Here is a 55,162-nt window from a genome sequence, read left to right on the forward strand (position 1 = left end):
GCGCCGATGGTACTGCAGGGGGGACCCTGTGGGAGAGTAGGACGCCGCCGAACAAATTTTAGGGAAAGCCCCGCACCAGACTCTCAGAGTCACGGTGCGGGGCTTTTCTGCGTTTAAGGTCGAGTCATGCGCTACGACCTCATCATCTTCGACAACGACGGCGTGCTCGTCGACAGCGAGCCGATCTCGAACACCATCCTGTCCGGGTATCTCACCGAGCTCGGCCATCCCACCTCGTACGAGGAATCCCTCCGTGACTACATGGGGGCCGCCGTCCATCGCGTACACGATGTGATCCGGGAGCGGACCGGGCAGGCGCTGCCGGTCGACTTCGACGAGACGCTGCACGCTCGGATTTTCGCGGCTTTCGAGCGCGAATTGCAGCCCGTCGCGGGGGCCACGGACGTACTCGGGAAGCTGGTGGCGGACGGGGTGGCGTACTGCGTGGCGTCGTCCGGGACGCATGAGCGGATCCGGGTGGGGCACCGCAGGACCGGGCTCGACGAGTGGTTCGAGGACGAGTGGGTGTTCTCCTCGGAGGACGTCGGGCGGGGCAAGCCGGCGCCGGACCTGTTTCTGCACGCGGCCGAGCGGATGGGCGTGGCGCCCGAGCGGTGTGTCGTCGTCGAGGACAGCCGGCTCGGGGTCCAGGCCGCGCGGGCCGCGGGGATGGATGTGTACGGGTTCACGGCGATGACGCCCGCCGAGCGGCTCGAGGGGGCCAATGGGTACTTCGACGACATGGGGCAGCTGCTCGGATTGCTCGGGTGATCTCTCTACCCAGGAGTAAGTAACGGCCCTAGGCTGTGCCGCCATGACAGACGCACGCCTGCGGCACGGCAGGGCGTCCCTGGCGGTGAGTTTCTTCGCGCAGGGCATGGCCTTTGCCCTCCTGGTGACCCGCATACCCGCGATCCAGGACCGGTACGGGATTTCCGACGGGCTGCTGCCGGTCTTCCTCGCGGCCGTGCCGATCCTCGCGGGGGTCGGCAGCGTCTGCACCGAGCAGTTGATCAAGCGGGTCCGGCCGAGCGTGGTGCTGCGGTTCGCCCAGCCCGCCGTGCTCCTGGCGCTGCTCGGAGCCGGCGCGGGCGACCGGATGTGGCAGGCCGCGCTGTCGCTCGGCGCGTTCGGGCTTTCGGTGGGGGCGCTCGATGCGTCCATGAACATGCTGGGGGTCAGCCTCCAGCGGACGTACGGGCGCAGCATCATGCTCGGCTTCCACGCCTCGTACAGCCTCGGGGGAATCGGGGGTGCCTCGCTCGCCTGGGTGGGGGCGCACTGGCATTTGTCGCTGCTCGTGTCCTATCTGCCGGTCGTGGCCCTGCTGCTGCCGGTGTGTCTGGTCGCGAGCCGGTGGTACGTGGACGGGGAGCCGGCCGGGGCCGCGGTGGAGCGGGCCGAGGGGGCCAAGCCCGTCGTCTTCCGGCTGCTGTTGCCGCTGTGCCTGGTGATGAGCTTCGCGTACATCGGCGACTCGACCGTCTCCAACTGGAGTGCCAAGTACCTCCAGGACACGCTTGGCAGCTCCGAGCAGCTGTCGACCGTTCCGTACAACGTCTACATGGTCACCACGCTGCTCGGCCGGGCTGCCGGGGACTTCGGGGTGCGGCGGTTCGGGGCGGTGGCCGTGGTGCGGGCCGGGACGGTGCTGGCGGCGGCCGGGTTCGGGGTGGTGGCGGCCGCGCCCGGGGCCTGGGCGGGGATGGCCGGATTCACGCTGCTCGGGTTCGGGCTGTGCGTGATCGTGCCGCAGACGTTCGCCGCGGCCGGGCGGCTCTTTCCGGACGCCAGCGACGCGGCGGTCGCCCGGCTCAACGTCTTCAACTACGTGGGCTTTCTCGTCGGCTCACCGCTCGTGGGGGCCCTTGGGGACGCCTGGAGTTACCGCGGGGCGATGCTCGTGCCGATGGTTCTGGTGCTCCTGACGCTGGTGTACGCCCGCTCGTTCGGCTCCGAGGCCGCCCGATACGGTGGCGGGCATGAGCGGCCGCGCACTGTTGATGTGGGATGAAGCTGTCACGCGCTACGACTTCGGGTCGAGCCACCCGATGGACCCGGTACGGCTCGCGCTGACCATGGGTCTGGTGCGGGCTTACGGGCTCGACAAGCAGGTGGATGTCGTTGCCGCGCCGCCGGCCGGGGACTCCACGCTGCGGCTCGTGCACCGGCAGGACTACGTCGACGCGGTGCGGGCGGCGTCGGCGGATCCGGGGGCCGCCGACGCGTCGTACGGGCTCGGGACGATGGACGATCCCGCCTTCGCCGGGATGCACGAGGCCTCCGCGCTGATCGCCGGGCAGTCCGTCGCCGCGGCCGAGGCGGTCTGGGCGGGGGAGGCCGCGCACGCGGTCAACTTCGCGGGCGGGCTGCACCACGCCATGCCGGGCGGGGCGGCCGGGTTCTGCATCTACAACGATGCGGCGCTGGCCATCGCGCGGCTGTTGGAGCTCGGCGCCGAGCGGGTCGCGTACGTGGATGTGGACGTGCACCACGGGGACGGCGTTCAGGCGGCGTTCTGGGAGGATCCGCGGGTCCTGACGATTTCGCTGCACGAGCATCCCCGGCTGCTGTTCCCCGGGACCGGGTGGCCGGAGGAGACCGGGGCGGCCGGGGCCGGTGAGGGTTCCGCGGTCAATGTCGCGCTGCCGGCGGGGACGGGGGACGAGGGGTGGCTGCGGGCTTTCCACGCGGTGGTGCCCGAGCTGATCGCCGATTTCCGGCCGCAGGTGCTCGTCACTCAGCACGGGGCCGACACGCACTTCGAGGATCCGCTGGCCCATCTGGCCGTGTCGCTCGATGCGCAGCGGGCGGTGCAGGCGGCCTGCCACTCGCTGGCCCATGAGTACGTCGAGGGGGCGAAGTGGGTCGCGCTCGGCGGTGGGGGTTATGCGGTGGTGGATGTGGTGCCGCGGTCCTGGACGCATCTGGTGGGGATCGCGGGGCATGCGCCGGTCGATCCCGAGTCGGTGATTCCTGCGTCCTGGCGGGATGAAGTGTTCGCGCGTACGCGGGAGTTGGGTCCGGGGCGGATGACGGACGGGCGGACCGTGTCGTGGCGGTCGTGGGATGCGGGGTACGACCCTGCGGACCGGCTGGACCAGGCGGTGCTGGCCGCTCGGCGGGCGGCGTTTCCGTTGCGGGGGTTGTTGGCGTAGGGGTTTCTTCCCCCGCCCCACCCCGCCCCTTCCCGCAGAGTGTCACAGCGGGAAGGGGCGGGGTGGGGAGAGGGACCCCCGCTGCCGACAGCCCGCGTTACGCCAACTGTGGGGCGATGGCCGGGTTTTGGCCCGCGCTCCACCCCCCTGCGGGAGCATCGACGGGTGTTGAGCATCGGCGCGCTGCGGGCGCATCTTCTGGCGGCCAGGCTGGCCGGGCCTGTGGCGACCTCGCGGGAGGAGAGTCTGCGCAGCTACCGGCTGTTCGCGGCGCGCGATCCCCGGGTCACGCTCGGGCTCGACCCCGAATGGGGGTGGGGCGAGAGGGACTTGTTGCGGCTGATGGCGGACAAGTGCGGGGTGAGCGACGATCCGGGGCACGTCAGCGGGCCCGATGTCATTGATCCCGAGCGGACGTTGGCGGGGCTCGACGCCTTCGCGGTGCGGATCGGAGAGGTGGCCGCGCGGCGCGGCGCGGTGCTGCTCGGGACCGGGCATCCGCACCGGCTGCTCGGGTTCTACGCCGCCCTGGCGGACGCTTTGTCGGCGGCGGGGTGCCCTGTTCTCACCCCCGCGCAGGGTAGCTCTGTCGACATAACGACCCGGTTCGGGGTACGTACGTACAACCTTGACTACGTACGAGGAGTCGCGTTGGTGCGGGAGCCCGGCGCGCGAGGGGCCGGGAGCGAGACCGGCGCGCACACCCATTCTCCGCTCCCGGTTCGGGTCGCCCTGGGGGCCTCGGCGGGGGGTTCCGGACAGGTTCCCGATCTCGTGATCGGAGATCACGGATGGGTCTGCGGGGCAGGTCAGCTGGGCATTGAGGCCGTCGGGCTCGCCGATACGGACGACCCCGCGCTGTTCGTCGGCGAGGCCGAGGGGCGGGTGGCCGTGGCCGTTCCGCTTGATGACGCTGTGCGGTCTGATTACTACCGGCCGCTTACTCGCTATGTACTCAATCGAGCGTGTCTGTCACAGTAGGCGGCCGATGGCAGCTCCTCTTCCCCACTCGCACCACCCGCCCCTAGTCTGGGGAGTGAGCGCACAGCGACGTTGAGTCACCGGAGGGGAAGCCGGTGCGCGTTGGGTGCGGAAGGTACAGGTGGGTCATGGCTGCAGACCAGAGGCCTCTCAACGAGGTCGTGTTCCTTACCGTGGCGGAGGTCGCCTCGGTGATGCGAGTGTCAAAGATGACCGTGTACCGCTTGGTGCACAGCGGTCATCTGCCCGCGATCCGGGTGGGCAGGTCCTTCCGGGTTCCGGAACAGGCAGTGCAGGAGTACCTCCGCGAGTCCTTTGTGGGGGTGGAGACGGCCTGAGGGGGCTCCGCGCTCCCCTCGGATTACGTCCCTCACTCGGCGGCAGGTAGGCTAGGCCGACGTAGGTCGTGTGGGCCCAGACGCCCCGCACCGAGTGAGAAGAAGTGAGCGAGGGTAGTCGTGGGCTCTGTTATCAAGAAGCGGCGCAAGCGGATGGCCAAGAAGAAGCACCGCAAGCTGCTCAAGCGCACGCGCGTTCAGCGTCGCAACAAGAAGTAAGCGAACGCTGTTCGTGAGATCGCAGCCCTCCCGCCGCATTGTCGGTGGGAGGGCTGTGGCGTACACGGACGCAGTTTCTCGGCCATGCGCGCGCACATGGTCATCGCCGCGCAACATCCAGCCGCTACGGTGGCGCTCAGGGCGTAGGTACGTACCGAAGGCCGAAGGAAGGCGCTGATCTTGGGGAAGGTCGTGCTCGTCACCGGAGTGGCCCGGCAGCTGGGCGGCCGTCTTGTGCGGCGGATCCAGCGGGATCCCGAGGTCGACCGGGTGATCGGGGTCGATGCGGTCCGGCCGGGGCACCGTCTGGGTGGTGCCGAATTCGTACAGGCGGACATCCGCCAGCCGGCGATAGCGAAGGTGCTCGCCGAGCACGAGGTGGACACCGTCGTGCACATGGATGTGACCGGGACGCCGCTGAGCTCGGGCGGCGGCCGCACCACGGTCAAGGAAACCAACGTCATCGGCACGATGCAGCTGCTCGGCGCATGCCAGAAGTCGCCGACGGTCAGGCGGCTCGTCGTGAAGTCGAGTACCAGCGTGTACGGGTCCGCGCCGCGCGATCCCGCGGTGTTCACCGAGACGACGCCGCCGAAGTCGCTGCCCAGCGGGGGCTTCGCGAAGGACGCCGTCGAGGTCGAGGGGTATGTGCGCGGCTTCGCCCGGCGCCGGCCCGATGTGGCGGTGTGCGTGCTCCGCTTCGCGAACATCCTGGGGCCGAGCGCCGACTCGCCGCTCGCCGAGTACTTTTCGCTGCCGGTCCTGCCGACGGTGCTCGGCTACGACCCGCGGCTCCAGTTCGTCCACGAGGACGATGTGATCGACGTGCTGCGGATCGCGGCGGGCGAGCCGCGCCGAGGGACGCTCAACAGCGGGACCTTCAACGTCGCGGGGGAGGGCGTGCTGCTGCTCTCGCAGTGTTCGCGGCGGCTCGGACGGCCCACGGTGCCGGTGCTGCTCCCGGCGGTCCGCTGGGTCGGCACCGCGCTCAGGACGGTCGGGGTCACCGATTTCTCGCCGGAGCAGATTCGTTTGCTCACGCACGGCCGGGTGGTCAGCACGGCCCAGATGCGCGAGACACTGGGCTACGAACCCCAGTACACGACCGCCGAGACCTTCGCGGACTTCGCCCGCAGCCGGGGCCCGGGGCTGCTGCCCCCGGACTCGCTGGCCAGGGCCGTGGACCGGGTGGCGGGGCTGCCGTTCGCACCGTTCCCCGGCGGGGCCCTCGCCGGGACCACCACCCCTTCGAACGCGGAATGAGGAGCGCACCAACGATGGCGGACGCCAAGGTCATCCCGTTCGACGACGACCGCTCGCGCCAGAGCGCGCAGCGCACCGGCCGCAGGCGCCCGGTCCCGGGCCGCCGCAAGGCCGAACCCGGGCCGCAGCCGCTCGGCACCCCCGCCGCCCCGGTCAGCGCCCTGCCCGGGGCGCAGGAGGCCGTGGAGCAGGCCTCCGGGGCCCGCGCGGCGGACCGGCAGGAGCAGCGCGGCGGCTGGGACCGGCGCATCGCTGGCGGCCTGTCGTTCCTGCGGCGGCGGATCACCGGCGAGTACGACGTCGACGAGTTCGGCTACGACAAGGAACTCACCGACCAGGTCCTGATGTCGATCCTGCGGCCGTTCTACGACAGGTACTTCCGGGTGGAGGTCAAGGGCGTCGAGAACATCCCGGCCGAGGGCGGGGCGCTGGTCGTCGCCAACCACTCCGGGACGCTGCCGCTGGACGGGCTGATGATGCAGGTGGCCGTCCACGACCACCACCCGGCGGGGCGGCATCTGCGACTGCTCGCGGCCGACCTGGTGTTCATGCTGCCGGTCGTCAACGAGCTGGCCCGCAAGGCCGGGCACACCCTGGCCTGCTCGGAGGACGCCCAGGCGCTCCTGGAGCGGGGCGAGGTCGTCGGCGTGATGCCGGAGGGGTTCAAGGGCATCGGCAAGCCGTTCGGCGAGCGGTACAAGCTGCAGCGCTTCGGGCGCGGCGGCTTCGTGTCGACCGCGCTGAAGGCGGGCACGCCCATCGTGCCGTGCTCGATCGTGGGCGCCGAGGAGATCTACCCGATGATCGGGAACTCCAAGACGCTGGCCCGCCTGCTCGGCTTCCCGTACTTCCCGATCACGCCGACGTTCCCGTGGCTGGGTCCCGCGGGTCTGGTGCCGCTGCCGACGAAGTGGACGATCCAGTTCGGCGAGCCGATCCCGACCGACGGGTATCCGCCGGAGGCGGCGGAGGACCCGATGCTGATGTTCAACCTCACCGACCAGGTGCGGGAGCAGATCCAGCACACGCTGTACAAGCTGCTCGTACAGCGGCGGTCCGTGTTCTTCTGAGCCGCGCTTTCCTCTGAGCCCTTGTCAGGCTCTTTCAGGCTCGTACGCGTTGGAGGGGCCGGGTTTTCCCGGCCCCTCCAACGCGTCTGTACGCGACCTCTACTCCGCCTTGTCCGTGTCGATGCCCAGGCCCGGCAGCAGGCCCGGCAGGAGCGGGGGCAGGGTGACGTCCGGCACCGGGGGCTTGTTGTTGGAGGACTTGCCGGACGGGGCGGGGACGATGCCGCCGCCCGTGCCCGGCTCGAACAGGCCGCCGGTGTTGCCACCGAGCAGGCCCTCGCTGGAGGGCGAGCCGGAGGGCTGCGGCTTTCCGCCAGTGGCGGGGGCGCTGTGACCGGAGCCGGGGGCCGAGGACGGCGTGGCCGGGCGGGCGGTGCCCGAGGTGCTGCCCGGGTGCGAGGAGCCCTGTCGGGTGTGCGTCGTGGACGACGTCTTGGGCAGCAGCGACTGCAGCGGCCCGACCTCCTGGTCTATGGCGGCGAAGACCGAGCTCACCTTGTCGCCGACGTCGGTCAGCTGGGCGGGCAGCTTGCCGCGGAGCTTGCTCCAGCTCTCGCGATGCGCCTGGGCGAAGGAGTTCAGGGCGGCCATGGGGCCGATGGAACCGTCCTTCGCATAGGCCTGGTGCAGCAGGCGGTGGCCCTCGGAGGCGTCGTGCTCCATGCCGTTGAGGGCGCGCCGGACCTCGCCGATCTGCTCGTGGTCGAGGTCGCCCGCGCGGCCCCGCTCCATCAGGCGTCTCGCCTCGGAGAGCCGGGTCGAGGCCTGGTCGAGGTAGAGCTCGCCCCGGCTGGCGTCGTCGTCGGCCAGGTTGAGCTTGAGGTCCTCCATGCCGCGTTTCAGCCCGTACAGGGAATCACCGGGAAGGGCGTCCGAGCTGGCAGCGGCCACGCCGCTGAACGCTCCCGCGGCCACACCGATGCTGAGTCCGCCCGCCGCAATGCCCTTGGACCAGCGGGAGCGGGGTCGCAATTTCCGGAGCGACGTCGCCCGGTGGGCGCCGCGGCCGGTCCGCTGCTCGGGCACCTGAGGGTCGGCGGCACCGCCGCCGGCGAACATCCGCTCCATCTCGGCCATGAGCAGCGCCCGCTGCTCGACCTTGACCTGCGGGTCCATCTCCGGTTTCGGCAGTTCGCCGAGCCCACCCGCCAGGGTCGACAGCCTGCCGGTCTCGGCCTGATCGGCAGGACCGGTCTCGGGTGTCTCCTGGTCGGCCGCCGAGGCTTCTTCCAGGGCCTGGGCGAAGGCGTTCGCCCGCCGGTGCGCCGATACGTTCGCGATCACTGGCGGCACCTCCTCTCGTCATCACGGTCGACTCCCCAAGGGGCCTGGAAGGTTGCACGCCTAGAGCACATCCACACGATCGAGTGAGCGGCTGTGGACATGGCGTGACCACAGGGAGCCTTCATCCCGCACAACGACGGACGCGGCACTTGGGTTACGGACGAAGGATGATCGGACCACAGCGTCATCGGGTGCTCACGGACGGCGAGTCGGACCCGCCTGAGGCGGGTCGGCGGGTGGTGTCCGGACGGGCCGGGCGGGCCGGGCGGTCAGCGGGCGTCGTCCGGCAGGAGCCGGGCGAGGGTGCGCACGGCCCGGTACTGGAGGGTCTTGATCGCACCCTCGTTCTTGCCCATGACCCGGGCGGTCTCGGCGACCGAGAGGCCCTGGAGGAAGCGCAGGGTGACGCACTCCTGCTGCTGCGGATTGAGCTTGCGTACGGCTTCGAGCAGGGCGGCGTTGGAGAGCGACTCCAGGACGGAGTCCTCGGGGGAGCGCTCGACCTCGTTGGCGTCGAGCATTTCGCCGGTGGTCACTTCGAGCCGGAAGCGGCTCGACTTGAAGTGGTCGGCGACCAGGTTGCGCGCGATCGTGACCAGCCAGGCGCCGAAGTCGCGGCCCTGCCAGGTGAAGGTGGAGATCCGGCGCAGGGCGCGCAGGAACGTCTCGCTGGTGAGGTCCTCGGCCGTCGCCTTGCCGCCGACGCGGTAGTAGATGTAGCGGTAGACGGTGTCGCTGTACTGGTCGTAGAGCCGTCCGAAGGCGTCGGCCTCGCCCGCTTGGGCGCGCTCGACGAGGTCCATCATGCGGGCGCTGTCGCTGTCGGCGGTGGGCCGGCGGGCGGTCGGCGTCGCGGACGTGCCCGTGCTGCGGCCGCCGCTCCGTCTACCGACTGCGGCACCACCGTCGGCCAGGGCATAGCAGGGCCCGACGGGTGTTGCGGTGGCGAAGGCAGGGGCGCCGGCGTACGCGGTGGGGACGAATACGCGCAGGCGGTCGACGACCGCCCCGCGCAGCGTAGCCAGGCCCGAGGCGTCAACCCCGACGTGTGGGTACACGGGACTCCCAGAGGCAGAGCTTCCATCACGTGCAGTGCGGAACTGTTCACCCATCGTGGCGATGTGCGGGTTCCGGATTGCGTCTGAGGAGAATAACGCTTCGTGCAGGGAGCGCTACACCCAGTTGCTCAAATCGTCGATTCCGTCGCTTCTGTTACGTCTATGCGTCTGTTCAAGTCGCACATAGTGACCAGAACTTGATCGGAATGCTTTCGGATTTGTCCGCGCCGGGGATCTGTTGTGCCCGGGTGTGGGCAACGGGGCTGGCGAGCCAAGGGGGATGGGGACGAAACCCCCGCAATCGAATATTCCGGCGGCTGACGCCGCGGGCGGCCGCCGGAGACGCCGGTTGACTGCGGACAGTGGCCGACTAGCGGCGGCGGCGGTGCAGGGCGACGGCCGCGGCCGTGCCGCCCGCGAGCGCGCCGACGCCGGCCGCGGCCGGGATGCCGACCTTCGCGGCCTTGCGCCCGGTGCGGTAGTCGCGCAGCCGCCACTCGCGCTCGCGGGCGTGTTTGCGCAGTTTGGCGTCCGGGTTGATGGCGTAGGGGTGGCCGACGAGCGAGAGCATCGGGATGTCGTTGTGCGAGTCGCTGTACGCGGCGCAGCGGGTCAGGTCGAGTCCCTCGGCGGCGGCGAGCGCCCGGACGGCCTCGGCCTTGGCGGGCCCGTGCAGGGGCTCGCCCACCAGGCGTCCCGTATAAACGCCGTCCACGGACTCGGCGACCGTGCCGAGCGCGCCGGTCAGGCCCAGGCGCCGGGCGATGATCGTGGCGGTCTCGACCGGCGCGGCCGTCACCAGCCAGACCTTCTGGCCCGCGTCCAGGTGGGCCTGGGCGAGCGCGCGGGTGCCGGGCCAGATGCGGTCGGCCATGTACTCGTCGTAGATCTCCTCGCCGATGGACATCAGCTCGGAGACGCGGTGGCCCTTGACGATGGACAGCGCGCTGTCGCGGGCGTCCTGCATGTGCTCGGGGTCCTCGACGCCGGCGAGCCGGAACCAGGCCTGCTGCCAGGCGAAGCGCGCCAGCTCGCGGCGCTGGAAGAACTTCCTCTTGTACAGGCCCCGGCCGAAGTGGAAGAGGGCGGCGCCCTGCATCACGGTGTTGTCGAGGTCGAAGAAGGCGGCGGCGAGATCGTCCCCGACGACGGGGAACTCGGGCTCCGAGGGTGTCTCGTCGGCTGTGGCCTGCGCCAGTTCCGCCAGCTCTGCCAGTTCCTGCGAGGACTTGCGGGCTGCCTCGGCTGCGGCCTCGCCGGCCAGCACGCTGCGTGCTGTCGCCGAGCGCCTACGAGGGGTGAGCCATCCCAGTGCGGCCATGCCGTGAGCATAGCCAGTCTGTTCGGAACTTCCCGACTCGCCAGGGAGCGATGGCGTGAACTCTGCGAGGCCGCCGTGTTAAACGGACGATCCGGGCTTATGGGTCCCGGGGGCGGGGCGGGGGTTGGAGAATGGGAGGCATGAGTCCCTTGCTGCGACGTACGAAGAAGCCGGGCGGGAACCCGGCCGACCGGGTGGTCACGCTGATCGGGAAGCCCGGCTGCCATCTCTGCGACGACGCCCAGGAGGTGATCGAGGCCGTGTGTGCCGAGACGGGTGCGGCCTGGGAGAAGAAGGACATCACCCAGGACGAGGCGCTGTACAAGGAGTACTGGGAGCAGATTCCGGTCGTCCTTGTCGACGGTGAGCAGCACACCTTCTGGCGCGTGGATCCCGTACGTCTCAGAGGTGCATTGACCGGTTGAACGTTTGGCGTGCTCCGGGCCGGGGCGGTTGAACAGCCAAATGATGGGGTTCGCGATAGTTGCGGTTACCATCATGGTCGTTTTGCTGTGGTTCGGGGGTATCGCTGTGAGGAGTGTGTGCGGCTTTGCCCCCTTCGGGTCCTGAACGGACTGAACCCGTCTGCGGTTCCGCGATTCCCTCCTCGGGTCGCGTGAGCCCGGTCACTTTGCTCGGACAAAGCGGACACCATCTTTGTGCACGCGTTCACAAAGACATAGCCTGCATCCGACGGGGCGGCCCTGGGACATGTGGCCGCCTGCAGCCCCGCTCATCCCGCAGGAGCACCGTGGCAACTGGCCGAACTCACCGACCGGCGACCCGAAGCCGAGGAATCCCCGAGGCCACCGTCGCCAGGCTTCCGCTGTATCTGCGTGCACTCACCGGACTCTCGGAGCGCTCCGTGCCGACGGTCTCCTCGGAGGAGCTCGCGGCCGCCGCGGGGGTCAACTCCGCGAAGCTGCGCAAGGACTTCTCGTACCTGGGCTCGTACGGCACCCGCGGTGTCGGGTACGACGTCGAGTATCTCGTCTACCAGATCTCCCGGGAACTGGGCCTGACCCAGGACTGGCCGGTTGTCATCGTCGGTATCGGTAACCTCGGCGCGGCCCTCGCCAACTACGGCGGCTTCGCCTCGCGCGGTTTCCGGGTCGCTGCGCTGATAGACGCCGACCCCGCAATGGCCGGAAAGCCGGTGGCCGGGATGCCGGTGCAGCACACCGACGACCTGGAGAAGATCATCAGCGAGAACGGGGTCTCGATCGGGGTCATCGCGACCCCGGCGGGCGCCGCTCAGCAGGTCTGCGACCGTCTCGTCGCGGCCGGAGTGACCTCCATCCTCAACTTCGCGCCGACCGTCCTGTCGGTTCCCGAGGGCGTCGACGTGCGCAAGGTCGACCTCTCCATCGAGCTTCAGATCCTCGCCTTCCACGAGCAGCGCAAGGCCGGCGAGGAAGCCGCCGTCGCCGAGGCGGCGGCCGTCGTGGTGCCGCCGGTGCGCCCCGCGGCCAATGGCCGGAAGGGACCGGACGGGGACATGCCCGCCGTGATGCCGGCATGAGCCTCCTGGTCGTCGGCCTCAGCCACCGCAGCGCCCCCGTCAGCGTCCTGGAGCGGGCCTCCCTCTCCGCGGACGCGCAGGCCAAGCTGCTCCACGACACCCTCGCCGCCGAGCCCGCCGCCGAGGCCGCTGTGCTCGCCACCTGCAACCGCATCGAGCTGTACGCGGACGTGGACAAGTTCCACGCGGGTGTCGCCGAGCTCTCCACGCTGCTCGCCCAGCACAGCGGCGTCGGCCTCGAAGAGCTCACCCCTTATCTGTATGTGCACTACGAGGACCGGGCCGTCCACCACCTCTTCTCGGTGGCCTGCGGGCTCGACTCCATGGTCGTCGGCGAGGGACAGATCCTCGGCCAGATCAAGGACACCCTCGCGCTCGGGCAGGAACTGCACACCGCCGGGCGGCTGTTGAACGACCTGTTCCAGCAGGCGCTGCGGGTCGGCAAGCGCGCCCACAGCGAGACCGGCATCGACCGGGCCGGGCAGTCGCTCGTCACCTTCGGCCTCGAGCAGCTCGCCGCCGGGGCGTCCGTCGAGGACTGGGCCAAGGGCAAGCGCGCGCTGGTCATCGGCGCGGGTTCCATGTCCTCCCTGGCCGCCGCGACGCTGGCCCGCACCGGCGTCGACGAGATCGTGGTCGCCAACCGGACGCACGCCCGCGCCGAACGCCTCGTCGAGATCCTCGGCGAGGCGGGCACCGCCGCACGCGCCGTCGCGATGGCCGATGTCGCACGGGAACTGACACGAGTCGACATCGCGGTGTCCTGCACCGGGGCAACGGGTCTGGTGCTGACCGGTGAGGCCGTCGCCACCGCGCTCGGCCTGCCGCCGCTGGCCCCGGCCGCCGACCCGGCCACGGTGGCCCGCCTCTCGGACGCCGACCGCACCGCCCTCGCCGAGGTCGCCGCCGCCGAACGCGCGGGCCTGCTCGCGGACGGTACGGAGCCGGGCGGCACTGGGAACGAGGCTGAAGCCGTACGTTCCGAAGCCTCCGCCCCCGACGCCGCGGGCTGCCCCGTGGACCTGGCCGCCCTGGCCGACGCGGGCATCACCTTCGCCGGGCCCGGCGTGGACGCCCTGAACGCGGCCCCGGCCGTCGACGTCAACTCCCTTGAGCTGCACGGCAGTTGGGCCGAGCGGGCGGAGCGGCCGCAGGCCGGCGCCCGACGCGGTGGTCGCGTACCGGCCGGGCCCGTGAAGCTGGCGCTGCTCGACCTCGCCATGCCGCGCGACATCGACGGCGCCGTGCACCGCATCCCCGGGGTGCGGCTCGTCGACATCGAGTCGCTCGCCGAAGCCTCCGCCGACGCGCCGATGGCCGCCGATGTGGACCAGGTGCGCTCGATCGTCTCCGACGAGGTGGCCGCGTTCGGCGCCGCCCAGCGGGCCGCGCACATCACGCCGACCGTCGTCGCGCTGCGCGCCATGGCCGCCGAGGTCGTGGCCGGAGAGGTCGCGCGCCTGGAGGGCCGGCTCCCGGACCTCGACGACAAGCAGCGCTCCGAGGTCACCCAGACCGTGCGCCGCGTCGTCGACAAGCTTCTGCACGCACCGACCGTGCGGATCAAGCAGCTCGCCGCCGAACCCGGTGGCGCCGGGTACGCGGACGCGCTGCGCACTCTCTTCGACCTCGACCCGGAGACGGTGGCCGCCGTCTCCAGGGCCGATCTGAACGACGCCGATGTCAAGAACCGAGGGCGGTCATGACCGAGAAAGCACTGAGACTCGGGACCAGGCGCAGCAAGCTCGCCATGGCCCAGTCCGGCCATGTGGCCGACGCCGTACGGCAGTTGACCGGGCGTCCCGTCGAGCTGGTGGAGATCACCACGTACGGCGACACCTCGCGTGAGCACCTCGCGCAGATCGGCGGCACCGGTGTGTTCGTCGTGGCGCTGCGCGACGCGCTGCTGCGCGGCGAGGTCGACTTCGCGGTGCACTCCCTCAAGGACCTGCCCACCGCCCAGCACCCCGACCTGGTGCTCGCCGCCGTGCCGGTGCGCGAGGACCCGCGCGACGTGCTGGTCGCCCGCGACGGGCTCACCTTCGACCGGCTTCCGGACGGAGCCCGCATCGGCACCGGTTCGCCGCGGCGGATGGCACAGCTCAACGCCTACGCCCGCAGCCACGGCCGCACCATCGAATGTGTGCCGATCCGCGGCAACATCGACACCCGCGTCGGTTACGTCGCCAAGGGGGAGCTCGACGCGGTGGTCCTGGCCGCCGCCGGGCTCAACCGCATCGGACGCAGCGACGTGGTGACCGAGTTCCTGTCGGTCGACACTGTTTTGCCCGCCCCCGGCCAGGGGGCACTGGCGATCGAGTGCTCGGCGGCCGACGCCGACCTCGCCGCCGCGCTCGCCGAGCTCGACGACCCGTTCACGCGGGCCGCCGTGACCGCCGAGCGGTCCCTGCTCGCCGCCCTGGAGGCCGGCTGCAGCGCACCTGTGGGTGCGTTGGCCGACTTGCTGGCCGACGGGCAGATTGTTCATGAGATGCGCCTGCGCGGAGTGGTCGGTACCACCGACGGTTCTTCGCTGGTGCAGCTGTCCACCACCGGTCCCGTACCCACGTCGCACGACGAAGCGATGGCCCTCGGACGCGAACTCGCGGACGAGATGCTCGCCAAGGGTGCGGCCGGTCTTATGGGGGAGCGAGCACTTTGAGCCCCACCACCAACCCGACCGCCGCCGGAAACGTCACCTTCCTCGGTGCCGGTCCCGGAGACCCCGGACTTCTGACGCTGCGCGCCGTGGAGGCGCTGGCGTCGGCCGACGTCCTGATCGCCGAGCCCGCTGTGCTCGACGTTGTTCGCGCGCATGCGCGGGCAGGTGTGGACACACCTCAGCTGACGGTAGTGGACGAGGCGTCAACTACCGCCGGTATCCCGGTGTTGCGGGACGCCGCCAATCTTGTCATGGAGGCCGCGCGCTCCGGCAGGCGGGTCGTCCGTGCGGTCTCCGGCGACCCGGGCCTGGACGGCGACGCGGCCGGCGAGATGCTGGCCTGCGCCTCCGAGGGCATCCCCTTCGAGGTGGTGCCGGGCGTGGCCGCCGCGGTCGGCGTTCCCGCGTACGCCGGTGTCCCGCTGAGCGGGGCCGGCGGCGCCGACGTCCGCTTCGTCGACGCCCGGACCGCCACCGAGCGGTGCTGGGCCGAGGTCGGCGCGAGCGACGGCACGGTGGTGGTGTCGACGACCCTTGAGACCGTCGCGGCCGCGGCCGGCGAGCTGGTCTCCGCGGGCCGCAAGCCCGACACCCCGATGACCGTGACGATCGCGGGCACCACCACGCGCCAGCGGACCTGGTCCGCGACGCTCGGCTCGGTCGCCCAGGTCCTCAAGCAGGCGAAGGTGCTGCCCTCGCCGGACGGGCACCAGGCCGTCATAGCCGTGGTCGGCGAGCGCAGTGCCCCTGCTCAGCGCGACCAGCTGTCGTGGTTCGAGTCCAAGCCGCTGTTCGGCTGGCGCGTACTCGTCCCGCGTACGAAGGAGCAGGCGGCTTCGCTCTCCGACCAGTTGAGGTCCTACGGTGCGGTGCCGCACGAGGTGCCGACCATCGCGGTCGAGCCTCCCCGTACGCCGCAGCAGATGGAGCGCGCGGTCAAGGGCCTGGTGACGGGCCGGTACGAGTGGATCGCGTTCACCTCGGTCAACGCGGTGAAGGCGGTGCGCGAGAAGTTCGAGGAGTACGGTCTCGACGCCCGGGCCTTCGCCGGAATCAAGGTCGCCGCCGTGGGCGAGCAGACGGCCGCCTCGCTGGTCGAGTTCGGCGTCAAGCCCGACCTCGTCCCGAGCGGCGAGCAGTCCGCGGCCGGCCTCCTGGAGGACTGGCCGCCCTACGACCCGGTCTTCGATCCGATCGACCGCGTCTTCCTGCCGCGCGCCGACATCGCCACCGAGACGCTGGTGGCGGGCCTGATCGAGCTCGGCTGGGAGGTCGACGACGTCACGGCGTACCGGACCGTGCGCGCGTCGCCGCCGCCGGCGGACACGCGCGAGGCGATCAAGGGGGGCGGGTTCGACGCGGTGCTGTTCACGTCTTCTTCGACCGTCCGGAACCTTGTCGGCATCGCGGGAAAGCCGCACAACGTGACCGTGATCGCGTGTATTGGCCCTGCTACGGCCAAGACGGCGGAGGAGCACGGGCTGCGGGTGGATGTGATGGCTCCGGAGCCGTCGGTCCACAAGCTGGCGCAGGCGCTTGCGGACTTCGGGGCGGCTCGCCGTGACGCGGCGGTGTCCGCGGGCGAGCACGTGACCCGGCCGAGCGAGCGTCGTCCGGGGGCGCGGCGCCGCCGCACGACGTAGCGCGGGGTACGCGGGGGTGCTGGGGCTTGGCCCCAGGCCCCGGTTCGGGTGCGGACCGTGGGTGGCTGGTCGCGCAGTTCCCCGCGCCCCTAACGGCATCGGTGCTGGCCCGCATCGGAGCATTTCAGCCTGTCCGGCGTTTGAGGACGAGCGCCATCAAGGCGCGAACGGGGTCTGGGGCGGAGCCCCAGGAGCTGAGCTCAGCCCATCCACACCCCCGGAGGTCACGCGGCGGAGCCGCAGAGTGTCACAGCGGGAAGGGGCGGGGTGGGGAAGACCTCCCTCCCCGGCGGCGTAGCGTAGGGGCATGACTGTGTACGGATCCTTCCCCGGGGCCCGGCCCCGTCGGCTGCGCACCACCCCCACCATGCGCCGCATGGTCGCCGAGACCCGCCTGCACCCCGCCGACCTGATCCTCCCCGCCTTCGTGCGGGAGGGCGTAGCCGAGCCCGTTCCGATCCAGGCCATGCCGGGCGTCGTGCAGCACTCCCTCGACACGCTGCGCAAGGCCGCCGTGGAGGCCGTCTCCGCCGGGGTCTCCGGGATCATGCTGTTCGGGGTGCCGGAGGACGAGAAGAAGGACGCCGCCGGGACCGCCGGGACCGACCCGGACGGGATTCTCCAGGTCGCCATCCGCGCCGTGAAGGAAGAGGTCGGCGACGACCTCGTCATCATGTCCGACCTGTGCCTCGACGAGTACACCGATCACGGGCACTGCGGCGTGCTCGACGAGCACGGGCGCGTGGACAACGACGCCACCCTTGAGCGCTACGCCGAGATGGCCCAGGTCCAGGCCGACGCCGGAGTCCACGTCGTCGGGCCCTCCGGGATGATGGACGGCCAAGTCGGCGTCATCCGGGACGCGTTGGACCAGACCGGGCACGAGGACGTCTCCATCCTGGCCTACACCGCCAAGTACTCCTCCGCCTTCTACGGACCCTTCCGCGAGGCCGTCGGCTCCTCCCTTCGCGGGGACCGCAAGACCTACCAGCAGGACCCCGCCAACACCCGTGAATCCCTGCGGGAGTTGGCGCTCGACCTCGACGAGGGCGCCGACATGGTCATGGTCAAGCCGGCCGGGCCCTACCTCGACATCCTCGCCAAGGTCGCCGAGTCCGTGGACGTGCCGGTCGCCGCGTACCAGATCAGCGGCGAGTACGCGATGATCGAGGCCGCCGCCGAGAAGGGCTGGATCGACCGCGACCGGGCGATCCTGGAGACCCTGACCGGCATCAAGCGCGCCGGCGCCCACATGATCCTCACGTACTGGGCGACCGAGGTGGCCAAGGGGCTGTAGGTCCGCGAGGGCCCAAGTCCCTTTATTTCTGGGCCAGTTGGCGTGCCGCGGTCAGTGCGCCCAGTACCAGCGGCATGGACTCCCTGGTGGCGGCCACGTACACCGGGGTGTCGCCGTCGCGGCATTCCAGCACGAGGCACACGTCACCCAAGTCGAGGCCCTCGGGGTCCGTCCGGTACGGCGGGCGGACCCTCAGCGGTTCCAGGGTGGCCGGTATGAGCTTCGGGTGGTTCCGGTAGTTCGGGTCGGGGATGATCGACAGGCCTTCGGCGTCGGCCATCAGGTAGCCGCCGCCCAGAACGCCCCCGTACGGGACGTCGCCGCGCACGATGCCCGCGAGGATGGTCTCGTCGGCGGGGATCACCGGCTCGATGTCGACCGTGTCCGTGGTTTTGCGGGCGTTCACGCGGTGCAGCACCGCGGCGGCGAACGCGCAGCCCGCCGCGACGACCGCCCCCGCCACCCCGTACGCCAGCAGCGCCGCCCGCCACCCGTGGACGAGCCACGGGAGCAGGCCGCCCGCCAATCCGAGGATGCCCGTGCCTACGACCGCGATCCCCTGCTGCCAGGGGTATCGGAGCCGGGTCGTGGCGTAGCCCCGGGCCCACCAGAGGCCGATCAGGATCAGGCCCAGGCCGGCCGAGCCCAGGGCCAGACCCCAGGCCAGGAACGGGCGGTAGGCGCCGCGCGGGTCCGCGGCGGTGTACCAGCGGGCGTCCGCCCAGTCGATGTACCGGACCGATCCCTCCCAGTACGTGACGTGGATCCGCTTCCCCGCCAGCCCCTCGAACGTGGACCGCTGATCCCCCTTGAAGTAGAGGGCGGGCCTGTCGCCCTCGGCGGTCTTCACGTACATCCAGTGCGAAGGCGTCTTGCCGCCTTTCTCCCTGGTGCGCTCGATCACCGCCGGTACCGAGTGCAGGCAGTCGGTGGCAGTGGTCCCGGGCGCACAGTCCCTGGCCGCCCGGAACGCCCGCTCCGTGTCCAGCCGTTCCGGCATCGGCACGAGCAGCAGCCAGACCATTACCAGGAGGAGGGCGGTGCCGATCGCTGTCGTGCTGATCACGAGCGCACGCCTTTTGGGCAGCGAAGGTGCGGCCGGGGCGGCCTCTGCCCGTCTTTCGTTCATGCGTTCATGATGCTCCTCGAATGATCGATCATTGAGTCAAGGATGTGTTAAGGGTTCCGGGGGCGCCGCCGCCCGGCTCAGCCCCAGTAGAACGTCCAACTTCCGTCGTGGAGGAGGGAGTCGGCGTATTCGTCGAGGTCGGTCTCTATCGTGTCCGGGCAGAACGCGAAGTGTTCCGCCGCCAGCACCAGGGCCTCTTCCCCGGTCGCGGGCGGGGCCGCCACCGACACGGTGAGGCGGTCGGGCGTCAGGCCCACCACCCTCGCCCCGAACCTGTCCTCCCACGAGCGCAGCACCGCGCACAGGCGGGCCACGTCGGGCTCGTGGTTCCGCGTGCCGCGCCAGCCGATGGCCGCCGGGATGTCGGCGCTGCGGCGGGCCGGGACCAGGGCGATCCGGGCGCCCTTCAGGTGACCCTCGCCCGTCGCCGCCCCTGCGGTCTCGGCCGCCCTGTCGTCCGGGTCCTCCCGAAGCGCGGGGGCCTCCGCCAGGCCGGGCCACTCCTCGGGGTCGTAGCCCAGCTCTCCCTCGGCGTACGTCTCCCAGTACTCGGCCAGCACGTCCTCGGCGTCGTGGTCGCCCGGGTACGACGCCTCGTCCGGGGCGAGCTCCCAGTCGGCCAACTCCCGTACTCCGCCCAGCAGTACGGGATGCAGGCCCGTTGCCCTGCGGGCCGTTGCGAGATGTGCCCAGTCCTGCGGGCCGGCCGGTTCATCCGCATACCAGAGCAGCGGCTCGGCCGCCGGACCGATCACCCTGCCCGGCGGCAGGTCGAGACCCAGCACCTTGCCGGTCGGGTCGTCCATCAGTTGCGGGAGTGGATTCGCAAGCATCGCCATGCCCCGAATGTAGATCCCGCCACTGACAACGGGCCGAGCGCGAGGGCGGTCCCGTGGTGGCATTCGGCTGCGGGCTCGTCGTGGCTGGTCGCGCCCACGCGGCGGAGCCGCATGATGGAACAGCCCCGCGCCCCTATAGGGGGTGCAGGCGGGCCAGGGTTCAGAGTTCCGCGATGAAGCCCTGCCACGTGGTGGGGTTCACGGTGAGGGTGGGGCCCTCGGGGGCCTTGGAGTCGCGGATGTGGATGGCGGAGGGGTGGGTTGCCACCTCGACGCAGGAGCTGCCGGCCTCGCTGCCGCTGTAGCTCGACTTGCGCCAAGCGCACGCGATTTCGACGCAGGCTCCGCCCTCGTCGCCGCTGTAGCTGGACTTGAACCACGTAAGTGCGATGCTCATTGCTCTCCTAGCAGCTGGTCCAACAGCCCTCTGGTCTGCTCGGAGTTGAGGGCCTGCGTTCGCAGCATCGCATACTTCTGCGCCAGGATACTGACCTCGTCGGGGTCGGAAATGAGCTGACTGCCACGTTGAGTCTCGGCGTAGGCGAGGTGCTGGTGATCCGGTGTCTCCACGAGGATGAAGGGTCCATTGAGCCCGGCGTGCGTGTGTCGTCCGAGCGGCATGACCTGGACGGTGAGCCCCGGCAGGTCGGCGCAGTCACGCAGGTGCCGCAGCATCTCCGCGTAGACCGCGTCACTGCCCAAGCGGTCCCGCAGGATGGCCTCGGAGATGACGAAGCTGAGGGTTGGCGGCTCCTTCCGGTGCAGTATTTCCTGCCGCTCAAGCCGCGCAGCGACCTGCGCATTGATCTCGTCCTCGCTCATCGCCGGCACCTTGCTCAGGAACACCGCCCGCGCATAGCTCTCCGTCTGGAGCAGGCCCGGCAGTACCTGGTTCTCGAACCAGGACAGCGCGATGGCCTCGCGCTCCAGGTCCATGTACTCCTCGGCCCACGCCGGGATCAGGTCGATCTCCGGCATGTTCTCGACCGCCGTCTTCAACGCTCCCTTTGTGTCGAGGAGTTGGTCCAGAAGTGCGGCCAGGTCGAGTTTCAGGGGACGGCGGCCCTGCTCGATCGAGGCGATCATCTCCTCGTGCAGCAGCACGCGCTCGCCCAGCTGGCGCTGGGTCAGGCCTGCGGCAATCCGGAAGGACGCCACGAGGGCGCCGACCATCCTCATCGCCGACGTGTTCTTCCGGGGTCGCTTCCTGGGGTGCATGCCTGCCAACTCCCCATACGTACCCGTACGTTACGCATCGCGGACCCGTACAGAATTTGTGTACGGGTCGGGCTACTGCGGCAGGCAGGGCGTACTCCGAAACCCTCCCTCCATGAACGACAACGAAATGCGGCAGCGCTTCTACCCCCGCCGCCGTCAATCCGTCCCCGCCGCCCGGAACTTCGCCGCCGGAGCCGTCGCCGACTGGGGTTTCTTCCACCGCATCGACGACATCCTGCTCTGCGTCAGCGAGCTCACCACCAACGCGTTGCTGCACGGGGTTCCGCCGGGGCGGGGGTTTCTTCTGCGGCTCCGGCTCTGCGAGGGGGCCGTGCTGCGGGTCGAGGTGCACGACAGCGGGGGCGGGGTGCCCCGGGTCGCCGACAGCCCGGACTGCGGCGGACGCGGGCTGCTGCTCGTGGGGGCCGTCGCCGACAAGTGGGGCGTGGGGGAGCGGGACCCCGGGAAGGCTGTGTGGTGCGAGTTCTGCTGCGAAGGCCCAGCGCAGGTCCGGGTTTCGGATCATGGAATGGGGCGCTGGGGAAGGGTGGGGTCTGCGTAAGGTGCGGGGTTAGTTGGACGTCCGAGCAACTGACAGGAGTCGCCCCATGCCCGCCACCTCATCGGCCGCCGCCGTGCCCGCGCTCGCCGCGCGTGCCGTGTCCGTCGGGTCCTCGCCCGTGCGGGAGATCCTCGCGCTGACCGCCCGGCCCGAGGTGATCTCGTTCGCGGGCGGGCTCCCCGCGCCCGAGCTGTTCGACGGCGAGGGCATGGCCGCCGCCTTCCGTGCCGTGATGGAGGGGGAGGCGGCGACGGCTCTGCAGTACTCGACCACCGAGGGCAGCCCGGCGCTGCGAGCCGCCACCGCCGCGCGGCTCGCCAAGCGGGGGCTCGCCACCGGCGCCGACGACCTCCTGATAACCACCGGCTCCCAGCAGGGCCTCACCCTCCTCGCGGCCGCGCTGATCGAACCCGGCGACGTCGTCCTCGTCGAAGACCCCTGCTACCTCGCCGCGTTGCAGGTCTTCGGCTTCGCCGGGGCCCGCGTCGTCGCCGTGCCCTGCGACGACGACGGGCCCGACCCCGTCGCCCTCGACGCACTCGTCGCCCGCGAGCGGCCCAAGCTCTTCTACTGCGTGCCCACCTTCCAGAACCCCACCGGCCGCACCATGACCGCCGAGCGCCGCCGCGCCGTGGCCGACGTGGCCGTGCGGCACGGGCTGTGGATCGTCGAGGACGACCCGTACGGCGAGCTGCGCTACGAGGGCGAGCACGTGCCCTGGATCTCCTCCTACGAGGACGCCGCCGACCGCACCGTGCTGCTCAGCAGCTACTCCAAGATCATGGCGCCGGGTCTTCGTCTCGGCTGGGTGCGGGCGCCGCGCGCGCTGCTGCGGGCCTGTGTGATCGCCAAGCAGGCTTCCGACCTGCACACTCCGACCGTCAACCAGCTCGCCGCCGCCCGCTACCTCGCCGACCGCGACCTGGACGCCCACGTCGCCAAGGTCCGCGCCGCCTACGGCGAGCGCCGCGACGCCATGCTCGCGGGCCTCCCCGACGCACTGCCCGAGGGCTCGACGTGGAACCGGCCCGAGGGCGGCATGTTCCTGTGGGCCCGGCTGCCGGAGGGGAGTGACGCAACCGCCCTGCTTCCGAAGGTGGTCGAGCACGACGTCGCCTACGTTCCCGGCGCGCCCTTCTTCGCCGGTGTGCCGGACGCTGCCGCGCTTCGCTTGTGCTTCGTCACCTCCGCCCCCGACGAAATCCGGGAGGGGCTCGGGCGGCTCGGGCGCGCCCTTAAGGGCTGAACTCCTGTAAGGGCCGACAGGGGACGATAAGGGTCGGGATGGGCTGAATTCCCTTGATGTACATGCCCGTTACCCCTTCGGCTTCGCCCTCACGTGCATCCGCTCGCCCTGTCGTCCGAAGAGGCTCAGCACCTCCACCGGGCGGCTGTCCGCGCTGCTGAACCAGTGGGGCACCTTCGTGTCCCACTCGGCGACCTCGCCCGGGCCGAGAACCAGGTCGTGCGCTCCGAGGACGAGCCTCAGCCGGCCGTCCAGGACGTACAGCCACTCATAGCCCTCGTGCGAGCGCAGGTCCGGCTCGGTGCCCCGGTGCGGGATCAGCATCTTGTACGCCTGAAGGGGGCCGGGGCTGCGGGTCAGCGGGACGAACGTGCCGCCGTTCGGCATGGGTCGCGGGGTCAACCGGACCCGGGGGTCGCCCACTTCGGGTGCCCCGACCAGATCGTCCAGGGGCACTCCGTACGCGCTCGCCAGCGGAAGCAGGAGTTCCAGGCTCGGGCGGCGCTGTCCTGATTCGAGGCGGGACAGGGTGCTCTTCGAGATCCCGGTCGTCTCGGCGAGCACGGCCAGGGTCAGGCCGCGCTGCGCGCGCAGCCGCTTGAGCCGGGGGCCCACGTCGTCGAGCACCGCTTGATGGGGCGAGGGTCCGGCGGGAGGCGGTGGTCTGTCCATGGGGGCAGTCCACTCTCGTATCCCGGAATCGGCAACACGGGTTGCCGCGGCGGACTCCGCCGACCGGCTACCACGCCTCGATCGAGGACAGGTCCGACTGCCAGTACGTGGCCATGGCCTGGCTGTCCACGACCGCGACGCTCTTGGAGAGCCTGGCGTACGCGGAGGGGCCCGTGGACTCCATGCCGACCTTGCCCCGGAAGTACACGACGACCTGGCCCGTGTTGTACGACTCGCTGCCGTCGTCCTCGCCCAGGGTGCGGACCATCGCGTACGCGGAGGCGCCCGGAGCCAGTGACACCACGGCCTGGGGGATGGTGTCCTTGTCGACCGCGATCGGGGACTGCTGGGCGTTGGAGAAGGAGACGGCGGGGGCGTCGTAGGCGTTGCACATCGTCTTGCCGGTGTTGGTGACGGTCAGCAGGATGTGGTTGACCGGGCGGTTCAACTCGGTCGCGGTCAGCTTCACGTTGGCGCCGGTGCAGGGCGCGTCGGCGTCACCGCCGCCCCCGGAGGGCTTCTTCGTGGACTTGCCGGTCGACTTGGCCGGGGCGCCGGTGTGCTTGCCCGAGCCCGTACCCGCCCCCTTGCCCGAGTCCGAACCCTTGCTGCCCGCCGCGTCACCCGCCGTCGGAGCGGGGGCGGCGGTCCCCGGGGAGGAGGCCGAGGGCTTGTCGCCGGACAGCGCCGCGTCGGAACCGCTGTCGCTGCCGCAGGCGGTCAGGGCGAGGGCGGCGATCAACGTGGTGGTCGCGGCGGCGGTGATGCGGAAGGTGGTACGCATGATGGTGGCGCTCCCCGTGTGTCGGTAAGTAGGTGTCCCGGACGCCGTGGTGGCGTCAGGCGCGGTAGTGGTGGATCAGCGTGATGAGGGTCGCGATGGATGCGGCCAGAACGACCACGGCCATCGAATCCGCGACGTTGAGCCGGATGCGGAATCGCATGGACTGCTCCCGGAACGAGCTGTTCGGCTGCTTGCTGCAGCTACCTTGCGGGCCGGTCCGACGGCCCCGCAACGGCCAAGGGACAATGGGGGAAGCTGGAACGCTGGAACACCCTTTGACCTGGGGAAACGACCTGTCCCTGGAATGCGTTCCTGGGATGGATGGGGAGGGGACCGGGGCATGGCGACGACCGAGTCCGAGCAGTTCGCGGCGCTGCTACGGGAGTTGAAGGACCGCTCGGGGCGCAGCTACGGAGTGCTCGCGGGCAAGCTCCACATGAGTACGTCCACGCTCCACCGGTACTGCAACGGAGACGCGGTCCCGAACGAGTACGCACCCGTCGAGCGGCTCGCCCGGCTGTGCGGGGCGACCCCCGAGGAGTCCGTCGAACTGCACCGGCGCTGGATCCTCGCGGACGAGGCGCGGCGGCGCGCGCGAGGGGCGAACGCAGGGCCGGTTGCGGCCGAACCCGCGCCGGTGGCCGTCGAGCCCGCTCCGGTTCAGGCGCCCGAGCCGGCCGTCGAGTCCGCTCCGGTTCAGGAAACCCGGCCCGAGCCCGCGCTGGAATCCGAGGGGGACTCCGACGCCGTCGAGCTCCCCGACGTCGGCCCCGCCACCCCTCACGCCCCGAAACGTACGAGCCGATTCGGCAGCGGGAGGCTCAGCAGCAGGAAGGTGAGGCTCGGGCTCGTCGGGGCGGCCGTCGTCGCGCTCGCCGTGCCCGCCGTCGCCGTCGCGAGCCTGTCCGGGCACGACGACGACAAGAGCTCCACGGTCGCCGACGCCAAGGAGAGCGGCCCCACCCTCAAGAGCCCGTCCGCTCGCCCGCCGAACGGTTCGCCCAGCGCGCGCCCGAGCCCGTCCGGCTCATCCTCCCCGTCCGCCTCGTCGGGCAGCCCGGTCCCGAAGGGCCAGCCGAAGCACGCTCCGGAGGCGGGTGTTCCGGTCAGTGTCGGCATCAGCTCGTACGACTGGGAGGAGCCGTGCGGCAAGTTCTATCTGCTCGACCAGAAGCCCGGATCGGTGCCGCCGCCCCCGACGAACCTCCAGGACCGGCGCTCATGGGCGCGGGCGCTCAACGGGGTCGACGGCGAGGCGCTGAAACTGGAGCTGACCGTGACCGGCAAGAGCCCGGAACCCGTGGTGATCACCGGGATCAACGTGCGGGTGGTGGCGCGGCAGGCCCCGCTGAACTGGACGGCGTACTCGATGGGTTCGGGCTGCGGCAGCGGAATCGTGCCGCAGTCCTTCGACGTGAACCTGGACGCGGCCCAGCCGGTCAGCAAGCCGGTCGCCGGTCAGCAGGCCGACGCGGTCGTGCCGGCCAAGGACTTCCCGTTCAAGGTGTCCACGACCGACCCCGAGGTCTTCGACCTGGATGTGCACACCCAGGCGAACGACGTCAGCTGGTACCTGGAGGTCAGCTGGAGCAGCGGTGACCGCTCCGGCAAGATCCCCGTCTACGACAAGGGGAAGCCGTTCCGCACCAGCGCGATCAAGGGCCGCCCGGCGTACGAGTACCGCCTGGACACCAACGTGTGGGACCACCTGGAAACCGGGTGAACCGGTCAACCGGGCAGCCCCACACGGGAGTTGGCGGTACTAGAGGCGCTCGGGCGTCCGGATGCCGAGCAGGGCCATGCCCTGGTGCAGCGTCCGGGCGGTCAGGTCGCACAGGAAGAGGCGGTTCTCGACCTGGGCCTCGCTGTCGGCCTTGAGGACCGGGCACTGGTCGTAGAACGTGGTGTACAGCGACGCCAGCTGGTACAGGTACGCGGCCAGCTTGTGCGGCGCGTAATCGGCCGACGCCTCGTAGAGCAGGTCGCCGAACGCGTCCAGGTGCAGGCCCAGCGCCCGCTCCGCCGGGGCGAGTTCGAGCTCCGGGTGGGCCCCCGGCCTGGTCTCGCCGGCCTTGCGCAGGATCGACCTGATCCGGGCGTACGCGTACTGGAGGTACACGGACGTGTCGCCGTTCAGCGACACCATCTGGTCCAGGTCGAACTTGTAGTCCCGGTTCGCCGACGTCGACAGGTCCGCGTACTTCACGGCGCCGATGCCGACGTACCGCCCGTTCTCGACGATCTCCTCCTCGGTCAGGCCCACCTTCTCGGCCTTCTCGCGGACGACCGCGGTGGCGCGCTCGGCGGCCTCGTCCAGGAGGTCCTCCAGCTTGACCGTCTCGCCCTCACGGGTCTTGAACGGCTTGCCGTCGGCGCCGAGCACCGTGCCGTAGCCCATGTTGTGCGCCGTGACATCGTCGCTCAGCCAGCCCGCCCGGCGGGCCGCCTCGAAGACCATCTTGAAGTGCAGCGACTGGCGTACGTCCACGACGTAGATCAGCGAGGTCGCGTTCAGGTCGGTGACCCGGTTCCGGATCGCCGAGAGGTCGGACGCCGCGTAGCCGAAGCCGCCGTCCGCCTTCTGCACGATCAGCGGGACCGGCTGGTCGTCCTTGCCCCGGATCTCGTCGAAGAAGACCACGAGCGCGCCCTCGGAGCGCACCGCGACACCGGACTCCTCAAGGAGCCGGGCCGTCTCCGGCATCAGGTCGTTGTACGCCGACTCGCCGACGATCTCGTCGTCCCGGATCTCCATGTCCAGCTTCTCGAAGACCGAGTAGAAGTAGACCTTCGACTCGTCCACGAACTGCTGCCACAGCTCCAGGGTCTCCTTGTCGCCGGACTGGAGGGCGACGACCCGCTTGCGGGCGCGCTCCTTGAACTCCTCGTCGGAGTCGAAGACGGCGCGCGAGGCCTTGTACACCCGGTTCAGGTTCGACATGGCCTGCTCGCCGTCGACGTCGTCGGCCGGGGCCAGCTCGCCGGGGTTCTCGATCAGGTACTGGATGAGCATGCCGAACTGGGTGCCCCAGTCGCCGATGTGGTGGCGGCCGATCGTCTTCTCGCCGGTGAAGTCGAGCATGCCGCGCAGCGCGTCGCCGATGACCGCCGAGCGCAGGTGGCCGACGTGCATCTCCTTGGCCACGTTGGGCTGGGCGTAGTCGATGACCGTGACGCCCGGGTTCTCCTTCAGCGGCACGCCGAGCCGGTCGTCGGCCGCGCGGGCCGCGAGCGTCTCGATGATCGCCCTGTCGGCGAGCGTGATGTTGAGGAAGCCGGGTCCGGAGACCTCGATCTCCTTGATCGCGTCGCCCTGGACCTGGTCGACGACCTTGGTCGCGAGCTCGCGCGGGTTGCCCTTGAGCTTCTTCGCGAGCGCTAGGATGCCGTTGGCCTGGAAGTCGGCCCGGTCGCTTCGTCGCAGCAGCGGGTCGGTGGAGCCGGCCTCCGGCAGGGCAGCCGAGAGGGCGTCCGCCAGGCGCTGCTGGACAGTGGAAGCGAGGGAATGGACCGAGGCCATGAGGTGCCGTTCCTGTCGGGAGTGAGGACGATTGCCCCCTGATTCTCCCACGCGGCCCCCTTCCCTTTCTCCCGAGATACGGGCAACCCCCAAGGAGCTCGTTCCGTCTGGGAGAATGGGCTTGCCAGCCTCTCCAAGGCATACGAGAAAGAAGGACGTGCCGACCGTGGCTCAGAGCAGCACCGAGACCGACTGGGTCTCCCGTTTCGCGGACGATGTCATCGCCGAGTCGGAGCGACGTGCGCCTGGCAAACCGGTCGTCGTCGCGTCCGGCCTTTCGCCCTCCGGCCCCATCCACCTGGGCAACCTGCGCGAGGTCATGACCCCGCACCTGGTCGCGGACGAGATCCGCCGCCGCGGGTACGAGGTCCGCCACCTCATCTCCTGGGACGACTACGACCGCTACCGCAAGGTGCCGCAGGGCATCCCCGGGGTGGACGAGTCGTGGAACGAGCACATCGGCCGCCCGCTGACCTCGGTCCCGGCGCCGGTCGGCTCCGCGTACCCGAACTGGGCCGAGCACTTCAAGGCCGCCATGACCGCGGCCCTCGCGGAGCTGGGTGTCGAGTACGACGGCATCAGCCAGACCGAGCAGTACACGAGCGGTGTCTACCGCGACCAGGTGCTGCACGCGATGAAGCACCGCGGCGACATCGACGCGATCCTGGAGCAGTACCGGACCAAGAAGGCCCCGGGCAAGAAGTCGCAGAAGCCTCTCGACGAGGCCGAGCTGGAGGCCGCCGAGGGCTCCGGCGCGGCGGCCGAGGACGACGGCACGGGCTCGACGGGCTACTTCCCGTACAAGCCGTACTGCGGCGGCTGCGGCAAGGACCTCACGGTCGTGACGGCCTACGACGACGACACCACGGAGCTGACCTACACCTGCTCCGCGTGCGCGTTCTCGGAGACCGTCCGCCTCAGCGAGTTCAACCGCGGCAAGCTGGTCTGGAAGGTCGACTGGCCGATGCGCTGGGCGTACGAGGGCGTGATCTTCGAGCCCTCGGGCGTGGACCACTCCTCGCCCGGCTCGTCGTTCCAGGTCGGCGGCCAGATCGTGTCGATCTTCGACGGCGTCCAGCCGATCGGCCCGATGTACGCCTTCGTCGGCATCAGCGGCATGGCCAAGATGTCCTCCTCGAAGGGCGGCGTCCCGACCCCGGCCGACGCGCTGCAGATCATGGAGCCGCAGCTGCTCCGCTGGCTGTACGCGCGCCGCAGGCCGAACCAGTCGTTCAAGATCGCCTTCGACCAGGAGATCCAGCGCCTGTACGACGAGTGGGACAAGCTGGAGGCGAAGGTCGCCGACGGCTCGGTGCTGCCCGCCGACGCCGCCGCGTACGCCCGGGCCGCCCGCACGGCCGCCGGTGAGCTGCCGCGCACCGCGCGTCCGCTGCCGTACCGCACGCTGGCCTCGGTGGTGGACATCACGGCGGGCCACGAGGACCAGACCCTGCGCATCCTCAGCGAGCTGGACCCGGCGAACCCGGTCACCTCGCTCGACGAGGTCCGCCCGCGCCTGGACCGCGCCGAGAACTGGATCACCACCCAGGTGCCGGCCGACCAGCGCACCCTGGTCCGCGAGGAGCCGGACACCGAGCTGCTCGGCTCGCTCGACGACGAGGGCCGCGAGTCGCTGCGGCTCCTGGTCGAGGGCCTGGACTCGCACTGGTCGCTGGACGGGCTCACCACGCTCGTCTACGGCGTGCCGAAGGTGATGGCGGGCCTGGCCCCCGACGCCAAGCCGACGCCCGAGCTGAAGGTCGCCCAGCGCTCGTTCTTCGCGCTGCTCTACAAGCTCCTGGTGAGCCGTGAGACGGGGCCGCGGCTGCCCACCCTGCTCCTCGCAGTCGGCGCGGACCGGGTGCGCAAGCTGCTCGCCGCCTGACGTATCGCATGGCCGAGGGCCGTCACCCGATCCCGGGTGGCGGCCCTCGTTCCATCTTTCGATGTACAGCGGATTCCATCCCGGGCAGGAGCCGCCGGGCGCGACACCCGGGGACCATGGAGTCATGAACGCGTACATCACCAAGCAGGTCGCCGGGGCCATCGGCTGGGTCATCGGCATCCAGGGCGCACTCGGATTCGCCGGCGCGCAGTTCGGCGACGGACCCTGGGGCTTCCTGCACAAGCTCGTCGACATCCCGGCCGTCGGCTACCTCGCCCTGGCTGTCGTCGGTGCCGCCCTGGCCGTCTGGGGCGAGATGGCCAAGAAGGCCCGGCAGAACGCGGCGTGACGCGCCGTCAGGCGATGTGGTCCTCGGCGAGCTCGGCGTCGTAGCGCTGCTTGAAACCGGGGATCAGGCCGCGCAGCAGGGCGGTGCTGCGGGGGTGGGTCACTCCGTAGACATCAGAGAGGTGAATTTCGACGACCTCGATGCTCGGATAGTCGTTGTGCTGTCGCGCGAACTGGCGGAACGCGCTGTACGCAGCCTGGGCGAACTCCGCGTCCTCCATGGAGGGTTCCTCGGCTTCCGGCGCGGGCTGCGGGTCGGCCGCGCGGGGGCCGGGTACACCGAGGCGGCGTTCGCGGCCGGGGCCCGCCGGGACCATCACGGGCTCCTGCTCGGGCTGGAGCCCGGCTTCCGCCTGCACGGCCGCTTCCGCTTCCGCCTGCGCTTGCCCGAAGGCCGGGTCGTACGTGCCCGCGTATTCCTCGGGCGATATGTGCTGGGCCGCGAACCAGGGGCTCTCGTGCGTGGTGGGCTGCTCCGGCTCGGCGTACGCCTGCTCCTGCTCGGGCTGCGGGGCCGGGGCCTGGCGCGGGGCTTCCTCGGGGGCGGAGTGGGCGTGGGCCGGGGGCAGTTCGGGCTGCACGATCACCGGCGCGGGCGGCAGGAGCACCGGCTCCATGCCGGCCGCGGCGAGGCCGGCCGGGGCGGTCTCGGCGAGCGGGACGCCGAACTTCGCCAGGCGCAGCGGCATGAGGGATTCGACGGGGGCCTTGCGGCGCCAGGCGCGGCCGTAGACGGACTGGAGGCGGGCGCGGTAGATGAGGCGGTCCTGTTCGAGCTTGATGACCTGCTCGTAGGAGCGCAGCTCCCACAGCTTCATGCGGCGCCACAGCAGGAAGGTGGGGACGGGGGAGAGCAGCCAGCGGGTGAGGCGGACGCCTTCCATGTGCTTGTCGGCGGTGATGTCGGCGATCCGGCCGACCGCGTGCCGGGCCGCTTCGACGGCGACGACGAACAGGACCGGGATGACCGCGTGCATGCCCACGCCCAGCGGGTCCGGCCAGGCGGCGGCGCCGTTGAAGGCGATGGTGGCGGCCGTCAGCAGCCAGGCGGTCTGGCGAAGCAGCGGGAACGGGATGCGCATCCAGGTCAGGAGCAGGTCGAGGGCGAGCAGCACACAGATGCCCGCGTCGACTCCTATCGGGAAGACGTAGGAGAAGTTGCCGAAGCCCTTCTTGAGCGCGAGCTCGCGGACCGCCGCGTACGAACCCGCGAAACCGATCCCGGCGATCACCACGGCACCCGCGACCACCAACCCGATCAGAATGCGGTGCGTGCGTGTCAGCTGAGTCGCGGCCACCCGCGCCCCCTCCCCTTGTCAAGCAACTGGCGGGCACAGCCTGGCACATGCGTACGGAGTCCGCCCCACAGGGGAGGGGCGGACTCCGTACGGTTGCGCGAGCGCTACTTGTTGTTCGCGGTGGCCACCGCGGTGACCGCCTCCTTGGCGGTGACGGTGGCGCCCTCCTGGACCTCGTTGGTCTGGGGGGCGTCGGCGCCCTGGTAGCCGGTGCCGTTGTAGTCGACGGCGACCACGACGTTGGCGGTGCGGACCACGACGACGCCGTACTTGAAGTCCGCGTCGGTCTTCTTCAGGTCGAAGGTGATCGCGGTCGCCTGGTCGCCGAGGCCGGAGACCGGTGAGGTCTTCACGTTCTTCGCGTCCGCCGTCGACTGGGCGGCCGAGACGGCCCGCTCGAACTGCTTCTGGGCGAGCGCGTCGCCGGTGCCGAGGCCCTGCGCGGAGTCGTACCGCTTGAAGTCGACGTCGAGCCAGCGGTAGAGCGAGCCCTGGACGCCCTTGTCGTCGAGGCCGTTCCAGGTGCAGCTCGCCCGGGACTGCGGGTCGGAGGTCTTGCCGACCTCGCCCGCCTTCGTCTTCGCCTTGGGGACGTACTTGTCGATCGACCCCGCGCCGATCGACTGGCACGCCTCGGGGAGCTTCTTGAACTTCGCCGGGGCGAGCGAGGGCGACGAGGAGGCCTGCTTGCCGCCGGAGGCCGACGAGGACGCCGAGTCCGACTTCTTGTCGCCGCCCGAGTCGGAGGAGCAGCCCACTGCGACGAGCATCACAGGGACGGCGGCACAGGCGAGGACACGGGCGAGCCGGATGCGCGGGGCCGGGGCGTGGGCCTTTCCGGGGGTGGCCGGGGCTGATCGGTGCATGATTCCTTCGCTCTTCGTTCTTCGCGCTGGCGCGCTATTCGCTGAACTGCTCGACGAGCCTGCCGGCCAGGGCCTGGGCCTGCTCCTGCAGCTCCTTGCTGTCGGGGACCACGGCGGATGCCGCGGCCTGGGCGGTGTACTCGATGGTCACGATCACATTGGACGTACGGAAGACCACAGTGACGGTACGTTGTCCGGCCCCCGAACCGCTGTCGGAGCCGGACGGGGACAATACGTCGTTCACGAAGGCGGCGTCACCGAGCCCGCTCAGCCGGCGGGGCTGGAGACCGTCCGCGTCACTGCTCCCCGAGGGGCTCGGGGAGACCGGGGAACCGCTCGGCGGGGCCACCGGGACGGACGGGGTGCCGGGGGCGCCGGAGGCCGGCGAGCCGGACGGGGTCGGGGCAGCGGACGAGGTCGGAGCGGGTGCGGAGCTCTTGGGGGCGGGCAGGTTCGCCGCCGTCTCCTTCTTCCCGTACAGCTCCTTGGTCTGGTCGTCGTCGCTCACCGCGGGGTCGTAGGAGACGACCCGCTCGAAGTCGACCGTGAGCCTTCGCACACCGTCGGCCGTCTCGTCCTTCCAGCGGCAGCCGACCCGGCGGTCGGTGTCGTAGGTCAGGTCGGCGGTGCCCGCGTACTCCTTGGTGGCGTCGGCCTCCGCGAGGGCGGCCGCGCCCGGCAGCATCTCTTTCAGCACACTCTTGCTCACGGCCCGGCAGGGCTCGGGGAGGGTGCGGTACTTGCCGGGCTGCGCGGCGGCCGACTTGGGCACGCCCGCCTTGGAGTCGTTGGTGGAGCCGTCGTCGCCCGAGGCCGCCGAGCAGCCCGAAACGAGCGCCACAAGCAGCGCGAGACCGGGCACGTACGCCTTTCGCTGCACGGCTTCCAGGCTCCTTTCAGCAGGACGACGCAAGAAAAAGCGGTTGCCGCCCGAGGGCGGTGGCCGGACACAATGTGTATCGCACGCGCACCTGTGAACGCCGGTCCACTGTCCTGGATGTGGATGTTGGCGCCAGTTTTGCCTTTCGTGCACTTTCAGGCGCTTTGGTGCCGTTTTCTGCTCTCGGGGGATCGAGGAATTATGTCGTACGTGGAGATGCCCGGGGCACGGGTGCCCATCAGGATGTGGACGGACCCGGCGTCGGTGGACTCGGGCGCGCTGGAGCAGCTGCGCAATACGGCCACTCTGCCGTGGATCAAGGGCCTCGCCGTGATGCCGGACGTCCACTACGGCAAGGGCGCCACGGTCGGCTCGGTCATCGCCATGCAAGGCGCGGTGTGCCCGGCCGCTGTGGGCGTCGACATCGGCTGCGGCATGTCCGCGGTCAAGACGTCGCTGACCGCCAACGATCTTCCGGGCGATCTCTCCCGGCTCCGCTCGAAGATCGAGCAGGCCATCCCGGTGGGCCGGGGCATGCACGGCGACCCGGTGGACCCGAGGCGGCTGCACGGCTTCTCGCTGTCGGGGTGGGACGGGTTCTGGGAGCGGTTCGGGGGGATCGCCGAGGCGGTCAAGTTCCGCGAGGAACGGGCCGCGAAGCAGATGGGAACGCTCGGATCCGGAAACCACTTCGTCGAGTTCTGTCTGGACGAGTCGGGTTCGGTCTGGCTGATGTTGCACTCCGGGTCCCGGAACATCGGCAAGGAGCTCGCCGACTTCCACATCGGCGAGGCCCGGAAACTGCCGCACAACCAGGGCCTGGTCGATCGTGACCTGGCCGTCTTCATCGCGGACACCCCGCAGATGGCGGCGTACCGGGGCGACCTGTTCTGGGCGCAGGAGTACGCGAAGTACAACCGGGCGATCATGATGGCGCTCTTCCAGGACGTGGTCCGCAAGGAGTTCAAGAAGGCCAAGGTGACCTTCGAAGCGGTCATTTCCTGTCACCACAACTATGTGGCGGAGGAGCGGTACGACGGCATGGACCTGCTGGTCACCCGCAAGGGCGCGATCCGTGCGGGCTCCGGCGACTTCGGGATCATCCCGGGCTCGATGGGCACGGGTTCGTACATCGTGAAGGGCCTCGGCAACGCGGCGTCCTTCAACTCGGCCTCGCACGGCGCGGGCCGCAAGATGAGCCGCAGCGCGGCGAAGCGGACGTTCTCGACGCGGGACCTGGCCGAGCAGACGCGCGGCGTGGAGTGCCGCAAGGACGCGGGTGTGGTGGACGAGGCCCCGGGCGCCTACAAGCCGATCGAGAAGGTCATGGACCAGCAGCGCGACCTGGTGGAGGTCGTGGCGAAGCTGAAGCAGGTGGTGTGCGTCAAGGGCTGAGGCGCCGATTGGCGGTGCGGCCGGCCGGCGCGCGGGGGAGCGCGGCCGGGCCGGGGGCTCTCGCCCCCGGCCGCCGCCTCTTCCCGGCCCGCATGCCGGGAAAGCGCCGGAACGGGCGCGCGGCTGTGCCTTCGGCGAGCCGAAGGCCTGCCGGGCACTGCCCGTATCACGAGGACGTACCGGGGAGGGGTCCGGCTTTGTCCGGGCGGCGGTGGCAGAAGCCGCTCGGTGTCCGCGGGACGCCCGGCAGGGCATCGTCTGCCCATGCCCTGCACTGCCGGTTCTGGCGTACGCGGACAACGTCCTCGTGACAGCGGACGTCAGGACGATCCGGCGCCACCCCTGTTGTGGGGTGTGCCACTGATCGTCCTCAACCAGCATGCAGGAAGCGGCGGTAGTTTTCCGCTGAAGATTTATCCGCTGAAAAGCGGGGTGGGAAAAGATCCGGCCCGGCGGGCGGGAAGTCGTGGTCACGTGGCCGGAAGGGCCCTGACCTGGTGACGCGGTGTCAGGCCGTGGCCTGGCCGTGGTGCGGTGGACGGTCGTCGATGAGGCGCTCGTCCGACAGGGCCCACTGATAGGTGAGTTCTTGAAGCGTGGACGCTCCGAACAGCTCCCGCAAGGTTTGTACCTCCTTGGAAAGGCTGCGCAGGCCGATACCGAGGCGCTGCGCGGTGAGCCGCTGCTCGATGCCGCGGGCCATGTCGCGCAGGATCTCGCGCTGGAGCAGCGTCGTGCGCGTACCGCCGGACCCGGCCGAGCGGGGCGCGCCGCTGTGCGGGTCGCCGTTCCACGGGTCGGCGCGCCTCCAGCACTCCTCGAAGACCTCGGCGATGAACGCCACCACGGCCCGGTCCCGTACGTGCCAGGAGGCATCGCCCGGCGCGGAGTTGACGACGTGGTCGGAGATGAACGCCTGGCGCCGGTCGATGACCACGCAGCGCTGGAACTGGGTGACCTGGGTGCGGAACTGGGCTCCGCGGCCCGTCATCGCGCTCACATAGGCGCGGGTCACCGCGTCGTCGCGGGTGGTGTCGAGATACAGGCCGCGGATGTGGACGCCGCGGGCAAGCGCCGCGCGGTCCCGCTCCTCGACGGCCGCGAGCCGGTCCTCGGTGCGCGGGCCGCAGGGCTGGGCGGTGAGGAGCTCGGCGCGGGCCCGGCCGACGGCCTGCTCGATACGGGCGTCGACGAGCTCGGGCTCGCCGAGGAACTCCGAGCCGCGGCCCGAGCGCCACTTGGCGCGCTCGAAGTGCAGGCTCAGCTCGTCGGTGATCTGGGGAATGCGGGCCGCGAGCTCGGCCTTGGCCGCCATCCGGCGCAGCTCGTCGTCCAGGCGGCGCCGGCCGGCCTCCTGGGGGTCGAGCGCGATGGGCAGGTGCGGCAGCCGCGGGTCGGTGCTGACCAGGCCCCACTCGGCGAGGTCCGCGAGCGCCCGGGCGTCCCGCTCCGGGTCGATGTGCTCATGGCGGGTGATCCGGCCGTAGACGTCGACGGCCTCGGGTGACAACGCTCCGGCGTCGGCCGCCCGGCTGTCCGGTTCGCCCATGTCTGCCCCCGTTGCGACGCTGCGTGTGTGCGCCCGGCGTACGTGCGCACCCCGCTACCGCTTGATCCCTGCACGGCTCATCAGCCAGCGTACCTGTGGGGTCTCTCCTGGCGGGTGCCTCGGTGGCCACCCCGAAGGGGGCGGGCGCCAAAGCTGTGCCCGGAGGGGGCCGACCGTACCCGACCCGTCCACGAAAGGGCACACCTCGCCAATCACCTCCCGGCCCGCGTTCCGGCCGTGATGGCCGACGCCGTCCTCGCCCCGCCCTCGGTGACCGCTGTGCTCCCAGCCGATGCGTCCGTCTCCGTCCGGAGCCGCTGTGCTGTCGGCGGGCCGTGCCCCCGCCGGCCCGCACCGGCCGCCCGGCGCCCCGCGGCCACCCCGTGCGCTCCGAGGAATCGACCCGCTCCGACAATGGGACGTACGCAGACAATGGAGCGTACGCCGACCATGGGAAGCGCACCGGGAAGCCGGTGCATGCCGATCAACCGGCCCGGAGCCGATGGCAGAGTCGGGACCGGACGTCGGGAGCGGCTGTTCCAACCGCGCGGCCAATGGCGAAGTCGCCGGCCGCCCGTTACCGGGGGAGAACCACAGATGGACAAGCCCGCTCTGCGCTCTCTGCTGCGCGAGCGCCGCGCGCTGATCACGCCCGAGAGCCATGGGCTGAGCAGACCCACCCGGCAGGGCCGGCGGGCGCCCGGCCTGTCCCAGGCCCAGATCGACCAGATCCTGCACCGCGCCCCCGACACCTACGGCCGCCTGGAGTCCGGCCGCTACCCCAACCCGCCCGCGGACCTGCTCCAGGACGTGGCCCGCCTGCTCGGCATGAACGAGCAGGAGTGGATAGCCCTGTGGCGGTACTGCCTGGGCCAGGACCCCCCGTTCCCGCTGCATTCGCAGTCCGGAGAGGAGATCCCCGGCGTGTGGCAGGAGGCCGTCGACGGCATCGGACACATGGCGTACGTCAACGACCGGTCGTGGAACCTGCTCGCCCACAACCAGCGCTGGACCGAGATGTTCCCCGGCGGGCGGGTGCCGCAGAACACCATGCGGTGGATGGCGCTCGACCCCGCCGCCCGCGAGACCCTGACCGACTGGGAGCACTCCTGGGCGCCGCTGGTGCTGCCCCAGTTGCGGGCCGCCCTGGCCGCCGACCCCACCGACGAGACGCTGGCGCAGATCGAGAAGGAGGTCCTGGAGGACCCGCTCGCCTCCGGGATCTACAACCGGGCCAGCTCCTACCTCCACCTCGACGGCGACGAACGCCCCCTCAACCACGCGGCCCAGGGGCCCGGCTGGGTCACGATGTGCGCCGCCCAGCCGATGGCGGCGCCGGGCGCCCGCATGATCATCCTGGTGTTCCACGCGGGCGAGAAGCGGCGGCACACGCGGGCCCCCATGCTTCGGGCGAGGCTGCAGTAGGCCTGGGCCCGCGATGGGGCGGGCCCGGCCCGGTTCCGGCTACAGCTCGCGGTGGACCTTGGTGTTGGAGGCCTGGGCGCGGGGCCGGACCACGAGCAGGTCGATGTTGACGTGGCTGGGCCGGGTGACCGCCCAGGTGATGGTCTCGGCGACGTCGTCGGCGGTGAGCGGCTCGGCCACGCCCGCGTACACCTTGGCGGCCTTCTCGGTGTCGCCGCGGAAGCGCGTCGTCGCGAACTCCTCCGTCTTCACCATGCCGGGCGCGATCTCGATGACCCGCACCGGGCGGCCGACGATCTCCAGGCGCAGCGTCTCGGCGAGCACCCGGGCGCCGTTCTTCGCGGCCACGTAGCCGCCGCCTCCCTCGTAGGTGGCGTGGCCGGCCGTGGAGGACAGGATGACGACCGTGCCGTCGCCCGAGGCCTCCAGCGCCGGCAGCAGGGCCTGGGTGACATTGAGCGAGCCGATGACGTTCGTCTCGTACATCTGCCGCCAGTCGTCCGGGCTGCCGGTGGCGACCGGGTCCGCGCCGAGCGCCCCGCCCGCGTTGTTGACGAGCACCCCGATGGTGCGGAAGGCAGTGGCGAACTCGTCCACCGCGGCCCGGTCCGTCACGTCCAGCGCGTACGCCGTCGCCTGGTGGCCCGCCTCGTTGATCTCGGCGGCCAGCGCCTCGATGCGGTCCTTGCGGCGGGCGGTGACCACCACGCGGTAGCCGGCGGCGGCCAACTGGCGGGCGGTGGCGGCACCGATCCCGCTGCTCGCTCCGGTGACGACGGCGATCGGGGTCCCGGCGGCAGTCATGTCGTGCTCCTCGCGCGTGTGGCGACCGGCGCTGCGGTCGAGGTGTGGCGGCGGTCGAAGGGGTGATCGAAACCGATACGCGGCCAGGATAGGCGGGGCAGGGTGCGTGCGGGCGGGGCGATGGTCAGCGGCCGCGCGGGGCGTACATGATCACGGCCATCCCGGCCAGGCAGATCAGGGCGCCGGTGACGTCCCAGCGGTCGGGCCGGTAGCCGTCCGCGACCATGCCCCAGGCGATCGAGCCCGCGACGAAGACACCGCCGTACGCGGCGAGGATCCGGCCGAACTCGGCGTCCGGCTGGAGCGTCGCCACGAAGCCGTAGATGCCGAGCGCGACGACCCCGGCGCCGATCCAGACCCAGCCCCTGTGCTCCCTGACGCCCTGCCAGACGAGCCAGGCCCCGCCGATCTCGAACAGGGCGGCCAGGACGAAGAGAAGGACTGAGCGTGCGACGAGCATGGGCCCAGGGTGGCATGGACCCGGACCTCCTTCGGGACGGCGTTGTTCGCGACGGTGTCGTCCGGGGCGGCGTACGGGATGGCGTTCGCGACGACGTGCGGGGTGTAGTTCGGGACGACGTGCGGGGTGGCGTTCCTTGGAAATAAGGGGCGAAAGGTACCTTTCGCTCATGGTGGTTCGTGTGATGAACAGATTTGGCAGGGCGGGTGGAGCCGGAGCGCCCCGCCGAGCCGGTGCTCGCCCGGCCGGGGCCCGCCCTGTCCGGGCCCGCGGAACTCTGGCGACGGTCGGTGTCGCCGTCCTGGTGGCGGCGACGCTGATCGCGACCGGCACGCCGAGCGGGGCGACCGGGCCGGGGCAGGGTGCCGGGCCCGTCGGCGGCGCCGCTGGGTTCGACGGGGGCGGCGACGACCCCGGCCCTGTCGTCAGGCCCGCTCCACCCCTGGCCGGCGGCGCTGCGGCCGGCAGCGCCGGGGCCGAGGCGGATGTGTCGTATCACGGGCACGTCTCCTTCTGGAACGGCCACGTCGGCATCTGGCTCACGACGGCCAACCACGGTCCCGCGCCGGTCTCCGGAGCCACCGTGCGGCTCCGGTTCTCGGCACCACTCGCCTCCGGCGTCACCCTGCCGCCGAGCTGTCTGCGCACCGGCCCGGCGGTGGTGCATTGCGGCACCGGCTCGATGCGGGCCGCCGGGACGGGCGTGCAGCTCGCCCTGGACGTGGCGACTGTCGGCAACCGGGCCGAGATGGGCCTCGACATCGACACCGTCTGGAACGGCGGCGCCATTGACCGCAACCCGGCGAACAACACCCACCGCGTGCTGACGCTGGCCACGGGCGACCCGTACACGTTCTGAACAGCCGGGCGCGCGGGGCGGGTTGGGCCTCCGGCCCGGCCCGCCGTTACGCGCGCCCCGTCCAGCCGGTGAGGGCCGCGTGCAGGCCGGGCGCGTCCGGGCGGTCGCTCGCCCAGGCCACGTACCCGTCGGGGCGGACGAGCAGAGTGCTGCCGCGCTCGCTCTTCCAGTGCGCGCATATCGCCCCCTCCGGCGCGGCCACCCGGCCGTCCCGCGGTGTCACCAGGACGAACTCGCCCCGCCGCAGCACCTCGTAGAGGCGGCCTTCCGCGAGCTCCAGGTCGGGGACGCGCCTGCCGGTGAGCGGGTGCGATCCACGCTCGGCTCCGTACGCGATGCCGAGGCCGCTGATCATCCCGATGGCCTTGTCGGCGACAGGCCGTACGACTTCGAGGAATCGGGTGATCGCCGAACGGGCCGCCCGCTGAAGGGGGTTGTGGGCCATGGCGAGCCGCACGAGCGCGCCGCTGCTGCGCAGCACCATCGCGCCGACCGGGTGGCGCTCCGCCTGGTAGCTGTCGAGCAGGGCCTCGGCGTCGGTGGTGCGGCCCCGCAGTGCGGCGGCGAGTTTCCAGGAGAGGTTCGCGGCGTCCTGGAGGCCGGTGTTCATGCCCTGGCCGCCGGCGGGGGAGTGGACGTGCGCCGCGTCCCCGGCGAGGAAGACGCGGCCGACGCGGTAGGCCGGAGCCTGCCGCTCGTCGCTGTGGAAGCGGGAGATCCAGCGGGCGTCGTGCATCCCGTAGTCGGTGCCGAAGGCCTCGCGGGCGATCGTGCGGAGCTCGTCGAGGTCGACCGGGGCGGTGTCGGGGACCTGGCGCTTGCGGCTCCACCCCATGACCCGGTAGTAGCCGTCGCCGAAGGGGGCGACGAGGGCGAAGGAGTCGCCCGAGCCGTTGACGGTGAGGATGTCCTCCGGCTCCTCGGTGAGCCGTACGTCCGCCAGCACCATCGAGCGGATCACGGCCACGCCGGGGAACGGCAGGCCGAGCTCCTCGCGGACCCTGCTGCGTACGCCGTCGGTGCCGACGAGATAGCGGGCCCGGACCGACACGGGCTCCCCGTCCCCGCCGCGGAGCTCGGCGGTCACCCCCTGGCCGTCCTGACGGAGGTTCAACAGCTCGGTGCCGTAATGGAAGTGGACCCCTTCGGACCGGGCGCGCCGCTCGAGGAGCTGCTCCACCTCGTACTGCGGAGCGATCAGGACGTACGGGAAGCGTGTGCGCAGCCTGGTCAGGTCGAGGGTGAGGCGGCCGAACATGTTCATCTGTTCCATGACCCTGCCCCGCTTGACCAGCTCGTCGGCCAGGCCGCGGGCGTCGAGCATCTCCAGCGTGCGCGCGTGGACGCCGAAGGCGCGCGTCATGTTGCTGATTCCGTGCGGCCGGCGCTCGGCGACGGTGACGCTCAGGCCCGCGGCGGCCAGGTCTCCCGCGAGCAGCAGACCGGTCGGCCCCGCGCCGACCACGAGGACGTCGCTGGTTAAGGGGCCTTCGGGCCGGGGTGCGTTCGTGGAGCTCTCGGGGGTGGGCGAGCTGGTGGAGCCGGACGAGCCGATGATGTCGTTCATGGCTTCCTCCTCAGGTGCCAACAGTTGTTGGTCAACGCTTGTTGGCAAATGTAGAACCATCCCGACTGGCATGTCAACACCTGTTGGCCTACAGTCGTTGGCATGACGACCGAAGCTTCCGCCGGAGGCCCTCGCCGCACCTCCGAAGTCACCAAGGCCGCGATCCTCGAAGCCGCCCGCGAACGCTTCGCATCCGACGGTTACGAGCGCGCGACCATCCGGGCCATCGCCCGGGACGCGGGGATCGACCCGTCGATGGTGATGCGCTACTACGGGAACAAGGAGGGCCTGTTCGCCGCTGCCTCGGAGATGGACCTGGGCCTCCCTGGGCTGGGGCGACTGCCCGGCAAGCACATCGGAGCCGCGCTCGTCACCCACTTCCTCGACCGGTGGGAGGCCGACGACGTGCTCACCGCCCTGCTGCGGGTCGGCGTCACCAACCCCGCCGGCGCCGAGCGGATGCGGACGATATTCGCCGAGCAGATGATCCCGGTCGCCGCCGGTGTCTGCCCCGACCCCGCCGACGCCCCGCGCCGCGCCGCGCTGGTCTCCTCGCAGATCCTGGGCATGGCGATAGCCCGCTATGTACTGCGCTTCCCGCCCGCGGTCACCATGTCCCGCGACGAGGTGGTCGCCTGGCTGGCCCCCACACTGCAGCGCTACCTCACGGCCGAAGGGGCGTAGGCCTGTGCCGGGCAGGGGCTCTGCCGGGCACGGGTTTTCCCGGGCAGGGCTTCTGTCGGGCACGGTTGTGCCGGTTGGGTTTGCCGCGCCTCGCGCCGGCGAATCCTCTGCGCCGTACGCTTTCTGCATGGCACAGAAGAAGCGCACCGGAGAGCGGGCCCCTGCCGACCGGGCCGAGCTCATGCGTGAGCTGGGCGCCGTCTCGCGCCGCTACATGGCGTCGTACGCGCTCTTCAACCAGGCGCTCGCCGACCATCTGGGGCTGCACCCGACGGATCTCCAGTGCCTCAACCTCCTGGGTCTCGAACCCGGGCCCGTCACCACGGGGCGGATTGCCGGGCTGACCGGGCTCACCACGGGTTCGGCGACCCGGCTCGTCGACCGGCTGGAGAAGGCCGGGTATGTGACGCGCCGCCGGGACACCGAGGACCGCAGGAAGGTGCTCGTCGAGGTGGTGCCCGGGCGGATGGCCGAGCTCGGCAAGGTCTGGGGCCGGCTCAACGGTGCCTGGTGGGAGATGTTCGACGCGTACGAGGACGGCGAGATCGCCCTCATCGCCACCCATATGCGCCGGACCGTCGACCTCAGCGCGGCCCAGGTCGAACGCCTCAGGAGCGGGCAGCTCTGAAGCCGAGATCGGATGGCGTCCTCAACAGGACGTCTGCCGTGGTGAGTCGAAAGGCATCCGCTCCCGATCGACTGGCCCGAGGTGCCGCTGTCCGGCTCGGTCCACCGGGCAGGTCCCCGCCGTGCCGAACTCGCGAACGGCCTCGTCGACGATCGACTCAAGGCTCGCGTGGTGCGCGCCGCGCCAGTAGACGCGCTCGCAGGAGCTGCACTCGGCGAAGACGTCGTACGAGGTGCGGGTGCCGTGCTCCAGGCGCTCGCGCACCGTCTCCTTGTCGGCCTCCCGCAGCGGCGCGTTGCAGGCGGTGCAGCGCGTCCAGGGCGCCAGGGCCGGCGCGAACCGGCCGAGCACGTCCCGGAGCTGCTCGTCGGTTCGGTGGCTGTAGACGTACGCGCCGGCCCACAGCTCCCTGCGGTGCAGCAGCCCGCGGTCGCGGGACAGCATGACGCGCTGTTCCCGCGCGGAGAGTGCGGCGAGCGCCGGGTCCCCGATGTCCTCGCTCTCGTACGCCGCGTCGACGCCGAGCAGCCTCAACCGGCGTGCCAGCGTGCCGAGATGGACGTCGAGCAGGAACCGGAGCGGGGCGCCCGGCACCTTCTGCGGGCGCTCGACGGCGCGCACCTCGATGAACTCGCCCGCCACCGGGATGTGTGAGACCGGGACTTCGCGGCCGTCGGCGAGCAGCCGGCCGGCCTCGGTGAGCGGAACGCCCAGCGATTCGACGACGTGGCCGAGGGTGGACACGCCGTCGGTCACGACGGCGCTGTGCCCCTCGCGGCGCTTCGTCGGAACGAAGAGCCGCAGCTCAGGGGCGAAGTCGATATGGATCTCCGGTCCGTTCACGCGGCCAGGATCGCACTGCCGCGGGGGTGGGGGCCAGGGATTTCAGGGCGCGCACCGGTGCTCGCGCCGGAGCACCGGGGGCTCGCTCGTGGTGCGGGTATTCGCCAGGGGGGTGCCCGGTGGGCGCGGCCCGGCCATGCCGCGTCGGCTGTCCCCTACGGGCGGAAAGCGTCCGCGTTTTCGTCGGCCCAGGCCGCGAAGGTGCGGGCCGGGTGGCCGGTCAGCTCTTCGACGGCGGTGGTGACGGCGTCGGGGCGGCCCTGGTGCGCGGCGAAGTAGCTGAGCAGCGCGTCCGCGACGGTCGGGGGTATGAAGTCGGCCATCGACTCCTTCCAGGCCGCGCCGCTCACGGCGTTGACACCGATCGGCCGTCCGGTGGCCTCGGCGACGACCGCGACCTGCTCGGCGGCGCTGAGGGACGCGGGCCCGGTGAGGTGGTAGGCGCGGCCGCGCAGTTCGGGCCTGGTGAGGACGGCGAACGCGGCCTCCGCGATGTCCGCCTCGTGGATGGGGCTGGTCTGCGCCTCGGGGTAGGGGAGGTCCACGGTGCCGGACGACTTGGCAGCCCAGGCCCAGCCGAGCGCGTTGCCCGCGAAGGCGCCGGGCTGCAGGAAGGTCGACTGGATGCCGGAACGTTCCAGGCCGCGCTCGACGGCCAGGTGCATGGCCGCGATGGCGTTCGTGTCGGCGTCGGGGTCGAGCACGGAGCTGGAGGAGAGCAGCGCTATGTGCTGGACCCCGGCGGCCTTCGCCTCGGCGAGGAACGGCTCGATGTGCTTCGGGTTGGCGTACAGGAAGACGGACTCGACGCCGGCCAGCGCGGCCGGGAACGTCGCCGGGTCGTCGAGGTCGAGGACGACGCGCTCCACGCCGTCCGGAAGGGTCAGCTTGTCGGGGCTGGCGGAGGCCGCGCGAACGGCGAGACCGCGCTCGCGAAGCAGCGGGATGAGAGTGGCGGCGACCTTGCCGCGGCTGCCGGTGATCAGAACCGTCATGGTGGAAATGCCTTTCGGGCAAAGGAAGTTGAGGGACTGCGGCAGTGCTGACACGCAAGGAACGAGCCTACGTCGCAGTCGCCCGGCCGGGCGGGTGCGGGCGTGGTGGGCGCGTGGTGCGGAGTCGGCCCGGGCGGGGGTCGCCCGGGCGCCGGCGGAGTGTCGGCAGGCCCGCCGGTGAGGTGTCGGCGGAATCCCGCCGGGCCGGGGCTTCGTCATTAAGCTGCACCGTGCATAATCTGTGTTACGCAGATAAATATCCTCGACGAGGCCGCAGTAGTCAACCGCGTTTCGACGGGACCGGCCGGGGGGCGGGACTGGCAGGGCAGGGCAGGGTGGAGCGGCGCCGGGCAGGGCGGAGCCTTACCCTTCCCGCATGAAGATCATTGACCTTGAGCCGGGCGATCCGCGTCTGACGGACGACCTGCTGCCGATACTCAGCGAACTCCGCCCGCACCTCACCGATGAACTCTTCGCCGAGATCTACGGAGAGGGGCACGCCCAGGGGCTGCGCTTCACCGCCGCGTACGGCGACGACGGGGCCTGCGTCGGCGCCGCAGGATGGCGGATCGTCGTCAACACCAGCGCGGTCCGCAAGCTGTACGTCGACGACCTGGTCACGGCCGCCACCGCCCGCTCCACCGGCGTGGGGCACGCCCTCCTCGCGCACCTGGAGGGTCACGCGAGGGCGGCCGGCTGCACCTCCCTCAACCTCGACTCCGGCACCCATCGCACCGACGCGCACCGCTTCTACTTCCGCGAGCGCATGGCGGTGACGGCCTTCAACTTCGACAAGCGGCTGGACTGATCCCGGCGGGCCAGGGCGGCGCCCCGCGTGGGGTCAGCCCCCGGCCTCCAGGTCCATCCGCCAGTCGTTGGAGCGGAGCGGCGTGCCCGGCGGGTACTCGAACTCGACCTCCCCGGCCCACTCGAACCCGGCCTTGCGGCAGGTGGCGTTGGACGCGGCGTGGTCCACGGAAGGGTAGGCGTGCAGCCGGCGCCGGCCGCCCGCGGCACGGGCCTCCTCCACGACCGCCAGGAGCGCCGCGACGGCCAGGCCGCGGCCCTGGAACTCGGGGAGGATGCCGTACCCCGTCTCGTACACCGCCTCGCCCTGCCATATGCGCGGCCAGTACCCGACCGATCCGACGGTCTCGCCCGTCCCGTCGAGGACGACCTTGAACATCCGGCCCTCGGTGGCCGGGCGGGCGCTCATCGCCCGGTACTTGTCGTGCCGGGACAGCACCTTCTCCTCGGACTCCGGGCCGCCGAGGTGATCCGTCATCTCCGGCGCGTTCTTCCTCCGGAGCAGGCCCAGGTCGCCGTCCGACCAGGCTTCGAGGCGGATGTGCGGGGGAACTTCACGGGTCGTGTCGCTCATGTCGAAAACAGTAGACGCCGGGTCTGACAACGGCAGTTGATCATGCGCGGGAGGCCCCGGGGCGCAGGGCCGAGGGCGGTGCGCCGAGCGTGGCGGTGAAGTCCCGTACGAGATGGGCCTGGTCGGCGTAGCCCAGCTCGGCGGCCAGCCGGGCCCAGTCGACGGCGTCGGTGGATTCGGCGTGTTCGAGGGCCTCGTGGATGCGGTAGCGCAAGACCACCCACTTCGGGCCGACGCCCACATGGGCGGCGAAGAGCCGTTGCAGGGAGCGCGCGGACAGCCCCGCCTCGCGGGCGAGTGCGTCGACCCGGCGGACCGTGCGGTCGTGGCGGATGCGGTCGACCAGTTCCATCGCGAGCTCCGCCTGAGGGTCGGGCCGTGGACCGAGACCGAGCAGGAAGGCGTCGAGGGCGGCGACCCGGCCCTCGTCCCGGTCCGGTGAGAGCACCGCCGTGGGGTCGGCGGAGGGGAACACGGGGTCGGCTGGGATCACCCGGTCCGTCCACTCGGACACCGCGAACCCCGGCGCGAAGGGCCGGAACCCGCCAGGGCGGAACTGGATCCCGCACACCCGCCCGCGGCCCGCCAACTTCCGGGTGTCCAGGGCGAGTCCGACCCCCGAGAGCTCCAGGAAGTCGGGCCGGCCGTCGTCGTACCGCTGGAAGACCAGGTTGACGGACGGATGCGGCACCACGTGCGAGGCGTACGGCTGGGGCAGGTCCCAGTCGATCAGCCAGTAGTGCTCCAGGTAGGGGCGCAGCTCGGGCGCCGGATCATGGCGGCGGAACCGTACGTGCGCGAAGAGATCGGCGGCGTCGACGATGCCGCGGGTGTCGCGCCGCGGGCCGGAGTTCTGCGCTGACATGGGCCGATCCTATGAAGCGGCCGCCTCCTTAGGAGGGTGGGCTCTGCGCTGAGCCGGTATCCCCTACGGGGTGGGTGGCCGTTTCCGGACCGGTCGCCTCCTTAAGAGGTCCTAACAAAAGCGGGTGCTGGTGTGTCTGTCGGCTTGGATGCTCGTTGGTGTGGGCAAGAGACAGTCGCGGCCGTGGGTTGTGTCGGATGAACTGTGGTCGCTGGTGGAGCCGTTGTTGCCGCAGCCGGGGCCTAAGCGGGTCGAGGGCAGGCCACGGGTGCCGGACCGGCAGGCATTGTGCGGGATCCTGTTCGTGCCGCATACCGGGATCCAGTGGGAGTACCTGCCGCAGGAACTCGGTTTCGGTTCGGGCATGACGTGCTGGCGGCGGCTGGCGGCCTGGAACGAGGCCGGCGTGTGGGACAAGCTGCACCTGGTGCTGCTCAGGAAGCTGCGGTCCGCCAGGCAGCTCGACTGGTCGCGGGCGGTGATCGATTCCTCCCACGTCCGGGCGGCACGGCGGGGCCCAAAAGCGGTCCCAGCCCGGTCGACCGTGCACGGCCGGGCAGCAAGCACCACATCCTCACCGACGCCCAGGGCATCCCGCTCGCGGTGTCGCTGACGGGAGGCAACCGCAACGACGTCACCGAGCTGATGCCGCTGCTGGACAAGGTGCCTGCGGTCGCCGGCCTGGTCGGCCGGCCGCGCAAACGGCCGGCCTTGCTGTTCGCCGACCGTGGCTACGACCACGACAAATACCGGGAGAAGGTGCGAATGCTGGGCGTGAGACCAGTGATCGCCCGCCGCGGCGTCCCACACGGCTCCGGTCTCGGCGTCTACCGCTGGGTGGTTGAACGCACCATCGCCTGGTTCCACGGCTTCCGGCGCTTACGCATCCGCTGGGAACGACGTGATGACATCCACGAAGCATTCCTCGGCCTCGCCACCTGCCTCATCACACACCGACACATCCAACGCCTTTGTTAGGACCTCTAAGGGGCAGACATCAGCCGGGCCCGTCGGGCGAACCAGTACAGCGCGCCCGCGTACAGGGCGAGCACCAGGGCGAGCAGCGGGTAGTAGGTCAGGGGCAGCGCGGTCATGCCGATGAGCGGGCCCAGGGGCGAGAGCGGAAGCAGCAGGCCGGTCAGCGCGAGAGCCCCGGCGGTGACCGGGATCCCGCCGCCGCGGCCCGTGCGCAGCAGGACCATGACCAGGGCCTGGGTCAGCAGGTTCTCCGTGAACCAGCCTGCGTGGAAGGCCGTTTCGGCCCGTGTGTCGCTCACCGCCCAGACGAGTACCGCGAAGGTCGCGAGGTCGGCGACGGCATTGAGCACGCCGAACCCGGTCACGGAGGCGAGGACTTCGCGCGGACGCAGCTTCAGCGGGCGGCGCAGCGCCCCGGCCTGCGGACGGTCGTAGGCGAAGGCCAGCTGGGCGGCGTCGAAGCACAGGTTCTGGACCAGGACCTGGGCCGGCAGCATGGGCAGGAACGGCAGCAGCAGACCGGCGGTCAGCATCGCGATGACGTTGCCGAGGTTCGAGGAGAGTGTGATACGCAAATAGCCCGCGATGGTGGCGCCGCTGCTGCGCCCCGCCACGATGGCGTGGTCGAGCGAGGTCAAGTCCTTCGCCGCGAGCACGACGTCCGCCGTCTCGCGGGCCACGTCCACGGCCTCGGGCGGGCAGATGCCGACGTCGCAGGCGCGCAGGGCGGGCAGGTCGTTGACGCCGTCGCCGAGGAATCCGGTGACGTGTCCACGCTCGCGCAGGACCCGTACGATCCGGGCCTTCTGCTCGGGGGAGCAGCGGGCGAAGACAGTACTACGGTCGGCGAGTTCGCCCAGTTCGGCGTCGCTGAGGCCGTCGAAGGAGGCGGCGGTGAGGACCTCGCCGGGCTCCAGGCCGAGTTCGCGGCAGGCACGGGCGGCCGTGCCGGGGTGGTCGCCGGTCAGGACCTTCACGGCGACACCTCTGTGGAGGAGGGCGGTGAGGGCGTCGGCCGCCGTCTCCGCCGTCGCGTCGCGCAGCCCGACCAGCCCCTGGAGGGTCAGCCCGCGCTCGTCGGCGGTGGTGTACGGGCGGCGGGCGGCGGGCCGTTCGGCGAGCGCCACCGCGAGGACGCGCAGGCCGTCGGAGGCGAGGTGCTCGGCGAGCGCGAGTGCCCGCTCCCGTTCGTCGCCGGTGAGCGCGCACCGTTCCAGGACGTCCTCGACGGCGCCCTTGACCACCAGGGTGTGGTGGCCGAGCCGGTGCGGCGTGTTGACGACGGCGGTGGACAGGCGGCGCACCGGGTCGAAGGGAAGGGCGTCGACGGCGTCGTACTCCAGGGCGTCCAGCCCCTGGGGGAAGCGTTCCTCGGCGGCGTCGAGGAGGGCTTCGTCGAGGGCGTCGGCGCCGGGCAGCTCGGCGAGCTGCAACGTCCACAGGCTGTTGACGGCGGCCCAGTGCAGCACCGAGTCGTCGGGGGCACCGGACGCGTCCAGCGCACAGTCCAGGACCGGCCGGTCCTGGGTCAGGGTGCCCGTCTTGTCGAGGCAGACGACGTCGACGGCGCCCAGGTCGTGCAGCGCCGGCAGCCGCTTGACGATCACCTGGTGGGTGCGGGCCAGCGCGGAGGCGCCCCGCGCGAGGGTGGTCGTCACGATGACCGGCAGCATCTCGGGCGTGAGCCCGACCGCGACCGCCACCGCGAACGGCAGCGTCTCCAGGCCGCGGCCGCGCAGCGCGGCGTTGGCCATGAGGACCAGCGGCGGCGTGAGCAGCATGAAGCGGATCAGGATCCAGGAGACGCCGTACACCGACCGGTCGAAGGCGGTCGTGCGCCGGTCGTTGCCCGGCAGCCGGTCGGCCCGCGCGAACCGGGTGTCCGCGCCGGTCGCGACCACCACGCCGGTGCCGCTGCCGGAGGCGACACTGCTGCCCTGGAAGCAGACTTCGGGCCGGTCGAAGTCCTGGGCGCCGATCGGGCGCGTCCGCGCCTGCGCGAAGGGCTCGTCCACCGGGTACTTGGGGACCGGCGCGGACTCCCCGGTGAGCGCGGCCTGATGCATCGTCAGGCCGGAGGCCCGCAGCAGCCGCAGATCCGCCGGTACGAGATCGCCGGGCGCGAGGCGCACCACGTCGCCCGGCACCACCTCGTCCACGGGCACCTCGCGCGCCACCGGCCCCGCGTCGTCGTCCGCCCTGCGCAGTACGGTCGCGGTGCTCGCCACCAGCTCCCGCAGCCCGGCCGCCGACCGGTCGGCGCGGTGCTCGCCGGCCGCCCGCAGCGCACAACTCACCACCACGAGGACCGCGATGACCCCGGCCGTGGCCCAGGCGGCGACCGCCGCGGAGACCAGCGCCAGGCAGGCGAGGACGGCCGTGAACGGGTCGCGCAGGCTGCGGAGAAAAATGATCGGGAGGGAGGGAACTCGGCGCGCGGGGAGGACGTTTTCCCCATACCGCGTGAGTCGTTTCTCGGCTTCCGACTCCACCAGCCCCCGGGGGCCGGAGCCGAGGGAACGCAGCAGCTGCAGAGGAGTGCTCCTTGACAACTGCAGAGTGGAGATCCGCTCAGGCGCCCAGGTCACGAACGAGTCCTGAGGGTCCCGGCAGCTTCACGCCGCCGCCCAGCCGGGCCACCAGCCAGCGCACCATCTGAGCCACATCGGGGTCGTCGACGAGATAGACGACCCGGCGACCCTCCCGCCGGGACCGGACGAGCCCTGCGAGTTTCAGCTTCGCCAGATGCTGACTGACGGCCGGCAGCGCACCGCCGACCCTCTCGGCCAGCCCCGACACATCGGACTCGCCGTGGCTCAGCGTCCACATGATGTGCAGCCGCGCGGGCGAGGCAAGGAGTCCGAAGACGCCCGCTGCCTCGCCGAGCACCTCGGCCGACGGGTCGGCGCTGCTCGTGGTCGTCACCGTCGTCTCCCGTCTCATAGGCGTGGCGGCTGATGTCGCCCCCGGGCAGCCAGTCTAGGGGTGCCGGCTCACAGGGGTACGAGGGTCACCTCGGTTGCCTTCACGCTCGACCACACGGCCGAGCCCTCCACCAGGCCCAGCTCGGCCGCCGCCTGCGGGGTGACCTCCGCGATCAGGTCGGGCGACTCGGCGGACCCGATGAGCACCCGCAGCCTGCTCCCGCTCGCCGTGATCTCCCGCACGGTGCCGGACCAGACATTGCGGGGGCTGCCGTCGGGACGCTTGCGGTGCACGGACACCGACTCCGGCGCGATGATCGCCAACGCCCGGCTGCCCTCGCGCAGTTGCTCGGCCGCGACGATCCGCCCGCCGCCGGCCAGGACGAGCCCGTCGCCGCTCGCCTCCCCGGCCCACGCGTTGCGGCCCAGCATCCGGGCCACCCAGGGGGAGCGCGGATTCCGGGTGACCTCGGTGGGCGGCGCGTCCTGGAGGGTGCGCCCGGCATCCAGGACGAGGACGCGGTCGGCCAGGGAGACCGCTTCGACCGGGTCGTGGGTGACGATCAGGCATACCCCGGCGAACCCGGCCAGGTGGGTGCGCAGGGTGTGGCGGACGCGGGCCCGGGTGGTCTGGTCGAGGGCTGCGAGCGGCTCGTCCAGGAGCAGCAGCCGGGGGCGGGCGGCGAGCGCCCTGGCCAGGGCGACGCGCTGGGCCTGTCCGCCCGAGAGCTGGGCGGGCTTGCGGTGGGCGAGGTGGCCGACGCCGAGCCGGTCCAGCCAGCGCTGGGCGGCGGCGCGGGCCTCGCCGCGGGCCACACCCTGGGCGCGCAGCCCGTACGCCGTGTTGGCGAGCGCGGTCAGATGCGGGAACAGCGCGCCGTCCTGGGGCACCCAGGCGACCCCGCGCTTGTGCGGCGGCAGCGCGGTGACGTCTAGGCCGCCGAGGCGCAGTTCGGCGTGGGCGCGCGGGGTGAGGCCGAGCAGGGCCCGCAGCAGGGTGGTCTTGCCGGCGCCGTTCTCGCCGACGACGGCGATGGTGATGCCGGGGTCCGCTTCCAGCGTGAGCTCGTTGAAGCCGGTCACCTCGGCGTGCAGCGACCAACTCGGCCCCGGCTCGGCCGAGGTGGGGTTCTCGGCGGGCTGCGGGGTCGGCCCGGCGTCCAGGGTGGAGGGCTCCTCAAGTGCGGCGTCGGCAGGCGACGTGCCCCGTACGGAGCCGCTCCGTACCGAGCCGCTCCGTACCGACGCGGAGCCGGTCCAGCGGCCGCGCAGGGCCACGAGCACCGCCATGGCGATGGCGAGCAGGAGCAGCGAGACCGAGGTGGCGGCCTCGGGGGAGTCCTGGAGGAGGAGATAGACCTGGAGCGGCAGGGTCTGGGTGGCGCCGGGGAGGTTGCCGGCGAAGGTGATGGTGGCGCCGAACTCGCCGAGCGCGCGGGCCCAGGTGAGTGCCGCGCCCGCGGCAAGGCCCGGCGCGACCATCGGCAGGGTCACGGTGAGGAAGACGCGGAACGGGGAGGCGCTGAGCGAGGCGGCGGTCTCCTCGTAGCGGGGCCGCAGTCCGCCGAGCGCGCCCTCCAGGCTGATCACCAGGAACGGCATCGCGACGAAGGTGGCCGCGACCACGGCGCCGGAGGTGTGGAAGGGGAGGGTGATCCCGAAGGTGCCCTCCAGCCAGGGGCCGAGCAGGCCGCGCCGCCCGAAGCCCAGCAGCAGGGCGACACCGCCGACCGTGGGCGGAAGCACCATCGGCAGCAGCACGAGCGAGCGCACCAGGGCCTTGCCGGGGAAGTCGACGCGGGCGAGCAGCCAGGCCAGGGGCACACCGAGAAGAAGGGAGAGACCGAGCGCCCAGAACGAGACGACCAGCGAGAGCCGCAGGGCTTCGGTGACATCGGGGCCGGTCAGGTGCGTGCCGAGTTCGCCCCATGAGGTGCGGGCCAGGATGCCGAGGAGCGGCATCAGCAGGAACGCGATGGCGAGCAGCGCGGGCAGGGCCAGTGCGGCCGGTGGGCGCCGGCGGGTGCGGGAGCGGCTGCGAGTCATGGGAGGTCCCCGGTGTCCTGAGGGCGCGGGGCCTGCCCGCCCAGGCGTGGACGGGCAGACCCGGCAAGGGAGTTGGAGCGTTCGTGGACGAGGGAGCCGCAGGGGTTACGGCTGCTGGAAGCCGGCGTCCTGGAGGATCTTCTGCGCCTCGGGGGTGGACAGCCACTTCACGAAGGCGGCCGCGGCGTCGGCGTTCTTCGAGGTCTTGAGGGTGGCGGCCGGGTACTTGGCGACGGCGTTCTGCGCGTCCGGGATGTCGACGGTGTCGACCTTGCCCTTCGCGGAGGCGGCGTCGGTCTTGTAGACGATGCCCGCGTCGGCCTCGCCCAGCTCGACCTTCGACAGGACGGCGCGGACGTTCGGCTCCTGGGAGACCGGCTTGACCGTGATCTTCTGGGAGTCGAGGACCTGCTTGCTGTAGCGGCCGACCGGCACCTCGGGGGCCGCGAGGACGACCTTCAGGTTGGTGTCGGACAGGTTCTTGAGACCTTCGACCTTCTTCGGGTTGCCCTTGCCGGTGGCGATGACCAGGCGGTTCTTGGCGATGATCGACGAAGCGTTCACGTCGGCCTTCAGGCCGTCCATCGTCTTGGTGTCGGCGGTCACCAGGGCGTCGGCGGGGGCGCCCTGCTTCACCTGGGCGGCGAGCTCCTGCGAACCGGCGAAGGAGAACTTCACGTGGGTGCCCGGGTGCTCCTTCTCGTAGGCTGCGCCCGCCGCCTTGAAGACGTCGGTGAGTGAGGACGCCGCGAGGACGGTGAGCTGGGCCGCCTTCGGCGCCGAGCCGGAACTCCCGGACGGGGAGGCGGTCTTGTCGCTTCCGCTGTCCTTGCTGCTACTGCTGCACGCGGCGGCCAGCGGGATGAGCAGGGCGGCGGAGACGACGGCCGCCGCGGCGCGGCGGCGCCGGGTGCTGAGAGCCATGACAGACATGGGTGGTGCTCCTTCGGATGCTTGTCGAGCCGCGCCGGAGGTGAGGGCTTCCTCTGCTTGCTGCCTCGGTGGACGTCCGATGGCCGGATGTCCTGCGAGGAGCGGGGAGCGAGGAAGGGCGACGCCGCGGGGGACGTTCGTGAGTGGCCGGTTTTCGACCTAGGTGCGGTCGATGTGCACGCTGGTGGACTTCACCCGCGCGGTGGCCTGCATGCCCACCTCAAGGCCCAGCTCTTCGACGGCCTCCCGGGTCAGGAGGGAGACCAGCCGGTGCGGACCGGCCTGGATCTCGACCTGGGCGGCGACATCACCGAGCTTGACGGCGGTGACGATGCCGGGGAAGGCGTTGCGAGCGGAGGTGTAGGGCACCTCTTCCTCGCCGTTGGAGGACTGGCCGACTTCGATGGAGAAGGCGGCCAGATCCCGCCCGTCGATGAGTCGGCGGCCGCCTTCGTCGCGATGGGTCGTGACGCGGCCGCCGTCGGCCCAGCGGCGCACGGTGTCGGGACTGACGCCGAGCAGACGCGCTGCCTGGCCGATGGTGTAGGACTGCATGTGCGACAAGATAGGCGGCTTCACGCCGCATATACAAAGGGTCCGGCGGAACCTACGCCGCAGCTGCAGAGCCGAATGGATGAAGGTCCAAGCTGATCGGCCCGCCCGGCGTGGGCCCTGCGCCCCGCCGCCGCGGCCGTGGGCCCGCGGCCCGCAGGGCATTGCGTCCCGCCCCGCCCCGCGCGGCGGGCGTCCCGGCCGGGCGGGCGAGGGATCAGGGCCAGACCAGGCAGTACGGCTGGTGCCCCGCCTCGTGCAGCCGGTGCGAGAAGTCCTGCCATTCGTGCAGGAGTTGATAGACGTTGAAGGCATCGCGCGGGCCGCCGCGGTCCGGCACCGTGGACCAGATGAAGGCGGCCGCGCCGACCGTCTCCTCGCCGACACCGCGCAGCGGGTCGACCACCGTCATGGGGAGCTTGACCACCGCGTAGTCGGGGTGGAGGACCACGAGTTCCAGCGGCGGGACCTTGTGCAGAGGTATGCCCTGGATGCCGGTGAGGACCATCGCGGCCATCGTCTCCGGCTTGATCTTGGTGAACATGCCGCCCATGCCCAGCTCGTCACCGCCGAGCTCCTCGGGACGCATGGTCACGGGCACCCGGGCAGCGGTCGCGCCGTCCGGGGCGCCGAAATACTTGTAGGTCACCCCCACCCGGCCACTTCCGTTCCCCGCCCCTGCGCCGTCCCCGACCCGGTCGATCCGGTCCTGGGCGTCGCGTCGCCGGTGCCGTCCCCGACGGTGGGCGCGCTCGGGACCCCGGTCATCGGTCCCTTCGCCCAGTCCGCCACCGCGATGCATATCCTTCACCCGACTGCTTGTAGCCCGACTGCTTTGTAGAGGGCGCGGCCCCCACCGCGCAACCCGATCATCCGCCGATGCAACTCGATCATCTGCGGATCATCGTGTCATTGACCTCCCCCGCGCGGGTGCGGTGAAACACCAGTCCGCAAGATCGCCCGGCCCTCTGCCACCATGGCGTGTGTGAGCTATCCGTACGAATACGACGCCCCAGTTTCGCAGAACCTCTTCGACCGCGCGTCCGCCGTGACGCCCGGCGGCGTGAACTCCCCCGTCCGTGCCTTCCGGGCCGTGGGCGGTACGCCCCGGTTCATGGTGTCCGGTACGGGTCCGTACCTGACCGACGTCGACGGCCGCGAGTACGTCGACCTGGTGTGCTCGTGGGGCCCCATGATCCTCGGGCACGCGC

Annotated in this window: 54 protein-coding genes (1 of these 54 cut by a window edge); 27 read left to right on the top strand and 27 right to left on the bottom strand. The window is 71.2% G+C overall.

Features of this window, described 5'->3' with window-relative positions; genetic code table 11:
- The first annotated feature begins 126 nt into the window (after nucleotides 1-126).
- From IE206_RS32930 to IE206_RS32965, 8 genes are all read left to right on the top strand, one after another.
- On the top strand, nucleotides 127-771 hold the full coding sequence (locus tag IE206_RS32930; RefSeq protein ID WP_189968690.1) for an HAD family hydrolase: 645 nt from the start codon (nucleotides 127-129) through the stop codon (nucleotides 769-771).
- 43 nt (nucleotides 772-814) lie between these two features.
- Complete coding sequence (locus IE206_RS32935; RefSeq protein ID WP_189968692.1) at nucleotides 815-2,014, top strand: MFS transporter; 1,200 nt, start codon at nucleotides 815-817, stop codon at nucleotides 2,012-2,014.
- Nucleotides 1,983-3,158: an acetoin utilization protein AcuC gene (locus IE206_RS32940; RefSeq protein WP_189968694.1), complete on the top strand. Its 1,176-nt coding sequence runs from the start codon at nucleotides 1,983-1,985 to the stop codon at nucleotides 3,156-3,158. The genes IE206_RS32935 and IE206_RS32940 overlap by 32 nt, the downstream gene beginning before the upstream one ends.
- Before the next feature lie 165 nt (nucleotides 3,159-3,323).
- Complete coding sequence (locus tag IE206_RS32945) at nucleotides 3,324-4,139, top strand: phosphatase (RefSeq protein WP_189968697.1); 816 nt, start codon at nucleotides 3,324-3,326, stop codon at nucleotides 4,137-4,139.
- A 128-nt stretch (nucleotides 4,140-4,267) separates the two neighbouring features.
- Nucleotides 4,268-4,477, top strand: a complete 210-nt coding sequence (locus tag IE206_RS32950; RefSeq protein ID WP_159047648.1) for a helix-turn-helix domain-containing protein — start codon at nucleotides 4,268-4,270, stop codon at nucleotides 4,475-4,477.
- A 120-nt stretch (nucleotides 4,478-4,597) separates the two neighbouring features.
- Complete coding sequence (locus IE206_RS32955) at nucleotides 4,598-4,696, top strand: 30S ribosomal protein bS22 (protein ID WP_003948845.1); 99 nt, start codon at nucleotides 4,598-4,600, stop codon at nucleotides 4,694-4,696.
- 180 nt (nucleotides 4,697-4,876) lie between these two features.
- Complete coding sequence (locus tag IE206_RS32960; protein ID WP_189968699.1) at nucleotides 4,877-5,959, top strand: NAD-dependent epimerase/dehydratase family protein; 1,083 nt, start codon at nucleotides 4,877-4,879, stop codon at nucleotides 5,957-5,959.
- Nucleotides 5,960-5,973: 14 nt separating this feature from the next.
- A complete protein-coding gene (locus IE206_RS32965) occupies nucleotides 5,974-7,029 on the top strand; it encodes a lysophospholipid acyltransferase family protein (RefSeq protein WP_189968701.1) in 1,056 nt (351 codons plus the stop codon).
- A 99-nt stretch (nucleotides 7,030-7,128) separates the two neighbouring features.
- Here IE206_RS32965 and IE206_RS32970 read toward each other — a convergent pair whose 3' ends face one another.
- The 3 genes from IE206_RS32970 to IE206_RS32980 form a co-directional block, all read right to left on the bottom strand.
- Entirely contained in the window at nucleotides 7,129-8,313 is a 1,185-nt protein-coding gene (locus IE206_RS32970; RefSeq protein ID WP_189968703.1) for a DUF5667 domain-containing protein, read from the bottom strand.
- Nucleotides 8,314-8,582: 269 nt separating this feature from the next.
- Entirely contained in the window at nucleotides 8,583-9,371 is a 789-nt protein-coding gene (locus IE206_RS32975) for an ECF subfamily RNA polymerase sigma factor, BldN family (RefSeq protein ID WP_053724590.1), read from the bottom strand.
- A 370-nt stretch (nucleotides 9,372-9,741) separates the two neighbouring features.
- The gene (locus IE206_RS32980; RefSeq protein ID WP_189968705.1) at nucleotides 9,742-10,692 is read right to left on the bottom strand and encodes an HAD family hydrolase; all 951 of its coding nucleotides are present in this window, start codon (nucleotides 10,690-10,692) and stop codon (nucleotides 9,742-9,744) included.
- 140 nt (nucleotides 10,693-10,832) lie between these two features.
- On the opposite strand from IE206_RS32980, the gene IE206_RS32985 reads away from it, so the two are divergent.
- From IE206_RS32985 to hemB, 6 genes are all read left to right on the top strand, one after another.
- A complete protein-coding gene (locus tag IE206_RS32985; protein ID WP_053724588.1) occupies nucleotides 10,833-11,117 on the top strand; it encodes a glutaredoxin family protein in 285 nt (94 codons plus the stop codon).
- Nucleotides 11,118-11,443: 326 nt separating this feature from the next.
- Nucleotides 11,444-12,214: a redox-sensing transcriptional repressor Rex gene (locus tag IE206_RS32990; protein ID WP_189968707.1), complete on the top strand. Its 771-nt coding sequence runs from the start codon at nucleotides 11,444-11,446 to the stop codon at nucleotides 12,212-12,214.
- Nucleotides 12,211-13,920, top strand: a complete 1,710-nt coding sequence (locus IE206_RS32995) for a glutamyl-tRNA reductase (RefSeq protein WP_189968708.1) — start codon at nucleotides 12,211-12,213, stop codon at nucleotides 13,918-13,920. Before IE206_RS32990 ends, IE206_RS32995 begins: the two co-directional genes overlap by 4 nt.
- Nucleotides 13,917-14,876, top strand: a complete 960-nt coding sequence (gene hemC / locus IE206_RS33000; protein ID WP_189968711.1) for a hydroxymethylbilane synthase — start codon at nucleotides 13,917-13,919, stop codon at nucleotides 14,874-14,876. The genes IE206_RS32995 and hemC overlap by 4 nt, the downstream gene beginning before the upstream one ends.
- Nucleotides 14,873-16,519 carry a bifunctional uroporphyrinogen-III C-methyltransferase/uroporphyrinogen-III synthase gene (locus IE206_RS33005; protein ID WP_189968713.1) on the top strand — a complete coding sequence of 549 codons (1,647 nt, stop codon included), beginning with the start codon at nucleotides 14,873-14,875 and terminating at the stop codon, nucleotides 16,517-16,519. Before hemC ends, IE206_RS33005 begins: the two co-directional genes overlap by 4 nt.
- 307 nt (nucleotides 16,520-16,826) lie before the next feature.
- Entirely contained in the window at nucleotides 16,827-17,816 is a 990-nt protein-coding gene (gene hemB / locus IE206_RS33010) for a porphobilinogen synthase (RefSeq protein WP_189968715.1), read from the top strand.
- A gap of 22 nt (nucleotides 17,817-17,838) precedes the next feature.
- Here the strand turns inward: hemB and IE206_RS33015 are convergent, their stop codons facing one another.
- From IE206_RS33015 to IE206_RS33030, 4 genes are all read right to left on the bottom strand, one after another.
- Nucleotides 17,839-18,882 (bottom strand): hypothetical protein, encoded by a 1,044-nt coding sequence (locus IE206_RS33015; protein WP_189968717.1) that lies wholly within the window; start codon nucleotides 18,880-18,882, stop codon nucleotides 17,839-17,841.
- Between the two features lie 140 nt (nucleotides 18,883-19,022).
- Entirely contained in the window at nucleotides 19,023-19,784 is a 762-nt protein-coding gene (locus IE206_RS33020; protein WP_189968719.1) for a DUF4253 domain-containing protein, read from the bottom strand.
- A 160-nt stretch (nucleotides 19,785-19,944) separates the two neighbouring features.
- Nucleotides 19,945-20,181, bottom strand: coding sequence for a DUF397 domain-containing protein (locus IE206_RS33025; protein ID WP_189968721.1), 237 nt, complete (start codon nucleotides 20,179-20,181; stop codon nucleotides 19,945-19,947).
- Nucleotides 20,178-20,963 carry a helix-turn-helix domain-containing protein gene (locus IE206_RS33030; RefSeq protein WP_229853263.1) on the bottom strand — a complete coding sequence of 262 codons (786 nt, stop codon included), beginning with the start codon at nucleotides 20,961-20,963 and terminating at the stop codon, nucleotides 20,178-20,180. The genes IE206_RS33025 and IE206_RS33030 overlap by 4 nt, the downstream gene beginning before the upstream one ends.
- A 151-nt stretch (nucleotides 20,964-21,114) precedes the next feature.
- Between IE206_RS33030 and IE206_RS33035 the strand changes: the two genes are divergently transcribed.
- Nucleotides 21,115-21,564: an ATP-binding protein gene (locus IE206_RS33035; protein WP_189968723.1), complete on the top strand. Its 450-nt coding sequence runs from the start codon at nucleotides 21,115-21,117 to the stop codon at nucleotides 21,562-21,564.
- Nucleotides 21,565-21,610: 46 nt separating this feature from the next.
- On the top strand, nucleotides 21,611-22,810 hold the full coding sequence (locus tag IE206_RS33040; protein ID WP_189968725.1) for an aminotransferase-like domain-containing protein: 1,200 nt from the start codon (nucleotides 21,611-21,613) through the stop codon (nucleotides 22,808-22,810).
- Nucleotides 22,811-22,879: 69 nt separating this feature from the next.
- Here IE206_RS33040 and IE206_RS33045 read toward each other — a convergent pair whose 3' ends face one another.
- The gene (locus tag IE206_RS33045; RefSeq protein WP_189968727.1) at nucleotides 22,880-23,482 is read right to left on the bottom strand and encodes a helix-turn-helix domain-containing protein; all 603 of its coding nucleotides are present in this window, start codon (nucleotides 23,480-23,482) and stop codon (nucleotides 22,880-22,882) included.
- Between the two features lie 67 nt (nucleotides 23,483-23,549).
- Complete coding sequence (locus tag IE206_RS33050) at nucleotides 23,550-24,266, bottom strand: DUF4232 domain-containing protein (RefSeq protein WP_189968729.1); 717 nt, start codon at nucleotides 24,264-24,266, stop codon at nucleotides 23,550-23,552.
- Between the two features lie 340 nt (nucleotides 24,267-24,606).
- Between IE206_RS33050 and IE206_RS33055 the strand changes: the two genes are divergently transcribed.
- Entirely contained in the window at nucleotides 24,607-25,989 is a 1,383-nt protein-coding gene (locus tag IE206_RS33055) for a helix-turn-helix domain-containing protein (protein ID WP_189968731.1), read from the top strand.
- Between the two features lie 39 nt (nucleotides 25,990-26,028).
- Here IE206_RS33055 and argS read toward each other — a convergent pair whose 3' ends face one another.
- Entirely contained in the window at nucleotides 26,029-27,786 is a 1,758-nt protein-coding gene (argS, locus tag IE206_RS33060; protein ID WP_189968733.1) for an arginine--tRNA ligase, read from the bottom strand.
- A gap of 157 nt (nucleotides 27,787-27,943) precedes the next feature.
- Here argS and lysS point away from each other — a divergent pair, with 157 nt between their 5' ends.
- Nucleotides 27,944-29,671, top strand: coding sequence for a lysine--tRNA ligase (lysS, locus tag IE206_RS33065; RefSeq protein WP_189968735.1), 1,728 nt, complete (start codon nucleotides 27,944-27,946; stop codon nucleotides 29,669-29,671).
- A gap of 124 nt (nucleotides 29,672-29,795) precedes the next feature.
- The gene (locus tag IE206_RS33070) at nucleotides 29,796-30,020 is read left to right on the top strand and encodes a hypothetical protein (protein ID WP_189968737.1); all 225 of its coding nucleotides are present in this window, start codon (nucleotides 29,796-29,798) and stop codon (nucleotides 30,018-30,020) included.
- Nucleotides 30,021-30,027: 7 nt separating this feature from the next.
- Here IE206_RS33070 and IE206_RS33075 read toward each other — a convergent pair whose 3' ends face one another.
- The 3 genes from IE206_RS33075 to IE206_RS33085 all read right to left on the bottom strand — a co-directional run bounded on the left by IE206_RS33075 (nucleotide 30,028) and on the right by IE206_RS33085 (nucleotide 33,063).
- On the bottom strand, nucleotides 30,028-31,317 hold the full coding sequence (locus tag IE206_RS33075) for a DUF2637 domain-containing protein (protein ID WP_189968738.1): 1,290 nt from the start codon (nucleotides 31,315-31,317) through the stop codon (nucleotides 30,028-30,030).
- Nucleotides 31,318-31,421: 104 nt separating this feature from the next.
- The gene (locus tag IE206_RS33080) at nucleotides 31,422-32,183 is read right to left on the bottom strand and encodes a DUF3558 domain-containing protein (protein ID WP_189968740.1); all 762 of its coding nucleotides are present in this window, start codon (nucleotides 32,181-32,183) and stop codon (nucleotides 31,422-31,424) included.
- 34 nt (nucleotides 32,184-32,217) lie between these two features.
- Nucleotides 32,218-33,063 (bottom strand): DUF3558 domain-containing protein, encoded by an 846-nt coding sequence (locus IE206_RS33085; protein ID WP_189968742.1) that lies wholly within the window; start codon nucleotides 33,061-33,063, stop codon nucleotides 32,218-32,220.
- 201 nt (nucleotides 33,064-33,264) lie between these two features.
- Here IE206_RS33085 and IE206_RS33090 point away from each other — a divergent pair, with 201 nt between their 5' ends.
- Entirely contained in the window at nucleotides 33,265-34,458 is a 1,194-nt protein-coding gene (locus IE206_RS33090) for an RtcB family protein (RefSeq protein WP_189968744.1), read from the top strand.
- A 508-nt stretch (nucleotides 34,459-34,966) separates the two neighbouring features.
- Here IE206_RS33090 and IE206_RS33095 read toward each other — a convergent pair.
- On the bottom strand, nucleotides 34,967-36,007 hold the full coding sequence (locus tag IE206_RS33095) for a phospholipase D-like domain-containing protein (protein WP_189968746.1): 1,041 nt from the start codon (nucleotides 36,005-36,007) through the stop codon (nucleotides 34,967-34,969).
- A 597-nt stretch (nucleotides 36,008-36,604) separates the two neighbouring features.
- Between IE206_RS33095 and IE206_RS33100 the strand changes: the two genes are divergently transcribed.
- Nucleotides 36,605-37,432 (top strand): MmyB family transcriptional regulator, encoded by an 828-nt coding sequence (locus IE206_RS33100; RefSeq protein WP_189968748.1) that lies wholly within the window; start codon nucleotides 36,605-36,607, stop codon nucleotides 37,430-37,432.
- Nucleotides 37,433-37,471: 39 nt separating this feature from the next.
- Here IE206_RS33100 and IE206_RS33105 read toward each other — a convergent pair whose 3' ends face one another.
- The gene (locus tag IE206_RS33105) at nucleotides 37,472-38,236 is read right to left on the bottom strand and encodes an SDR family NAD(P)-dependent oxidoreductase (RefSeq protein WP_189968750.1); all 765 of its coding nucleotides are present in this window, start codon (nucleotides 38,234-38,236) and stop codon (nucleotides 37,472-37,474) included.
- 124 nt (nucleotides 38,237-38,360) lie between these two features.
- Nucleotides 38,361-38,696, bottom strand: a complete 336-nt coding sequence (locus IE206_RS33110) for a YnfA family protein (RefSeq protein ID WP_189968752.1) — start codon at nucleotides 38,694-38,696, stop codon at nucleotides 38,361-38,363.
- Between the two features lie 169 nt (nucleotides 38,697-38,865).
- On the opposite strand from IE206_RS33110, the gene IE206_RS42760 reads away from it, so the two are divergent.
- Nucleotides 38,866-39,555: a hypothetical protein gene (locus IE206_RS42760; RefSeq protein WP_226600121.1), complete on the top strand. Its 690-nt coding sequence runs from the start codon at nucleotides 38,866-38,868 to the stop codon at nucleotides 39,553-39,555.
- 46 nt (nucleotides 39,556-39,601) lie between these two features.
- Here the strand turns inward: IE206_RS42760 and IE206_RS33120 are convergent, their stop codons facing one another.
- Nucleotides 39,602-41,122, bottom strand: a complete 1,521-nt coding sequence (locus tag IE206_RS33120) for an FAD-dependent monooxygenase (RefSeq protein WP_189968754.1) — start codon at nucleotides 41,120-41,122, stop codon at nucleotides 39,602-39,604.
- A 102-nt stretch (nucleotides 41,123-41,224) separates the two neighbouring features.
- On the opposite strand from IE206_RS33120, the gene IE206_RS33125 reads away from it, so the two are divergent.
- Nucleotides 41,225-41,806, top strand: coding sequence for a TetR/AcrR family transcriptional regulator (locus IE206_RS33125; protein WP_189968756.1), 582 nt, complete (start codon nucleotides 41,225-41,227; stop codon nucleotides 41,804-41,806).
- Between the two features lie 127 nt (nucleotides 41,807-41,933).
- Nucleotides 41,934-42,434: a MarR family winged helix-turn-helix transcriptional regulator gene (locus IE206_RS33130; protein WP_226600119.1), complete on the top strand. Its 501-nt coding sequence runs from the start codon at nucleotides 41,934-41,936 to the stop codon at nucleotides 42,432-42,434.
- A 21-nt stretch (nucleotides 42,435-42,455) separates the two neighbouring features.
- Here IE206_RS33130 and IE206_RS33135 read toward each other — a convergent pair whose 3' ends face one another.
- Together IE206_RS33135 and IE206_RS33140 are read right to left on the bottom strand one after the other, a co-directional pair.
- Nucleotides 42,456-43,277: a Mut7-C RNAse domain-containing protein gene (locus IE206_RS33135; protein WP_189968758.1), complete on the bottom strand. Its 822-nt coding sequence runs from the start codon at nucleotides 43,275-43,277 to the stop codon at nucleotides 42,456-42,458.
- 155 nt (nucleotides 43,278-43,432) lie between these two features.
- A complete protein-coding gene (locus IE206_RS33140; RefSeq protein WP_189968760.1) occupies nucleotides 43,433-44,272 on the bottom strand; it encodes an NAD(P)H-binding protein in 840 nt (279 codons plus the stop codon).
- A gap of 376 nt (nucleotides 44,273-44,648) precedes the next feature.
- On the opposite strand from IE206_RS33140, the gene IE206_RS33145 reads away from it, so the two are divergent.
- The gene (locus IE206_RS33145) at nucleotides 44,649-45,080 is read left to right on the top strand and encodes a GNAT family N-acetyltransferase (protein WP_189968762.1); all 432 of its coding nucleotides are present in this window, start codon (nucleotides 44,649-44,651) and stop codon (nucleotides 45,078-45,080) included.
- A gap of 33 nt (nucleotides 45,081-45,113) precedes the next feature.
- On the opposite strand, the gene IE206_RS33150 is transcribed toward IE206_RS33145, so the two are convergent.
- Both IE206_RS33150 and IE206_RS33155 read right to left on the bottom strand, forming a co-directional pair.
- Nucleotides 45,114-45,653, bottom strand: a complete 540-nt coding sequence (locus IE206_RS33150; RefSeq protein WP_189968764.1) for a GNAT family N-acetyltransferase — start codon at nucleotides 45,651-45,653, stop codon at nucleotides 45,114-45,116.
- Between the two features lie 40 nt (nucleotides 45,654-45,693).
- Complete coding sequence (locus IE206_RS33155; RefSeq protein ID WP_189968766.1) at nucleotides 45,694-46,518, bottom strand: helix-turn-helix domain-containing protein; 825 nt, start codon at nucleotides 46,516-46,518, stop codon at nucleotides 45,694-45,696.
- Nucleotides 46,519-46,666: 148 nt separating this feature from the next.
- Here IE206_RS33155 and IE206_RS33160 point away from each other — a divergent pair.
- A protein-coding gene (locus IE206_RS33160; RefSeq protein ID WP_229853264.1) for an IS5 family transposase occupies nucleotides 46,667-47,496 on the top strand; the annotation gives its coding sequence in 2 pieces (ribosomal slippage) (nucleotides 46,667-47,008 and nucleotides 47,011-47,496; 828 coding nt in all).
- Nucleotides 47,497-47,501: 5 nt separating this feature from the next.
- On the opposite strand, the gene mgtA is transcribed toward IE206_RS33160, so the two are convergent.
- From mgtA to IE206_RS33190, 6 genes are all read right to left on the bottom strand, one after another.
- Nucleotides 47,502-50,084 (bottom strand): magnesium-translocating P-type ATPase, encoded by a 2,583-nt coding sequence (gene mgtA, locus IE206_RS33165; protein WP_189968768.1) that lies wholly within the window; start codon nucleotides 50,082-50,084, stop codon nucleotides 47,502-47,504.
- Entirely contained in the window at nucleotides 50,068-50,439 is a 372-nt protein-coding gene (locus IE206_RS33170) for an ArsR/SmtB family transcription factor (protein ID WP_189968770.1), read from the bottom strand. The genes mgtA and IE206_RS33170 overlap by 17 nt, the downstream gene beginning before the upstream one ends.
- A gap of 50 nt (nucleotides 50,440-50,489) precedes the next feature.
- A complete protein-coding gene (locus IE206_RS33175; protein ID WP_189968772.1) occupies nucleotides 50,490-52,466 on the bottom strand; it encodes an ABC transporter permease in 1,977 nt (658 codons plus the stop codon).
- 105 nt (nucleotides 52,467-52,571) lie between these two features.
- Nucleotides 52,572-53,390: a molybdate ABC transporter substrate-binding protein gene (modA, locus tag IE206_RS33180; RefSeq protein ID WP_189968881.1), complete on the bottom strand. Its 819-nt coding sequence runs from the start codon at nucleotides 53,388-53,390 to the stop codon at nucleotides 52,572-52,574.
- 168 nt (nucleotides 53,391-53,558) lie between these two features.
- Nucleotides 53,559-53,954, bottom strand: a complete 396-nt coding sequence (locus IE206_RS33185) for a TOBE domain-containing protein (protein WP_114040375.1) — start codon at nucleotides 53,952-53,954, stop codon at nucleotides 53,559-53,561.
- A 214-nt stretch (nucleotides 53,955-54,168) separates the two neighbouring features.
- On the bottom strand, nucleotides 54,169-54,753 hold the full coding sequence (locus IE206_RS33190) for a hypothetical protein (RefSeq protein WP_189968883.1): 585 nt from the start codon (nucleotides 54,751-54,753) through the stop codon (nucleotides 54,169-54,171).
- 174 nt (nucleotides 54,754-54,927) lie between these two features.
- On the opposite strand from IE206_RS33190, the gene hemL reads away from it, so the two are divergent.
- Nucleotides 54,928-55,162, top strand: partial view of a glutamate-1-semialdehyde 2,1-aminomutase gene (gene hemL / locus IE206_RS33195; RefSeq protein WP_189968774.1) — the 5' end (the start) only. 1,088 nt of this gene lie beyond the right edge of the window; the window shows 235 of its 1,323 coding nt (coding positions 1-235); its start codon is at nucleotides 54,928-54,930; its stop codon lies beyond the right edge, outside the window.

This window comes from Streptomyces violascens, assembly GCF_014649955.1.
GTDB classification, from domain to species: Bacteria; Actinomycetota; Actinomycetes; order Streptomycetales; family Streptomycetaceae; genus Streptomyces; species Streptomyces violascens.

Excerpts from the sequence above, each read along its gene's own strand:
- IE206_RS32930 (WP_189968690.1), top strand. The coding sequence starts at position 127 with ATGCGCTACGACCTCATCATCTTCGACAACGACGGCGTGCTCGTCGAC.
- IE206_RS32935 (WP_189968692.1), top strand. The coding sequence starts at position 815 with ATGACAGACGCACGCCTGCGGCACGGCAGGGCGTCCCTGGCGGTGAGT.
- IE206_RS32940 (WP_189968694.1), top strand. The coding sequence starts at position 1,983 with ATGAGCGGCCGCGCACTGTTGATGTGGGATGAAGCTGTCACGCGCTAC.
- IE206_RS32950 (WP_159047648.1), top strand. The coding sequence starts at position 4,268 with ATGGCTGCAGACCAGAGGCCTCTCAACGAGGTCGTGTTCCTTACCGTG.
- IE206_RS32965 (WP_189968701.1), top strand. The coding sequence starts at position 5,974 with ATGGCGGACGCCAAGGTCATCCCGTTCGACGACGACCGCTCGCGCCAG.
- IE206_RS32980 (WP_189968705.1), bottom strand. The coding sequence starts at position 10,692 with ATGGCCGCACTGGGATGGCTCACCCCTCGTAGGCGCTCGGCGACAGCA.
- IE206_RS32985 (WP_053724588.1), top strand. The coding sequence starts at position 10,833 with ATGAGTCCCTTGCTGCGACGTACGAAGAAGCCGGGCGGGAACCCGGCC.
- IE206_RS32995 (WP_189968708.1), top strand. The coding sequence starts at position 12,211 with ATGAGCCTCCTGGTCGTCGGCCTCAGCCACCGCAGCGCCCCCGTCAGC.
- hemC (WP_189968711.1), top strand. The coding sequence starts at position 13,917 with ATGACCGAGAAAGCACTGAGACTCGGGACCAGGCGCAGCAAGCTCGCC.
- hemB (WP_189968715.1), top strand. The coding sequence starts at position 16,827 with ATGACTGTGTACGGATCCTTCCCCGGGGCCCGGCCCCGTCGGCTGCGC.
- IE206_RS33020 (WP_189968719.1), bottom strand. The coding sequence starts at position 19,784 with ATGGCGATGCTTGCGAATCCACTCCCGCAACTGATGGACGACCCGACC.
- IE206_RS33025 (WP_189968721.1), bottom strand. The coding sequence starts at position 20,181 with ATGAGCATCGCACTTACGTGGTTCAAGTCCAGCTACAGCGGCGACGAG.
- IE206_RS33030 (WP_229853263.1), bottom strand. The coding sequence starts at position 20,963 with ATGAGGATGGTCGGCGCCCTCGTGGCGTCCTTCCGGATTGCCGCAGGC.
- IE206_RS33035 (WP_189968723.1), top strand. The coding sequence starts at position 21,115 with ATGAACGACAACGAAATGCGGCAGCGCTTCTACCCCCGCCGCCGTCAA.
- IE206_RS33040 (WP_189968725.1), top strand. The coding sequence starts at position 21,611 with ATGCCCGCCACCTCATCGGCCGCCGCCGTGCCCGCGCTCGCCGCGCGT.
- IE206_RS33045 (WP_189968727.1), bottom strand. The coding sequence starts at position 23,482 with ATGGACAGACCACCGCCTCCCGCCGGACCCTCGCCCCATCAAGCGGTG.
- IE206_RS33050 (WP_189968729.1), bottom strand. The coding sequence starts at position 24,266 with ATGCGTACCACCTTCCGCATCACCGCCGCCGCGACCACCACGTTGATC.
- IE206_RS33055 (WP_189968731.1), top strand. The coding sequence starts at position 24,607 with ATGGCGACGACCGAGTCCGAGCAGTTCGCGGCGCTGCTACGGGAGTTG.
- argS (WP_189968733.1), bottom strand. The coding sequence starts at position 27,786 with ATGGCCTCGGTCCATTCCCTCGCTTCCACTGTCCAGCAGCGCCTGGCG.
- IE206_RS33070 (WP_189968737.1), top strand. The coding sequence starts at position 29,796 with ATGAACGCGTACATCACCAAGCAGGTCGCCGGGGCCATCGGCTGGGTC.
- IE206_RS33080 (WP_189968740.1), bottom strand. The coding sequence starts at position 32,183 with ATGCACCGATCAGCCCCGGCCACCCCCGGAAAGGCCCACGCCCCGGCC.
- IE206_RS33090 (WP_189968744.1), top strand. The coding sequence starts at position 33,265 with ATGTCGTACGTGGAGATGCCCGGGGCACGGGTGCCCATCAGGATGTGG.
- IE206_RS33095 (WP_189968746.1), bottom strand. The coding sequence starts at position 36,007 with ATGGGCGAACCGGACAGCCGGGCGGCCGACGCCGGAGCGTTGTCACCC.
- IE206_RS33100 (WP_189968748.1), top strand. The coding sequence starts at position 36,605 with ATGGACAAGCCCGCTCTGCGCTCTCTGCTGCGCGAGCGCCGCGCGCTG.
- IE206_RS33105 (WP_189968750.1), bottom strand. The coding sequence starts at position 38,236 with ATGACTGCCGCCGGGACCCCGATCGCCGTCGTCACCGGAGCGAGCAGC.
- IE206_RS33110 (WP_189968752.1), bottom strand. The coding sequence starts at position 38,696 with ATGCTCGTCGCACGCTCAGTCCTTCTCTTCGTCCTGGCCGCCCTGTTC.
- IE206_RS42760 (WP_226600121.1), top strand. The coding sequence starts at position 38,866 with ATGGTGGTTCGTGTGATGAACAGATTTGGCAGGGCGGGTGGAGCCGGA.
- IE206_RS33120 (WP_189968754.1), bottom strand. The coding sequence starts at position 41,122 with ATGAACGACATCATCGGCTCGTCCGGCTCCACCAGCTCGCCCACCCCC.
- IE206_RS33125 (WP_189968756.1), top strand. The coding sequence starts at position 41,225 with ATGACGACCGAAGCTTCCGCCGGAGGCCCTCGCCGCACCTCCGAAGTC.
- IE206_RS33130 (WP_226600119.1), top strand. The coding sequence starts at position 41,934 with ATGGCACAGAAGAAGCGCACCGGAGAGCGGGCCCCTGCCGACCGGGCC.
- IE206_RS33140 (WP_189968760.1), bottom strand. The coding sequence starts at position 44,272 with ATGACGGTTCTGATCACCGGCAGCCGCGGCAAGGTCGCCGCCACTCTC.
- IE206_RS33145 (WP_189968762.1), top strand. The coding sequence starts at position 44,649 with ATGAAGATCATTGACCTTGAGCCGGGCGATCCGCGTCTGACGGACGAC.
- IE206_RS33150 (WP_189968764.1), bottom strand. The coding sequence starts at position 45,653 with ATGAGCGACACGACCCGTGAAGTTCCCCCGCACATCCGCCTCGAAGCC.
- IE206_RS33155 (WP_189968766.1), bottom strand. The coding sequence starts at position 46,518 with ATGTCAGCGCAGAACTCCGGCCCGCGGCGCGACACCCGCGGCATCGTC.
- IE206_RS33170 (WP_189968770.1), bottom strand. The coding sequence starts at position 50,439 with ATGAGACGGGAGACGACGGTGACGACCACGAGCAGCGCCGACCCGTCG.
- IE206_RS33175 (WP_189968772.1), bottom strand. The coding sequence starts at position 52,466 with ATGACTCGCAGCCGCTCCCGCACCCGCCGGCGCCCACCGGCCGCACTG.
- modA (WP_189968881.1), bottom strand. The coding sequence starts at position 53,390 with ATGGCTCTCAGCACCCGGCGCCGCCGCGCCGCGGCGGCCGTCGTCTCC.
- IE206_RS33185 (WP_114040375.1), bottom strand. The coding sequence starts at position 53,954 with ATGCAGTCCTACACCATCGGCCAGGCAGCGCGTCTGCTCGGCGTCAGT.
- IE206_RS33190 (WP_189968883.1), bottom strand. The coding sequence starts at position 54,753 with ATGCATCGCGGTGGCGGACTGGGCGAAGGGACCGATGACCGGGGTCCC.